Raw genomic sequence first — 52,783 nt, 5'->3', positions numbered from 1 at the left:
CCACTGGAATTCCGGCTCGCTCCAGCCAATGGACCCGGTGACCCTCGGCCTGACCACCCAGATCAACCTCGACTTCGAGGTCCAGCGCGCGGCGGCCGACCGCCCGGCGGCCTTGGCGGCCGAATCCGGCGCCTCGCTCCTGCCCACCGAGGTCTCGACGGCGCCCGAGCCCGAGGAGACGGCCGAGCCCGGCGGCCGCGAGGAGCGCATCGACGCCGATTCCGTCTTCGCCAAGCTCAAGGGCCGGCATCAGGACGAGGACGACGAGGAGTAGGATCGGCGATCTGGCCCCTCTCCAGGGATGGGGAGGGGCTGCAGGGATCAGTACAACTCTGCTCCTCCCGCCAGCATGGCATCCAGCAGCGGGTGGTGCGGTGACGCGAAGGGGTTGGCGATCGTCACCCCGTTCCAGGTGAAGCCGTCCTGGAGATCTTCGGACAAAAGCAGCCGGCAACCGGCCTGCGCGGCGGCGGACAGGATGGCCGCGTCCCAGATGCCGAGACGGTGATCCGTCGCCAAGTCGAAGGCGGCCAGCATCACCTCCGGTGTCGTGGCGACGATCCCGAACGCGTCCCGCCAGCCCAGAAGGGCATCCCGGGCTTCCGGGCGCGACCGTCCGGCCTTGCGGACCAGAAGGTTGAACAACTCGCCCAGCACTTGGACGGGGATGATCGCGGCGTCCTGCGGCAAGCGGCCCAGCAGTTCGACAGCGCGATCGCGCTTCATCGCATCGTTGACGCCCTCCGCGTAGGCGAGGAGGTTGGTATCGAGTGCGACCTTCAACGCTCGTCCTCGTGAAGCGCCTCGCGCGTCCAAGGCCCGGCTTGGACGACCGGTTGACGTTGAAGGCGCGACAGCAGCGTCGCCCGCGCGCCGGAGGCCACGCCATCGCGCTCGCTCGCAGGGACGATCCGGGCGACGGGCCGTCCATGGCTGGTCACGACGTAGCTGTTGCCGTCGCGGACGCCGCGCATCAGGAGCGAAAACTTGCGGTTGGCTTCCGCCGCCGGGATAGCCTCGTCCATGGCCACGCCTTGAAGTAGTTATATTCACTATATTGATGAGCGGAGCATGCTGCAAGGCACCCGTCAGCGCGCTGCGTCAAACGCCGCCAGGAAGGTCGTCAGGTTCTCCGGCAGGGCCGGACAGAGGTAGCCGCCCTCCTGGACGATCGCGGTGGGCAGCCCGGCGCGCGCGATCCGATGCGCCGCGGCGGCGAAGCCCGCTCCGGTCACCGCGAGGATTCCGATCGGGTCGTCCGCGGCGGCGTCGAGGCCCAGAGCCACCACCAGCCCCCGCGGCTTGAACGCCGCGATCGCCGCGAGCCCGGCCTCCACGGCGGCGAGCCACGGTGCGTCGCCGGAGCCCGGCGGCAGTGGCAGGTTGCGGTTGAGGCCGGCGCCGGCCCCCGCACCGGTCTCGTCGGCATAGCCGGCATAGAACGGGAAATAGTCCGCCGGGTCCGCGTGGACCGAGACGGTGAGGACGTCGCCGCGCGTATAAAAGATCCCCTGCGTGCCGTTGCCGTGGTGCACGTCGATGTCGAGGATCGCCACGGGGCCGCCCCCGGTCGCCCGCATGCGCTCCGCCGCGATCGCGCTGTTGTTGAGGAAGCAGAAGCCGCCGGCGGAATCCGCGTAGGCGTGGTGGCCGGGCGGCCGGCACAACGCATAGGCGTGGCCCGTCTCCAGGGCCGCGTCGGCGGCCGCGACGGCGCATTGCGCCGCGCCGTAGACCGCCGCCCAGGTCCCGGCCCGGATCGGCGTCGAGGTGTCGGCGGTGTAGAGGCCGACGCGCCCGAGCAGGCCGGTGGGCGTCCGGTGCATCTGCGGCCGGGCGAAGCTGCCCGTGAGGATCTCATCGGCGATGCCCGGGATCTCCGCCCGGCGCGCCCAGGCCTCCGCCAGGAACGCGACGTAGCCGGCCTCGTGCACGGCCCGGATCGGATCGAGCCCGCGATCGGTGGGCTCCGCGAGGGCGTGGCCGCCGTCCCGGGCCGCCGCGTGCAGGATGGCGTAGCGGGAGGCCTGCTCAGGATGCGGGATCGGCGTGCCGCGCCGCAGGTAGAGCTCGGGATCGTGCCGGGCGGAATCGGCGGTGTGGAAGACGCGCATCGACGCAGGTTAGGCGTGCCGGCGCCGCGCGTCACCCGCCCCCGGGGGTGAGGCGTAAAGGTCGGGTTTCCAAAGGGCTGGGCCGCGGCCCTCTGGAAACCCGATCCTCTGTGTGCGCCATCACGCTGCCAGGGACGCGGGCCGGGTGTAGGGGGATGGGGCTACGATTCGACGCGCCGTCGCGCCAGGAGAAACAGGGCCGGAATGCCGTCCGTCGACACGCCCGTTCCGGTGGGCGCCTTCGCGCTCCTGCTCGTCGCCTTCGCGGTGAAGCACCTCGCAGCCGATTTCCTCCTCCAGACCAACTGGATGGCGCAGGGCAAGGAGCGCTCTTCCGCCTGGGCCGGGGCCCTCTGCGCCCATACCGGCCTGCACGGACTCGGGACGCTGCTGATCGCCCTGGCGGTCAAGCCGGCCCTGTGGTGGCTCGCGCTCGTGGATTTCGTGATCCACACGGGCATCGACCGCGGCAAGGCTCTGGTGAGCCAGCGGACCCGTTTCCCGACCACCGATGCCCGGTTCTGGTGGCTGATCGGGGTCGATCAGTGCCTGCACCAAGTGACCCATATCGGGCTCGCCGCCGTGCTGGCGGCGGCCTGATTTTCAGGTCAGCTCGGCTTCGAGCAGCCGGTTGGTGTCGGCGACCTTGCCGGCGAGCTCCAGGATGAGGAAGCGCTGCAGGGACAGCGCGAGGTCCGGGCGCGCGCGCTCCATCCGGGCCAGCGCGGCCCGGTCGACACCGACCACCCGGCAGGGGCTCTCGGCGATGGCGGTGGCGGTGCGGCGTCCGCCCTGCACCAGCCCGATCTCGCCGATCACCGTGCCGGCCGTGGTAGTGCGCAGGCGCAGGTTGGGGCGGCCGGGCACCTCGATCTCGATGGAGACCACGCCCTGTTCGAGGAAGTACAAGCTGTCGGCCGCCTCGCCCTGGCGGAGCAGCGCCTCCCCGGCTGCCAGGGTGCGGACGGCGAGATACGGCGCGAAATCGGCCGGCGCGAGGGCGCAGCCGAGCCGGTCGGCCATGTGCTCGGCCAACGGCGCGACGGCCCCCTCCCCGCCGGATCCGGCCTCGGTGAGCAGCAGCGATTCGGCCTCGCGCAGGGCCTCGTCCAGGGTTTGGCGCGGCCGCAGCCGCGGCCCGGCGAGGCCGCCGCGCTCGATCTGCCTGAGGGCCGCGGGCCCCAGATGGACCAGCAGCACGTCGAAGCCGCGCTGCTCGGCGAGCTGCCCGATCTTGCGGAACGCGATCAGCGCCGAGCTGTCGAGACCGACGCAATCGCGAAAGTCCAGGATCAGGCTGCGCAGGGTGCCGGGCTCGGCGGCGGCCCGGCGATAGATCGTCTGGGCGTTGAGGAAGAACAGGTAGCCCTGCAGGGCGTAGATCCGGGTCCGCTCCCCGGCCTCGCGCAGCAGCTCGGCGGTGTCGGGGGCGCGGATGACGCTGCTGCGCCGCTCCGCGCCGGACAGCGCCCGGCGCACCGCCGGGATCTGGCCGTACTGGACCGCGAAGATCAGGATCGCCAGCACGACGCCGACCAGGAAGCCCACGGTGGCGCCGAACAGGGCGGTCGCCCCGCACACCGCCAGGGCGATGCCGGTCTCCCAGACCGGGAAGGTCCGGCAGGCGAGCGCGAGGTTGACCAGCAGGCCCAGCCCGATGGCGATCAGGGCGCCCCCGGCCAGCGGGCGCGGCAGCAGCGCCAGCGGGCTCGCGCCGAACACCAGCAGGGCGGCCATCACGGCGAGCGTCAGCCACCAGCCGAGCCAGTGGCTGCCGCCGATATTGTGCAGCAGCAGGGTCGAGGTCCGCCCGAAGCCCATGGCCGGGCTGCCGAACAGGCTGCCGACCAGGTTGGCCGCCCCGGAGGCGACGAACATCCGGTCGATGTCGAGTTCGCGCCGCATCTCCAGCTCGACGCTGATGACGTAGAGGATCTGGATGATCACCGCGACCACGATCTCGGTGGCGATCCGGGGCAGGATCGGCAGGAGCAGGGCGGGATCGAGGGCCTGGAGCGCCAGCGCGGCCGGGGCCTGCAGCAGCGATCCCGCGGGCAGCGCCTCGATCAGCCAGCCGGCGCCTTGCGCGGCTGCCGTGTCGATGCCCTGCCAGGCCAGGCCGAGATGCACGACGACGAGGCTCGCCAGGATGACCGTCGGGTAGGTGCCCCAATGCCTGATGCGCCGGGGCAGGTAGAAGGCGCAGAACCCGATGACGACGGACAGGGCGATGCGCCCGAGCAGTCCGGGATCGATCCGGCTCGGGTCGAGCATCGCCGGGTCGAGCAGGCCCAGGAGCGCCGCGGCGGGATCGTCGAGATGCGCGCCGATCTGCACGCCGCTCTTCAGGAACAGCAGCCCGACGCCGCCGAGGAACCCGGTCAGGACCGGGTAGGGCAGGAGCTGCGCCAGCAGCGAGGCGCGCAGCGTGCCGAGCAGCGCGAAGACGAGGCCGGTGGCGAAGGTCGAGACCCCGCAGGCGACGAGCACGATCCGGCCGACCGTGGCGGGATCTGTGACGCCCGCGTCCCGGAGTTCCCCGGCCACCGCGGCGGCGATCGCCGCCTGCACGATCGCGGCCGCCCCGATGAAGGACAGCGACACCAGCACGGTCCGCCGCAGCGCGACGAAGACGAGGCTGCCCAGCACGTAGGCCGCCAGCATCGCCGACATCCCGGCGACGCGGCTCTCCGCCAGCGGGCCGGAAAAGATCAGCTGCGAGAAGCTGATCAGATCGAGCAGCAGCACCATGGCGGCCACCGCCGCCGCCGCGATCGTGCGCGCCGTGCGGACCAGCGCCCGGCGCCCCTCGGTCGGCTGCCCGCTGCCGGCGGAGGCCATATCGGTGGTTGTCATCGGCACGGCATCCGTATTCCGAAGGTTCGATCCAGGCCGCTGCAGCAGATCCCCGGTGGCCGCGCACACATGCGCAGCGGACCAGTGGGAGTGAGGCGCGGCCGCAGCCTTCCAACCCGATGACAGCTCGGGACTTAAATTATCGTACCGGCCGCAACGGCCGGGCGATGGTTCCGTCCAAGTTTCAACCGGTCATGGTGGGCCCGGAATCATGTGGGATGCAGATCTTATCAGTCTGCCGGACCGATCGCTCTGTGCGGCCTGGTGATCCCGGGGCCGGATTCCCCTCCCCCGCGTCATGCTCTAAGCCGGCCCCCACCAGGAGCCGCCGATGCCCGCCTCGACCCGCCTGCCCCGTCCCGTCCACGCCGCGCTCCTGCTCGCCGGCCTCACGGGGGCCGCGCAGGCCGAGGATGCCCCGTCGATCGCTTGGCCCGAGCCCGGCGGCCGGGCGACGATCAGCCGGGCCTTCAACGGATCGCCGATCACGGTCGGGGTCTCGTCCCGGACCGGCGGGGCGATCGACAGCCTGACCTGGGGCGGCACGCAGTTCATCAACGCCCACGATCACGGCCGCGAGCTGCAATCGGCCTCGTCCTATGACGGCTACGGCGAGTGCCTGAACCCCACCGAGGCGGGCAGCGATTCCGACGGCACCGGCCCGCGCAGCACGACCCTGCTCACGGAGCTGAAGCGCGGCCCGGACACGCTCCAGACGCGCTCGCAGATGGCCTACTGGATCGAGCCGGGCCGGGTCACCGGCAGCTGCCCGAAGGGGCCGGGCCCCCATGCCGGCCCCCGTTCGGACGACGTCCTGGCCAAGACCGTCACCCTGGGCGCGGCGGGCGTGGCCAACGCCATCGCGTACCGCGCCACCTACATCACCGCGCAGGCCCACGAATCGGCGACCTTCGAGGCGGCCACCGCCTACATGCCGCCGGACTTCACCGCGTTCTGGAACCTCGACCCGGCGACGGGCCGGTCCGAGCCGCTCTCGGCCGGGCCGGGCGAGCAGGCCGTGCCGGTGATCCTGGCGACCCCCGACGGCGCCCGGGCGATGGGCGTCTACAGCCCCGCCCTCCCCCAGCCGACGGTGCCGAATGCCGGCTACGGCCGGTTCGACTTCTCGACCCTGCCGGGCTCGGGCAACGCGACGGTGAAGTGGAACTGCGTCTTCCGGGAGAACAACGTTCCCGCGGGGGCGCACAGCTACACCTGCTACGTGGTGGTCGGCACGCTCCAGGATGTCCGCGCGGGCCTCGTCGCCCTGCGGGCGGCCCTGACCGGTGGGCACCCTGCGCCACTCCCCGCCAACCCGGCTCCGGCACCTCGGGCGGCGGCCGCCCCGCCGGCCGCGCGGGTTCGGGGCGTGGCGCTCTATGTCGGGACGCAGCAGGGCTGCAATGCCGGCGAGGTGACGATCGACCCGGGCTACAAGGGCTGCGCCACGGCCCCGATCGGCGCGACCCTGGCGCAGCCATCCTCCCCCGCCGACGCGCCGGTCTATGCCGGCACTGCGGCCGGGCTCGATGCCGGTCTGGTCACCAACAACCCGCACCATCTCGATTCCGGAACGCGCCCGATCGGCTACCTCGCGGCCGCCGGTGCGGGCGGGACGCCGCTCTATGTCGGCCAGCAGGGCGGCTGCAATGCCGGGGTGGTCTCGACCAACCCGGCCCATCTCAATTGCCGCGGCGCCCCGCTGGGGATCGCCGTGCGGTGAGGCCGGCCGCGAGCGCCGCCCCGGAGCCGGGGCGGCGCTCGGCCTTGTCCCGAAGGCGACAGCGCGCCTGTCGGGACGCGGTGCTCAGCCCTTCTTCACCAGCGGCACCGGCTCGGCCGGCGGCTTGGTCGCGCAGGCGGCGACGCTGGCGGCCAGCAGGGTCAGGACCAGGGCGCGCGCGAGAGGATTTTTTGCGAAACAACGGGCAGTGGACACGAGGCAATCTCCGATTTTCGGCAGTGAAGAGGCTAATGCTCCGCTCCGTCTCGGAAAGTGCAGGAATGTCACGCGCGTGATGTTTTGAGGTTTTTTATAATGCTTATAAAGTGCGACTATAGAAATATGTTAGCGATATTCATCTCGAAATAATCTTAAACAGCAAAGTTCAAAGACGCTTTGCAGGTCATTCTCAGCGGTTCACTTGCAATGGTCCAGGTATCTGCCACCGATATGAGTGCCGCAAGCGCTCTTCAAAAAAGCTTCTTGCGGCCGAGGCAACCAGAGGCGTCCGACACACGAAGGCGCTGGCGGCCTGACTGCTGCGCTGGTCCTGCAGATACGTCGGCCAGCGTCACCCGCACCGTCATCACGAGCCAAGCGAAGTGACCCAGGGCCGCGCGACAACGCCAAATGTGCCGCCACGCTGGGTTGCTTCGCTACGCTCGCAATGACGGAAACGGAGCGATCACCCGGAAACCATATGCGGAAGACAGGTTCCGGCTGGAACGCACCGGGAATCGGACCTGCAGCCCCCTATGGCGGCGTCGGTCCTGGCTCGACGATCGCCGGGGGCAGCAAGCCATCCTCATTCGGGGTGGTGCGGCCTCAGCGCGCCTCGCTGAAGCGCTTGGTCGCCTTCTTCTCCTGCTTGTAGGCGGTGATCGCCGCGGAGCAGCCGGGCGACAGGATCTTGAGATTGGTCTTGAAGCAGGCCTCGACCTCCGGGCCGCCGGGCGCGTAGGCGCTGCAATACTCCATGTAGTCGCCGGTGCAGTGCTGCTTGAGCGCCTCGCGGGCCGGGGATTGCTCGGCCAGCGCCGCGGCCGGGCCGAGGCAGAGACCGAGGGTCAGGAGGACCGCCTTGGTCGAAGTCATGGATGTCCTTGTCGTTCGCCGATGACCGCACGCGCGGACCGCACGGTGATAGGGCGGGCGGATGAGCGCCAACGATGGCGCCACCATGACGCCGGGATGGCGACGCTGCAGCCCGGCCATGTGTGCACGGCAGGAATCCCAAGGGCGCACCCGTGCGCACCCGGTTCTTTACGGCCTCATCCCGGGATGACCGCGCGCCCGGCGGATGCCTGCCCCCGCCGGGCGCCGAGATCCAACCGGTCAGTGTGCGCCGACGCGGCGGGCGGGCACGATGTCGTTGGCGACGATCTCGCCGAACGGGCCGTCGTTGCGGGCGTTGCCGACCGGCCGGCCCGTGGTGGCGCGCAGGGGCAGCTTTGGGAAGACCAGCTCGGCGAAGCGGTAGGCTTCCTCGAGATGCGGGTAGCCCGAGAGGATGAAGCGGTCGATCCCGAGATCGATATACTCCTTCATCCGGTCGGCGACCTGATCGGCCGAGCCGACGAGCGCCGTGCCGGCGCCGCCGCGCACCAGCCCGACCCCGGCCCAGAGGTTGGGCGAGACCACCAGCTTGTCGCGGTTGCCGCCGTGGAGCGCCATCATCCGGCTCTGGCCGACCGAATCCTGCCGTTTCAGGGTCTCCTGCGCCTTGGCGATGGTGGCGTCGTCGAGCTTCGAGATCAGCTTCTCCGCGGCGTCCCAGGCCTCGGCCTCGGTCTCCCGGGCGATCACGTGCAGGCGGATGCCGTAGGAGAAGGTCTTGCCCTTGGCCTCCGCGGCCTGCCGCGCGGCGGCGATCTTTTCCGCGACCTGGGCCGGCGGCTCGCCCCAGGTGAGGTAGACATCGCAATGCTCGGCCGCGACCTCCATCCCGGCCGGCGAGGAGCCGCCGAAATAGAGCGGCGGATAGGGCTTCTGCACCGGCGGGAAGATCACCCGGCCGTTCTCGGCGCGCAGGTGCTGGCCCTGGTAGGTCACGGTCTCGCCCGAGAGCAGGCCGCGCCAGATCGTCAGGAACTCGTCGGTGACGACGTAGCGCTCGTCATGGGACAGGAACACGCCGTCGCCGGCCAGCTCCACCGGATCGCCGCCGGTGACGACGTTGATCAGGAGGCGCCCGTCCGAGATCCGGTCGAGGGTCGCGGTCATGCGCGCCGCCGCGGATGGCTCCATCAGGCCCGGCCGCACCGCCACCAGGAAGCGCAGCCGCTTGGTCAGCGGCGCCAGCGCCGAGGCGACGATCCAGGAATCCTCGCAGGAGCGCCCCGTGGGCAGCAGCACGCCGTAATAGCCGAGCTCGTCCGCGCCCTGGGCGATCTGCCGGAGGTAGTCGATCGAGACCTCCCGGGCCCCCTCCTGGGCGCCGAGATAGCGGCCGTCGCCGTGGGTCGGCAGGAACCAGAGGACGTCGGCGTGCCCGTCATGCGTCGCGGTCATCGGGGTCTCCATTGCGGCTATGGGCCGGATGCGGAAAAGCCGGATCCGACTTCTCGCATCCGGCGATCACCAAGAGCTACAGCAGACCGCCGCGTCCGGGAAACGGCGGCCCGGTGTCAGAGGTTCGGCTCGGCGCCGAGCAGATGATCGAGGATACGCCCTTCGAGGCGCGCCAGGTCCGGATCCCCGCGCCGGCGCGGGCGCGGCACGTCGACCCGCAGGTCGAGGGCGATGCGGCCGGCCTCGACCACCAGGATGCGGTCGGCGAGCGCCACCGCCTCGGAGACGTCGTGGGTGACGAGCAGCGCGGTGAAACCCTGCGCCAGCCAGATCCGCTCGATCAGGTCCTGCATGCCGATGCGGGTCAGCGCGTCGAGGGCGCCGAGCGGCTCGTCCAGGGCCAGCAGGCCCGGCCGGCCCACCAGCGCCCGGGCGAGCGCGACACGCTGGCGCTGGCCACCCGACAGGGTCGCGGGCCATTGCCCGGCCTTGTCGGACAGGCCCACCTCGGCGAGCGCCGCCAGCGCCCGCTCCCGCCGCTCGGCCCGGGAGCCGTGGCCGGAGAGGCCGACCGTGACGTTGTCGACCACCCGGGCCCAGGGCAGCAGCCGCGGCTCCTGGAACATGATCCGCTTGGGCGGATCGGACCGGCGCGGGCCGGACTCGGGCCCTTCGAGCAGGATCCGCCCGCCGGTCGGCGCCTCCAGCCCGAGGATCAGGCGCAGCAGGGTGCTCTTGCCGCAGCCCGAGCGCCCGACCACGGCGGTGAACCCACCGGCCGGCAGGAAGAGGTCGAGCCCCTCGATGACCGCGTGGCCGTCGAAGCTTTTGCGCAGGTCGCGGGCCGTCACGGCGATGCCGCGGCTGGCGGCCTGCGCCGGCTGGCGCGCCGGCGCAGGCGCAGGGGGGATGTCGGCGAGCCGGGTCTCGGGACCGGGTTCGGCCGGGGCCTCGCGGCGAAGGGCGTCGAGCAACATCAGGCGCTCCTGTAGGCGGGGTTCCAGGCGAGGCAGGCCCGTTCGAGCTGGCGCGTCAGCGCATCGGCGAGCTTGCCCAGGGCGGCGTAGATCAGGATCGCCAGTACGACGACGTCGACCAGCATGAACTCACGCGCCTGCATGGCCATGTAGCCGAGCCCCGAGGAGGCGGAGATCGTCTCGGCGACGATCAGCGTCAGCCACATGATGCCGAGCGCGTAGCGCAACCCGACGAAGATCGACGGCAGGGCTCCGGGCAGCACCACCCGGGTGAACAGTTCCGTGCGCGACATCCCGTAGACGCGGCCCATCTCCACCAAAGCCGGGTCCACCGAGCGGATGCCGTGCAGGGTGTTGGCGTAGATCGGGAAGAACACGCCGAGCGCCACCAGGAACAGCTTGGCCTCCTCGCCGATGCCGAACCACAGGATCACCAGCGGGATCAGCGACAGGTGGGGCACGTTGCGCACCATTTGCACCGAGGTGTCGGTCAGGCGCTCCGACAGGCGCGAGAGGCCGTTGGCGAGGCCCAGCGCGAAGCCGATGCCGCCGCCGACCGCAAAGCCCGACAGCGCCCGCAGGGTGCTGACCCAGAGGTTGGTCCAGAGCTCCCCGGTGCGCCCGGCCTCCCAGCCGGCCCGGACCACGTCGAGCGGCGCCGGCATGAACCGGTTGGAGACGAGGCCGGCCGAGACCGCGGCCTGCCAGCCCAGCAGGATCACGACCGGCAGCAGCCATGGCAGCGCCGTATCGCGCAGGCGGCCGAGGGGGGTTGGGCGCATCATCGGTTCTCCGCCCGGCGTTCGGGCTGTGTCCAGACCGCGTCGGCCACGCGGATCGGCTTCGGCAGCAGGCCGAGGCCGTGGAAGGCGTCGGCCACCCGCTGCTGGTCGGCGATCGCCATGGCGTCCAGGGGCGTGACCCCGTAGGACAGGCGATCGAGGGCGACGCGGAGCACGGGGGCCGGAATGCCCACGGTGGGCGCCAGGTCCGCCGCCACGGTCTCGGCATGGCCTTCCGCCCAGGTATCCACCTCCCCGATCGCCTTGAGCACGGCTGCCACGACCTCCGGGTTGGCATCGGTGAAGCCGCGGCGGGACAGGTAGAACTGGCGGTTGGGCGCGAGGCCCTGCGCGTCCGCCAGCACCCGGGCGCCGGTGGCGCGCTCGGCGGCGGCGAGATAGGGATCCCAGATCGCCCAGGCGTCGACGGAGCCGCGTACGAAGGCGGCGTTGGCGTCGGCCGGGGCCAGGAAGGCGAACTTCACCGCATCGTAGGGCAGGCCGGCCTGCTCCAGCGCGCGCACCACCAAAAAATGGACGTTCGAGCCCTTGTTGAGGGCCAGCGTCCGGCCGCGCAGGTCGGCGACGCTGCGCACCGGGCTGTCCTTCGGCACCAGGATCGCCTCGCCCCGGGGGGCCGGCGGCTCGGTGGCGACGTAGCGCAGCTCCGCGCTCGCGGCCTGCGCGAAGATCGGCGGCGCCTCCCCGGCCGAGCCGAAATCGACCGCCCCGGCATTCAGGGCCTCCATCAGCGGCGGTCCGGACGGGAATTCCGACCACGCCACCGTGTAGCCCAGGGGCTGAAGCGCCTTCTCGAGCGTGCCCCGGCCCTTCAGCAGCACGAGGGAGCCGTATTTCTGGTAACCGACCCGGACGCTGCCGCCCGCGGCCCGGGCCGGCCGCAGGACGCTCGCCGCCGCGAGGCCGAGACCCGCGGACAGGAGTTTCCGGCGATGCGGGGCGAGCCCGGACGCAAGAGGACGGGTGATTCGATCGGTCATGAGGTCAGCCGTTGCGGGCGGGCGCGGTCCAGACCGCGTCGGCGACGCGAACCGGTTTCGGGATCAGCTTCAGGGCGTAGAACCGGTCGGCGACGGCTTGCTGCTCGGCGGTGACGCGGGCGGTCATCGGGCCGATCACGAAATCGGCGCGGTCCACCGCCCGGCGGGTGGCCGGCAGCGGCACGCCGGTGCCCTGCGCCAGCAGCGCGGCGACATCGCCGCGGTTCTGCCGGCACCAAGCCGCGACCTCGCCCAGGGCGTCGATCGCCGCCACGAGCACCGGGCCGCGACTCTCGGCATAGGTCCGGTTCGCCAGGAAAAAGTCGTTCTGCGGCGTGATCTTGGCGGCGAAGGCGAGCACCCGCACCCCATCCCCCTCCTCGGCGACGGCGAGATAGGGGTCCCAGATCGTCCAGGCATCGACGCTGCCGCGGGCGAAAGCCGCCGCAGCGTCGGCCGGCGCCAGGGTCACCGGCTCGATATCGGCGTAGCTCAGGCCGCCCTTCTCCAGGGCCGCCACCGTGAGATTGTGCGCGCTCGACGCCTTGGCGAATGCGACGCGCTTGCCCTTCAAGTCGGCGAGGCTGCGCACGGGCGAGCCCTTGGGCAGCAGGATCCCGGCCCCGGAGCCGCCGGCCTCCTGGGCCGCCGCGTAGACGAGGCTGGAGCGCGCCGCCTGGGCGAAGATCGGCGGCGAATCGCCGGTCTGGCCGAAATCGATCCCGTCGAGGGACAAAGCCTCCAGAAGCGGCGGACCGAACGAGAACTCGACCCAGCGCACCGTGTGGCCCAAGCGCTCCAAGCGCCGCTCGATGATCCCCTGCTGCTTGGCCACCACCAGGATGCCGTTCTTCTGGTAGCCGATGCGCAACACGCCGGCCTCGGCCGCCCAGGCACCCCGCAGGGCCGGGACGGCCGCAAGGGGCGCGGCCAGGGTCGCGGCCAGCAGGGTGCGGCGGTCGAGCATCGCGCGCCTCACTCGGCGGCGGCGAGTTCGGCCGGGCCGGTCGCCGCGGCTGCCCGGTGCAGCAGCAGGGCGGAGAGCTGGGCGCCGGCCTCGGCGGCGCGGGCGCGCACCCCGGCCTCGACCAGCACGCCGTCGCTGAAATCCGTGTCGGAGGCGTAGACCGCGGTCGGGATCTGAAGCGCGCCGAAGAAGCCGAACAGCGGCCGGAAGGCGTGCTCGACCACCAGGGCGTGACGGGCGCCGCCGCCCGTGGCCACGATGGCCACGGGCTTGCCGGCCAGCGCGTTCGGATCGACCAGATCGAACAGGTGCTTGAACAGGCCGGTATAGGCGCCCTTGTAGACCGGCGAGCCGACCACCAGCCCGTCCGCCTCCTCGATCGCGTCGAGCACCCGGCGGGCAGGCAGCGGCAGCTGGTCCCGGGTCCAGGCCGCTCCCAGGCCGGAGCCGGCATCGACGAAGTCGAAGATGCGTCCGTCGAACGCAGCTTGCGCGCAGGCCTCGTGCAGCACCGCATCGACCAGCGTGCGGGTCTTGGACGGGCGCTGAACGTTCGCGCTCAGCCCGACGAGTCTCGGTCGTGTCATTGCAGAAGCCTTGCGACAATGCCGGGCCGCCCTGCTCGGTGAAGAGTGGCAGACGCGCGACCGGTTATCCGGATAGGCTGCTAGAATTGCTGATTGCGTTGCACAACGTCAATGAAACGGCTTTCCGAATTCTGCACGAATAGAAAAATGTTCTCCTCGTAATGGCTGATCGAGAGTGGGATTTCATCTCGCGGTCCTGGCGACCGGCTTGCGGGTTACGGTTCGGCGGGCCGGGAAATCCGGCTCCGACGAATGTTCGATCTCTTGTGTGACCATGGGAGAGAATATAATTGCTCCTGAAATTGTATTTGAAGAACGATGTTGCTGTTGGGGTGGTGGCCCTGTCGGCGCTGATCGTGACGATCCTGAGAGCCGACCCTGCCGAGAGCGCGGGGACGCTCCGGCCCTCGAATCCCGGCCCCGGATCCTGGCTTATCCGCACGAAAAAGGGCCAGCCGTGGTGGCTGACCCTGAATCGTCCGATAGCTGGATGGCCTGGCTTTCGCGCACCCGTCGCCGGATTGGCGGTGAGCGCGCCCGGGCTTACTCGGCCGCCGTCATCTCGGCGGTGAAGTGGCCGCACCAATCGTTGGTCGTCACGACCGGCCAGAGCCCCTTCGACTCCGGAGCCGGCTGGCTGACCGGCGGATTGAATCGGCACAGGCCGGCATCGCCCTGGGCACTCGCGCCGTTGCCCTTGTGCTCGTCGAAGAACTTGCAGCTCTCGCAGTTTGCGCTGGCCATGTCTCGATGCTCCCGTGTCGATTCGGCGGTGTGCCGTTCTCTCTTGCGAATTAGAACAGTTATAATCTCACGGTCAACCGCCGATTGGGCGCGTGGTTCCCGCCGGGATTCGTGTATCGGCTGTCGGCGATCGAACCGCCTGGTTGCCGAGATGACCCGGCGGCCCGGGAACCGCGCTGGACTCCTGCCGCCGCCCTCGCCGGCCCTGCCCGGATCGCGTCCTGAAACGCGACCGGCGCGCACGGATGCTCCGCGCGCGCCGGTCTTTACGAGTTCGCCTGTGGGCCCGCCTGGGGCGGGTTCGCGGGCGGCGTGGTGATACGCCTGGTGTCAGAGGCTCCCGGGGCCTTTGGCCAAGCCGCCCAGGGTGAACAGGTCGACCGAGAGCTTCGCGCCGACGACGAAGGCGTTCGGGATCGGCTTCGGCCGGAGCGGGTGGTTCACCTGGTCCGGGTTGATCACGTATTGCAGGTTCGGCATCAGCCGCACCGCCGGGGTGAGCTGGATGCCGTAGCTCAGCTCCACGATGGTCTGCAGGGTGTCGACGTTGCGGCTGCTGAGCCCGTACGACGCGCGCGCCGCCCGGATATTGGCTGCCCCGAGGGAGGAGAGTTTTTCCATCACGAACGCAGCGCCGATAGTGTCGTAGGGCCGGCCCGGGAAGGTACCGGTCAGCACGGCGCCGCCCTCCAGGAAGAAGTCCTGGGTCTGCCGCCCGCCGGTGGCGCCCAGCGCGACCCCGAACAGCGTCAGGCCCTGGATGCCGGTCGGGTCCGGACGCCAGACCATCTGGTCGAACCGGGCATAGATCGCCGACCGGCCGAACCGGGTCAGTTCGTCGAGCCCGCTGAACAGGCGAGCCCCGCCGCGCACGTCGTAGATCGGGTCCTTATAGTCGGACTGGTCGATGATGGCGCCGATACCGTAGTTGCGCGGCAGCGGATCGTTGCCGAAGTTGGTCGAGTAGCCGACTTCCACCGGGATCACCACGCCGGTGGCGCCGTTGGTCGACCAGTCGATGCCGTTCCGGTCATCCCGCTGGTTGCGGGGATTCACCTCGTAGACGCCGGCATGCACGAACACCTTGTCGTTGACCCAGGCCTTGGCGTGGCCGCCCCAGCTCGCGATCGGCCAGTAGGTGAAGTTCGTCATCTTGAACGCGGATTTCGGCGCGCCGCAGGTGCCGTTGTTCTGGAAGTTGCAGTAGAGCGGCGAGGCGAGGAACGGCGGGTTGGCCAGAAGCCGACCGACCTCGACGTCCAGGCGGTTGTCGAACAGCTTTTGCTCGTAGGACAGCACCGTGAGATGTGCGGTCTGACCGCCGCCGTAGACTTCCTGGACGCTGGTGTTGTTGCCGATATAGTCCTGCGACAGGCTGCGGCCGTGGCGCTGGGTCACGATGGTATGCACCGCGCCGCCATCGATCCCGGCGAGACGGCCGAGATCGGCATCGAGGCCGAACACGATCTGGCCGGTGTAATCCGACCCCTGGCGGATGCCGCCGGACGGGTTGGCGGCGAATTCGCCGGTGTAGTTCAGGATCATGCTGATCCCGTTGCCGAGGTCGAGGGTTCCCGGCGGCAGGCCCGGCGGCGTCGCGCTGTTGCCCTGCACGTCGGCCGCAGCCGCCGCGCTGTCGGCGCCGGCAAAGCTCCGCGCCGAGCGCACGGTCCGCCGCCGAGCGCGGTTCGCGCGGTACTGGGCCTTCGCCGCCGGACTCGCGTTCGGACCCGGATTCACCAGGGACGGTCCGCCGTCCGGAGCATTAGGGTCTTGCGCCTCGGCCGGGCTGATGCCGGCCGAGAGTGTCGCGGCGCAGAATGCGAGCGCCGCCCATCGCGTGTACTTTCCCATAACAGTGACTCCCCCTTTAGTAACGCGCGGCCCTGATTGGCTCTGTCGCGTTGGTGTTCCGCCGGGATCCCTCCGGTCAGTCCGTGAAGGCCTCCACGGTGCGGCGCTCGCCGCGCAGGAACGCGTCGGCGACGTGGATCAGCGGGTTCAGGTCGACGTCGCTCGTGCCGGATCGGACGAGGGCGGCGAAACGGTCGTAGAGGCCGCGATACTCGGCCTCCGGCGGCAGCAGCTGCGGGGTGCCGTTGATGGTGAGGACGCTGCCGCCCTTCGACAGCACCAACAGGCCGTCCTCGGTGTCGACGCGGATGTCCCAGGTCTGCGGGCCGGTCTGGCGCCAGTCGAACACGGCCTCGATCGAGGTGCCGGCGGCATCGGTGAAGTGCAGGTCGGCGGCGATCGGCGCCTGCCGGTTCTCCGGGACCGACAGGGTCGCGCCGGTGAGGAAGAACGGCGGCAGGATGTGGGTCGCGATCGACAGGGCGTTGATCCCCGGATCGAACACGCCCATGCCGCCGGCCTGCCAGATCCAGGCCTGGTTCGGATGCCAGTGCCGGACATCCTCCATCCAGGCGATCGCCACCGACCGGATCCGGCGGCCGGACAGCCATTGCCGCGCGGGTTCGACCCCGGAGGCGTAGCGGGAGTGCCAGCTGGCGAACAGGCTGACGCCCCGCGCCCGCGCGGCCTCCACCAGGATCCCGACTTCTGCCAGCGTCGCCCCCGGGGGCTTCTCCAGGAAGACGTGCCGGCCGGCCTCGATCGCCGCCAGGGCGGCCGAGAAGCGCACCTGCGGCGGCTGGCACAGGGCGACCGCCTCGAGATCGGCCTCTCCGGCCAGCATCTCCGCCAGCGTGCGGTAGTTCGGCACGCCCTCGAAGCGGCCTTCGCGGCTCGCCACCGCCGCCAGGGTGTAGTCCGGCGAGGCGCCGATGACCGGCAGGTGCTGGTCGCGGGCGATCTTGCCGATGCCGACCAGCCCGATGCGGATCGTCCCGTTCGAAACCGTCATCTCAGAGGACCTTCACGGACAGATCGCGGGCCGGCGCGACCGCCAGGGGATTGCGCAGCGGCAGGGTGAACGGGGCGGCCTCGATCTCGAACACGTCGCCGGGCTGCGCCGTGACGCCGTCGCTGAACGACAGGGTGGCGGTGCCGAAGAAGTGGACGTGCAGGTCGCCGGGGCGGCGGAACGGCGCGTATTTGAAGTGGTGCCGCTCCAGGTTCTCGATCGTGTGGGACATGTTCGCCTCACCCGAGAGGAACGGCTTCTCCCAGAGCACGGCGCCGTCGCGCCGGATGCGGCTGGAGCCGCGCACGTCGGCGGGCAGATCTCCCAGCCACAGTTCCGGGCCGAGCGCGGCCGGGCGGAGCTTCGAATGGGCGAGCCACAGGTAGTTGCCGCGCTCGGTGACGTGGTCGGAGAACTCGTTCGCCAGCGCGAAGCCGAGGCGCACCGGATGGCCGTCCGGGTCGATCAGGTAGATCCCGGCGATCTCCGGCTCCTCGCCGCCGTCGAGGGCGAAGGCCGGCGACAGGAGCGGCTCGCCGGTGCCGACGATCGCGGCGCCGTCACCCTTGTAGAACCATTCGGGCTGGACCCCGGTCTCGCCCGGGGCGGGCTTGCCGCCCTCGACGCCCATCCGGAACATCCGCATCGAATCGGTCGGGGCCGGATCCGCCGCCGCGGCGCGGTGCATCTTGTCCCGGCCCTCCGCCGAGCCGAGATGGGTCAGGCCGGTGCCGCTCAGCAGCAGGTGCGCGGGATCCGCGTGGTCGATCGGCGGCAGCAGCCGCACGGCGTCGAGATCCACCGCGTCGTCGAGCCCGAGCCGGGACGCCGTCTCGGCCAGGCTGTCCCCCGCCGCCAGGGCCCGCCGGGCCAGGTCGAGAACGCTGTCCACGCCGACAACGCTCCGCGCCCGGCCGTCTTCCAGCACCGCCACACCCCGGCGCCCGTCGGGGGCGCGGAATTGTAGGAGTGATTGACCCATCGTGATCCTCCCAGGGCCGGCCTTCGTCGGGCCGGCTCGAAATCAGGTGGCGCAGCGCGCCGTCGCGTCAGCGGTCGAAGGCCGGGCTGATGGTGCCGTCGACCCTGCGGGTGAGATGCCAGGGATTGTCCGGTCGCAGGGGCTGCGGCAGCAGCGCGTCGGGCAGGTCCTGGTAGCAAACCGGACGCAGGAAGCGCTCGATCGCCAGGGTGCCGACCGAGGTGCTGCGCCCGTCGGAGGTCGCCGGGAACGGGCCGCCATGGACCATCGCGGGCGCGACCTCCACGCCGGTGGGCCAGCCATTGGCCAGGATGCGGCCGGCCTTGCGGCCCAGCGCCGGGACCAGACCGGCGGCGATGTGCTCGTCGGCGCGGTCGAGATGCAGCGTCGCGGTCAGCTGGCCCGGGAGCGCCGCGATGATGCGGTTGACCTCATCGAGGTCCGCGGCCGCCACCAGGATCGCCGCGGGGCCGAACATCTCGTCAGAGAGGCCGGGATCCGCCAGGAACCGCGCGCCGTCGGTGCGCAGCAGGGCCGCGGGGGCGCCCCCCGCTCCGGCTTTCTCCCCGCGGGCCGCGACGGTCACCCCGGGACGCGCCGCCATCTCGGCGACGCCGCGCTCGAAGCGGGTGCGGATGTCGGCGGTCAGCATCGCGTGTGGCGCGCTCTCGCGGATCGCCGTCGCGGCGGCCTCCGCGAAGGCCTCGAGGTCGGACCCCGCGATCCCGATCAGCAGGCCTGGATTTGTGCAGAACTGCCCGGCCCCCAGGGTCAGGGACTGGACGAAGCCGGCGGCCAGGGCCGCGCCCCGCGCCCGCAGGGCACCGGGCAGCAGCAGGACCGGATTGACTGCGCTCATCTCGGCATAGACCGGGATCGGCTCGGGGCGTCCCGCCGCCACCCGCAGCAGGGCGAGGCCGCCGCCGCGCGAGCCGGTGAAGCCCACGGCCTTGATCCGCGAATCGGCGACGAGCGCCGTCCCCAGGGCGTTCGACGGCCCCGGCAGGTACGAGAACACGCCCGGATGCAGGTCGCTCGCCGCCACCGCGGACCGCACCGCCCGGGCCACCAGCTCGCCGGTCCCGGGATGGGCCGGGTGGCCCTTGACCACCACCGGGCAGCCGGCGGCCAGTGCGGAGGCGGTGTCGCCCCCGGCCACCGAGAAGGCGAGCGGGAAGTTGCTGGCGCCGAACACCGCCACCGGGCCCAGCGCGACGTGACGGCGGCGCAGGTCGGGGCGCGGCAGAGGCGTGCGCTTGGGCTGGGCCGGATCGATCGTGGCTTGGACCCACTCGCCCGCCCGGACGACGCTCGCGAACAGGCGCAGCTGGCCGATGGTGCGGGCACGCTCGCCCTCAAGCCGGGCGCGCGGCAGCCCGGTCTCGGCGATGGCCCGCTCGATCAGGGCCTCGCCGAGATCGCCCACGGCCTCGGCCACGGATTCCAGGAACCCGGCACGCAGCTCGGGGGTCGATTCGGAGAAGCTCGGGAACGCCGCATCCGCCAAGGCGCAGGCGGCCTCGACCTCGGCCGTGCCGGCAGCGGAGAAGGCCGGCTCCAGCGCCGCCCCGCTTGCGGCCTCCACGGCCCGGAAGGTATCTGCCGCAGCGGCATCCTCGGCACCGATCAGGATCGTGCCGCGAATCTCCGCGTTCACACTCAGCTCTTTACTCATACAAATAACTTAGAGCAGTTGTGCAGTGGCTGCAAGCCTCGTGGCATTATGATGCTAGCGGGTGTCGCTGCTTGCGCTCCTACAACTTCCAGGTACGATCGCGGCGATCCTGCCCCGGACCTGGCGGCTCGGACTGGAGGTGTCAGGTGAGGGGGGATCCGGGGTTCGAGGACATCAAGCTGCCGCTGGCCTCGGGCTCGCGCCGGATCCACGGCTCGGTGGCGCGGGATCTGGGCATCGCGATCCTGGCGGGTCGCTACGCGCCGGGGGACGTGCTGCCCGGCGAGATCGAATTCTCGGAGCAGTTGAAGGTCTCGCGCACCGCCTATCGCGAGGCGGTTCGCATCCTGAGCGCCAAGGGGCTGGTCGAGAGCCGGCCCCGGACCGGGACACGGGTGACCCAGCGCAGCCGCTGGAACCTGCTCGATCCCGACATCCTCGCCTGGGCCTTCGAGGCCGAGCCCAGCGAAACCTTCATCCGGGACCTGTTCGAACTGCGGATGATCGTCGAGCCGGCAGCCGCGGCCCTGGCGGCCGAGCGGCGCTCGGGCCTCGACATCTCGCGGATGGGCCATGCCCTGGAGGAGATGGGCCGCTACGGCCTCGCCACAGAGATCGGGCGGGCCGCCGACCAGGCGTTCCACAACACGATCCTGGAAGCGGCGCGCAACGGGCCGCTGATGGCGCTATCGAGTTCCATAGCCGCAGCAGTGACTTGGACGACGATCTTCAAGCAGCGTCGCAGCGCCCTGCCCCGGGATCCGATGCCGGACCACCGGGTCCTGTATGAGGCGATCGTGGCCGGCGACGTCGAGGCGGCGCGCGCGGCGATGACCGAGCTCGTCCGCCTCGCGCTCGCCGACACCGAATTGTCGCTGAAGGCGTAAAGGACCCCGCCGCCGTCGTGGCGGCGGGGCTTCCGTTCAGTGGTTGTCGCGCGGCAGCCCGCTGGTCTGAGCAATCCGCTGGAAGCGCTCGGCCCCCTCCAGAATCGCCCCGGTGTGCATCTGCCCGACACTCGCGCGCTGGATCGCCTGCCACGGGGTCTGGGACGCCGGATAGGCGTAGCCCCCGGCCTCCTCCAGGGCCTTGCGCCGGCGCGCGATCTCGTCCGCGTCGAGCAGCATGTCGGCGGTGCCGCGCTTCAGGTCGATCCGCACCCGGTCGCCGGTGCGCAGCAGCGCGAGGCCGCCGCCCACCGCCGCCTCGGGCGAGGCGTTGAGGATCGAGGGCGAGGCCGAGGTCCCGGACTGGCGCCCGTCGCCGAGGCACGGCAGCGCGTGCACCCCTGAGCGGATCAGGTAGGCGGGCGGACGCATGTTCACCACCTCGGCCGCGCCCGGATAGCCGACCGGGCCGGCGCCGCGCATGATCAGGATGCTGTTGTCGTCGATCCCCAGCGCCGGGTCGTCGATGCGGTGGTGGTAATCCTCCGGCCCGTCGAACACCACGGCCCGGCCTTCGAAGGCCTCCGGATCCTCGGGGTTCGAGAGGTAGCGCTGCCGGAACTCCTCGCCGATCACGCTGGTCTTCATGATCGCCGCGTCGAACAGGTTGCCGCGCAGCACCAGGAAGCCCGCGGCCTCCTTCAGCGGCCGGTCGATCGGGCGGATCACGTCCTCGTCCTCGATCTCCGCGCCGCGGCAATTGTCGCCGATGGTGCGCCCGTTCACCGTCAGGGCGTTCTCGTGGAGCAGCCCGCGCCGCATCAGCTGCGCGGCCACCGCCGGGAGGCCGCCGGCGCGGTAATAATCCTCACCGAGATACTCGCCCGCCGGTTGCAGGTTGACCAGGAGCGGCACGTCGAGGCCGTGGGTCTGCCAGTCGGCGATGTCGAGCTCGACCCCCGCGTGGCGGGCGAGCGCGGCCAAGTGGATCGGGGCGTTGGTCGAGCCGCCGATCGCCGAGTTGAGCACGATCGCGTTGAGGAACGCCTCCCGGGTCAGGATGTCGGTCGGCTTGAGATCCTCCGCCACCATCTCGACGATGCGCTTGCCCGTGCGGTAGGCGACCTCCTGGCGGTCCCGGTAGGGCGCCGGGATCGCCGCGGAGCCCGGCAGCATCATGCCGAGCGCCTCGCCGAGCGCGTTCATCGTCGTCGCCGTGCCCATCGTGTTGCAGTAGCCGGTGGAGGGGGCCGACGAGGTCACCAGCTTGATGAAGCCGTCATTGTCGATCTCCCCCGCGGCCAGCATCTGGCGCGCCCGCCACACGATCGTGCCGGAGCCGGTGCGCTGGCCCTTGTACCAGCCGTTGAGCATCGGCCCGACCGACAGGGCGATGGCCGGGATGTTCACGGTGGCGGCCGCCATCAGGCAGGCCGGGGTGGTCTTGTCGCAGCCGGTGGTCAGCACCACGCCGTCGAGGGGGTAGCCGTACAGCAGCTCGACCAGGCCGAGATAGGCGAGGTTGCGGTCGAGCCCGGCGGTGGGCCGCTTGCCGGTCTCCTGAATCGGGTGGACCGGGAATTCGAGGGCGATGCCGCCGGCCTCGCGGATGCCCTCGCGCACGCGCTCCGCCAGGACGAGGTGATGCCGGTTGCACGGCGACAGGTCGGAGCCGGTCTGGGCGATGCCGATGATCGGCTTGCCCGAGCGCAACTCCTCCAGGCTCAACCCGAAGTTCAGGTAGCGCTCCAGGTAGAGCGCCGTCATGTCGATGTTGTCGGGGTTGTCGAACCAGGCGCGGGAGCGCAGGGGGCGGGTGGTCGGGCGGTCGGTCATGGCTGGGTCCGGGGTGCGGAGCTGGCGGAGAAGCGGTAGGTGATCACGGTCCGATATGTGGCGCCGGGGTCGAGCCGGGCCGAGCCGAAGGCCGGCTGGTTCGGCGTGTCGGGGAACAATTCGGGCTCGATCGCGAGGGCGTCCGACTGCCGGTAAACGAGGCCGGATTTACCCACCACGGTCGCGTCGATGAAGTTACCGGTGTAGAATTGCACACCTGGCTGGTTGCTGGCGACCTCCAGAACCCGGCCCGAGTGAGGATCCTCGACCTTCGCCACGAGATGCGGCTCGACTGTCGGGGCGTCGGTCACGACCCAGTTGTGGTCATAGCCGCGCCCGCGCACGATCTGGATGTCCCGCCCGTCGCGGATGCGCGAGCCGATCACCGTCGGCGTGCGGAAATCGAACGGCGTCCCCGCCACCGGAACATGCGCGCCCGTGGGGATCTGCGTGGCGTCGACCGGGGTGTAGCGCTCGGCCGGGATGGTCAGAATCTGGTCGAGGACCGAGCGGCCCGAGCCCTCGCCGGCGAGGTTGAAGAAGCTGTGGTTGGTCAGGTTGACGATCGTCGGCTTGTCGGTGGTGGCCTGGTAGCTGATGGTGAGCGTGTCGGTGGCGTCCAGCGTATAGGTCGCCGTGACCGTGAGGGTGCCGGGAAAGCCCTCCTCGCCGTCCGGGCTGACGTAGCGCAGGGTAACCGACGGGGTGGCACCGCCCTTGACCTCGGTGATGGTCCAGAGCCGCTTGTCGAAGCCGGCATTGCCGCCGTGCAGGGTGTTCGGGCCGTCATTGGTGGCGAGCGTGTAGGTCCGGCCGTCCAGGGTGAAGCGCCCGCCGCGGATCCGGTTGGCGTAGCGCCCGACGCTGGCCCCGAAATAATTGGGCTTGGCGAGGTAGCCGGCGAGGTCGCCGTAGCCGAGGACGATGTCGGCGGGCTTGCCGGCGCGGTCGGGCACCTCGAGGCTCCGCAGCAGGGCGCCCCAGGCGATCACCCGGGCGGTGATGCCCTTGCCGTTGGTGAGCGTCACCTCCTCGACCGCGCGTCCGTCCGGCAGGGTGCCGAACAGAGTCCGGACCGGCTCGGCCGCCCGGGCGACCATCGGGATCGCCGCACAGGCACCCAGCGCCACCGCTCCTACTCCACGCATCCGATCCCCCCGCACGATGCCCGACTCCTCCTGCCGACCGCTTGCCGGCCGGGCGCGGGTCCTCGACGGAGGCCGCGGTTGACGTCCGTAGAATCGCTATATACTCATACAATTGCGTTCTACAACAAGGGGCCCGTAAGGCGGCCCCGGCAAGAGGAAACGTTTGATGGCAGGACCGATCGCGAGCATCGGATCGCCCGCGGCGGAGACGGCGACGCGGGACCAGGGCAGCTACCGCCCGGCCCTCTCGCTGCTCGCGAGCCTCTTCTTCATGTGGGGCTTCATCACGGTCATCAACAACACGCTGCTGCCCCATCTGCGGAGCGTGTTCGACCTCAGCTACACGCAGACCACGCTGATCGAGTCGGTGTGGTTCATCGCGTATTTCGTGGCCTCGATCCCGGCGGCGAAGCTGATCGCGCGCATCGGCTACCAGCGGGCCCTGGTGGTCGGCCTCGGCATCATGGCGCTGGGCACGCTCGGCATGGTCCTGGCCTCGCATCAGGTCTCGTACGCGATCACCCTCACCGCCCTGTTCGTGATCGCGAGCGGCATCACCCTGCTCCAGGTCGCCGCCAACCCCTACGTGGCGGTGGTCGGGCCGCCGGAGACCGCCCCGGCGCGCCTCAACCTGGTCCAGGCCTTCAACTCGTTCGGCACGACCCTGGCGCCTTTGTTCGGCGGCTACCTGATCCTCGTCTATTCGATTAAATACTGTTTATCGTCAGCATCTTAGCTTTTCGATCTTGCTGCTTACCCACATCCTGGCCCATACCAAATTTCGGGCTTTCCGAGTACGGCTAGAGACGTCGCAGCGCTGATCCGCCCGCACGAGATGCGTGAGCGGCGTTCGCGACAAGTCGCATGCATTTTGCATTCACTCCGAGGTCGGCTTGGTCTCCGGCCGTCCACGCTCGCCCTGAGCCATTTCCCCCCAGCGACGGGCGGGCGTGGATGCTAATTCGGATCCGGCGATAACCTGTGCGCCACTCAGGTTTTCCGGACCCCAAGGTGGGGGACGCGTCCCCCACCCCTACCAGCACAGCACCGGCATCGGCGGGATCGCCGGCACGCCGCTGAGCGTGCGCGGGATCGGACCTCGACCCACCGCGATCAGCGTCCGCAGAGCGCGGGTGGCGAGGTAATCCGCTTGGCGCAGGCCTTTCCTGGCCCGGCGCATGTCGTCACCGGCACGGCGGACCCGCCGCATCCGCCACCACGCCATCGCGGCGACGAGAGGGCTGATCAGGCGCATAGCTTGATCACCTCCTGCAGGATCGTAGCAGCGAGCCGCTCGTCACCGTAGGTGCTCTTTAACAGGCCCGAGTCGGCCCACTCGTCGAGCAGCAGGCGGGCTTTCGCCGCTAAGTCTGCTGGGCTCCGAGAAGCCTCCGTGGCAGCCCGAACGACGATAGCTTCGTGTTGACGGGTCTCAACGTCCAAGCGGTCGTCGTCCCAGTGCTCAGCAACCGCAGATTTGTTGATCCAGCCTCGGTGCTGGATGGCCCAATCGCAGGCTTGGACGAGGTCGGACGGCGCAGCAGGCGGCAGCGAGCCGGAAGGAAGGGCCATGACGGCCCCGCCTGTAAGCGGGGCGGCGAGGATGGCGCCGAGCGCGGCGCGGCGGGTAGAGGCAGCCATCAAGCCCTCCCTCCAACCTTGCCGAACGCTTCCCGGCGGTGCGCGTCGAGGCGCTTAGCCATCGCGGACAGCACGTTGCTGATGACCCAGACGTCCTCGGGATCGATAGGGTCTTCGGTCGTGCCCATGCGATTGAGCACGCTGGCCCAGAGACCCAAATCCCGAATGTCCCCTTCCATGCTATCGACTGAGTTGAATGCGGGATGGTGGCTCATGCCGCCCTCCCGACATTGAAGCGGTGAGTGCCGCGGCCAGTCCACTCAGTGGCCGAGGCTTCCGGGTCCTCGAACTCACGATCGGCCTCACCATCCCAGCCGTCGAGAAGATCGATCAACCCCTCGACCAGGTTCTCGACCTCGGTGCGGGACAGGGTGCGGATGCCGTGGGTGAACTGACGTGGATCCAGAACTTGCTCGGCGAAGAAGCTGGCCAGCCCGTCCTCGATGGCGACGATGGCGTGGTCGGACGGTTCGGCGGCCCGCATGGTGCGGATAGCCTGTGTGACGGGGCCCGGCTGCTGGCCGAACCCCTGGCCTAATAAGGGCCGCGGGTTGCCGGACTGGGGTAATAAGGGCGTGCGTGTGCTATGGGCTTGAGAGGCCATTGACGGAGATCCCAGACGTTGATGGCTAGGCCTGCTGCGGTGCTAGAACACCTTGGCAGGCCGCTTGAGGTTCAGCAGCGATTTCGCTACTGTGTTGCGAACATACGCACTGCTTTTGCGGTGTCAATGCGAATTCGCAGCAAGGACGCGATTTTGACGCCTGCTCAGTGCAAGATGGCCCGTGCCGGGCTCGGGATCGGGATCCGCGAACTGGCCGATCAGGCTCAGGTCTCGACCAACACGGTGTCGCGCTTCGAGGCTGGCGAAGAGCTCAAGGGACGTACCGTCGCCGCCCTGCAGGCCGCCCTCGAAGGCGCCGGTGTCATCTTCATCGAGGAGAACGGCGAGGGACCGGGGGTGCGGCTGAGGAAGGCGCTGGGTTGAATTTTCGCGGCGACGCGCTTGAGGCGAAGCGGCTGCAACCGCTTCGCAGGTTTTGCCAACATCTTATGGTTTCGACAAATCTTAAGGTGTTGAGCTGAAGCTATCCCTGCTTAATAAGCTTCTTCACTTCCGCAACAGATCTGTAATGATCACGAGTATGCATGAGGCAGCGCGCGAACAATTCAAGAGCATCGTCTTGTTGCTCAGCGGTGCCTAAGCGAATGTGATGGTATAGCTCAAGCGCGACGCGCTCGGCGCTGTCGGATCTGATACTAACTGGGCCATCTACCCGTGTTTTAGTGTCGGCCATTTGTGGCTCCTTCGCCAATGGATGTGAAGGCAAATGGGTCGTAGTCACTTAAAGTCTAGCGCGCTGGCGGCGTCATAAAATTTATTAGGCAGTTATGCAGGAGTGCACCCAGATGACACTCATGGGAGAAAGTGTCCTCTGACCTATGACTCGACTTGGTTAGTCGCGAATATAGAGGCCTTTAAGAATAAGAACGCTTGACACCTCTGTATGATGCCCATTTACCAAATAAAACATCAGATCATGTGCCATATCCTCGGTCATGCGAGGATTGAACGGCTCTGTTTTGTCCTGGCGAGCGGCCTCAAACCAGTTTATGATCTGCAGCACAAACTGTAGAGAAAAAAAAGCTTCTGGCCCACCAAGAAAATCCTTGGCGGTTTCATCTCGCTCTTGAGCGGTGCCGTTGAACTCTAGGGCCGAGCCTTTGTATTCTCGAATTTCCTTTACCCACTGTGCGCGACACAGCTGGTGGAGAAGGAGCCCCATAATCTTGATGTGCGAAAGACCGCTGGTGTCCGAGCCCATGCGCTCAGCGAGCCACATGTCGTGGCTTGCCGCCCATCCTTCGTGGGCAGCACGAAGAATGTCTTGAGAGAACTCGAATTCGAAACCCAGCGATTTGCTGACCGTCCAGCAAAAATCTAAAAAGTCGGGCCTGAAATTATCGAAGCTCCCCAACCAACGGTCGAGGCAGTCGGCGGTCATTTGCATAGGAAGGGCGACCTGCTAACGGCAAGGTCGCCCTGCCTACGCTAGGTTGAATGAGACTGAGAAGGGCTTGATTGACGGCCTTGGGAAAAAAGGCGTGCGTCAGGCCGCGCGCGAGCGATCGCCGATGACCGCGCGGGTGAGCTTCATTGACAGAGGCGCCTTGTAGTCAGCGGAGATCTCAGGGCGACCGTTCTTGAAAAGAAGCTTGAATCGCTCCGTATCCCGCGCAACCACGGCACCGGCCCCATGGGCAGATCCTGTGTTGTCGGCCATACCGTGTTCCTCATAATCGCCAGTCAGAGCGAGCCGGCGACGCGCTCGCTATGACACACTAGAAAAAGGCTCGTCAATTTTTGGTTCCGATTTTCGAGCGCTTTAGTTCGCGCTCGGCATTTTGCCGCGCGCTTCGTCGGCACCAAATTTCCGGAATTTTCGTTTGATTGAGATGGGCTTGTCGCATTCGGAATGAAAGAGCGCGATTTGAAATCAAGCGATCACAAAATGACGCTCTTGAATTCCCCACACGCCTTCCAGACCGATCAAGCGGCAACTGATTCGCTACCTACCTGTAGGTTGATAAGGTCTCGACACCGCCATCCCAGCGGCTATCCTCCCGCCATGCGCTACGCCCTCGCCGCCGTGATCCTCGCTGCATCGGTCTCTGCCGCCAAGGCAGAAACCCTACGGGTGATGGGCGTTGCCCCGAATGATGCGCTGAACGTGCGCGAATTCCCCACCGGTGATGCTAAAATCGTCGGCATCATCCCACCAAACGGGCGCGGCATCCGCTACAGCGGCGACGGCCTCGGCGAGTGGATCTTTGTCCGCTACCGCTCCGTCGAGGGCTGGGTCGCCGGCCGGTTCGTGCAACCCGATCCCTATACTTTCCCGCGCGGGCGCCAAGTCGGCCCGGAGGACTAGGCCAGCCCCCGGTTCGCCGCCGCCGCATAGGATCGGCCCCGGATCGTGTCCACGAACTCGCCGGCCGCTGCCCGCCCATCCGTCGCAGCGGTGTGGAGGTTCACATTCTGAATGTTCCACTGGGACGAGTTGTCGGTCGTCGCGCGGTTGTCGTTTGACGTATTGCCGGTCACTGCCGCTTGTGCCGCCTGCGCCTGCACGATGGCAGCCATAGCTCCCGCACGCTGGGCCTCTAGCGCACTCGTCGAGCCAGGGGTCGGCGCCGATCCCGTCCTGCCCTCTGCCGCTGCGGTAGCTGCCGGAGGCTGTGATCGGCGAATGGCGTCGACGATGGTCCTCCCTTCGGTCTCCTGCTTGTGAGAGTTAAGCTCTCCGTGCCCGTAGACCTGAATGCCCGGGTATTGCTTCTGCATCTGAGCCATGAAGCGCTTGGCCGCCTCGACTTGGATCGGATTGATATCTTTGTCGTCCTTGGCGATCACCTCCATGCCGAGGCTGTTTGAATTGGTCAGCCCGGAGCCGTTCTGTGCGGGTTTGATGTGCGACCCGCGGGCGCCCGGGGCGAGGGTCTGATAGATCTTTCCATCCCGATCCATGACGTACTGAACGCCTAGGCCGCGCTGGTTGAGGGTGTTGACGACACCTTCGGGGGTGCCCCGGCCGCCCGTGTGGTGGAACACGAAGCCTTTCACGTCCGAAAGCTGACCGCCACGATAGGCCGCCTGCCCGCTGATATCGGTCACGCCCTCCGGGGTGCCGGCGGCAGGCTTGTTGCCACCCTGCGCCGTCGCATCAGGCGTCGGCTTATACCCAGAGTCGCCCCACTTCGGGTCGGCATCTTGGTTGCCGCGATAGCCGTGCCACAGCCCGCCGGGGCTCCAGTTCGGATTGAGCTTGCGCTGGCGAGCAATGTACTGGGCCACCCACCGGGTTTGCGCCGGGATGGTTTTCGGGTCCGTCAGATCCATGCCGGTCTCGCGCTCGAACTCGGTCCCGAGCCCGCCCTTCCGATTGAGCTGCCACGGGCCGTAGCTTTGCTCGCGGGCCGTGATGGCGCGATCGTAGCCCGCTCCGTGCCCGCTCTCACCCGCCCGGATGCCATGCATGATGCGCGGGTCGATACCGGCCCTTTTGGCCTCCTCCTCCGTGAGGCGCGTCAGGTTGCCGGCGCCGCTGCCTTCCGGCATCGGGCTGCCGCCGTTATGCGCTTCGGCCGACCCGCCGCCGAAGACCCGTTTGACCCGGTTCCACTGCCGGCGCAGCCACGGGCGGGCTGCTCCTTCCTTACCATAGAGGTCGGCCGGCGGCCGTTCGGTGGCGCCGCCGGTCGCAGGGTCGACACCGGCCGCGCCCTCCTTGGCCAGCACCTTCGGCATCTGGTCGGCGGTTACGGCGCCGAGTGCGGCCGCACCCATCGCCAACCGGATCGCCCAACCAAGCGGCCCGCTGCCGAGTAGGCCGGCGACACCCAGAATGGCCTGCACCATACGGATGGCTTTGGAGCCGACCCAGAACAGGAAAAGGGCCTCGCAAATCTTCAACAACCCGCCGAACGAGTCCGCGACCCGTAGAGCTCCTGCCCCGAAGTTGCGCAGGCCTTCGCCGACCGCCTCCCAATTGATGGAATTGATCCAGTCCGAGAACCGCTTGATGTACTCGGCGATCTTGCTGTCGATGATGCCGCGGTTCTTTTCGATCCACTCCTGAAACTGGGTGAGCAAGCGGGTGATCGTCGGCGATACACCCGTGAGGATCTGACGGCCAAAGCTCTCCGAGGTTTGCCGGAGGGTCTCAATCGACGTGGTGAGCGCCTGCGCGGCCTTGGTGTCCTTGTCCGAGACGATGCCGACCTTGCGGGACCTCTCCAGTGCCTCGTTGAGCTTGTCGCGACCCTGGATGAGTAGGGCTGCCGTGTCGCGGTCGATCCCGGCTTGCTTCAACAGGTAGGTAGCGAACGGGGCGCCCATCTTGTCGGCCGTGCCCTTGGCCGCGTCCGCGATGTCGCCGAAGGTGGTCGCCAGATCCTGGTTCAACCGGATCGCCTTGCCGGAGATGCCCTGAAGGCGCCCGAGCATCGGCAACAGGCTGCTGTTCCCCGTGACCTTGATCTCGTTGATCGAGTCGGACAGCTTTTCGAATGAGCCGGCGGTCGCAGCCACCGATCCGCCGCCGCGGGCCACCGCATTGGCAAGCGAGCTGATCGCCTCAGGGGTCGAGCCGATGGATTTTGCCAACCGACCAAGAGCAGCGTCCGCCGACGTGATGTCCTGAACGAAGTCCTTGACCGCCCGCCCGGCGGTGAACAGGGCGAACAGCTTCAACGCGTTGCGGGCAAGCCGATCCACGGCCTCGGCCGCACCGTCCAGGCTCCTCTCGATGGCGGTGCCATCCTTCTGCGCGCCCTCCCGAGCCTTGCGCATGGAGGTGGAGACCTCGGCCAGTCCCTTCCGCAGGGCCTTCGGGTCCAGGCCTACCTCAATGGCGAGCGCGTCGGTCAGCAGCATGGGCCTAGTCCTTCACTTCGTAGGACACGCTCGCCAGGAGGTGGCCGGTCTCAACGAGGGGTTTATCGAAGCCCTTCCGGGCGATGGTCGAGGGCGCATTGGCCGGCGTCGAGAAGGTCGTGATCGACTCGCGCAACTGGCCGGCAATCGCCTCGCCGACCTGGGCCATCGTCTTGCGGCCGTCGTACTTGTTGGCGACCAGCAGGTTCGCGATAGCCTTCGGCCAGGTCGGGCTCTTGTCCGCCACCATCGACCTAAAGAACGGGCGCGGCGGGATCTTCCGGGCCGGGGCGCCGAATTCCTGAATGGCCGCCACCATCGGCACCGACGTGCCGTCCGGGTAGGTGGACCCTTCGAGGAAGCCGATGCGGACCGCCGTGCCGTCGCCGATCCGTGCGGCGATCTCCTTGAGCGCAGCTTCGATCTTGTCGCCGCCGGTGACCTTCGCCATCGCTAGTCCCCCACCACCGTGAGGACCGTCCGCTCGCGCCGCGCATCGCGCCGGAGGCCGTTCGACAGGTTGCGGACGCGCTCGCAGTCCCCACCCGCCTGGGCGAAGGCGATTACCGTCAGCACAGCAGCCCACAACTGCGGGTCAGGGTGCTTCTCGGGGTCGACGACCCACAGACGCTCGGCCTCGCGCTGCATGGCGATGGCGGCCTGGACGGCGGGATCGGACAGGAGGTGGTCGTACTCACCAGCCATAGGTCAGACCTGTATTCTGGAGCAAGAGAAGGTCGAAAACCATTTGCCGTTCGGTATATCGGCATCCAGTTCAGCACCGAGATGGAAAATATACCACTGGCCGCACGCGGGGGTAAGTTCGCTTTTGACCTTGATCGTTCCGCCGTACTTCAGATTTGGATTAAACAGCGTCGTCACTTCGATGCCTGACGACGTGAACGTGGGATAATTCACCATCCCCGTATCCGGCCCGATCTCTACAGCCGCGCCCGGCCGGGCCTGCGGCGGCTGCCAGATCGATAGCTTGTCGCGGTCGATGTCCCAGCTAACCCCGGCCATCTGGCCAAGCTGCTTCATCTGGATGCGCGGGCTACTCCAGAGGTATGGGTTCATCACCTTGGCTTTGACGCCGCCATCCTCGAACTGAAGCCCGGCCTTGCCGGCGATCTGCTTGAACAGTTGCGCCACGTCCTGCGAGCCGGGCGCGCTGGTTGGCTCCGCCTTCATGATCTGCTCGTAGTATCCGACCATCGCCTCGACGCGGAAGCAGCCCTGCGGCTGCGCACGGAGGTCGGCAAAGGCTACATTGATCGTGCCTTTGAACACGTAGCTTTTCTGGCCGCCCTCTTCGTAGGCGTAGATGCTGACGAAATTCTTGCCGATCGAATTTACGTCGTTCCCCAGTGTCGTCAATTGGTTCATCAGCGACAGCGGCATGCCCCAAATCGCGATTTGGCACTTCGCCATGTCGGGGGCGCCCATATTGTCGATCTGAACCGACGCGCGGTGGCTCTTCACCTCGGCCTTGTTGCCGCCGCCCTGGAAGTTGCCCTCGGCAAGCTGGAAGCTGAAGTCGAGATGCTTTCGGGTGAACGCCATGCTGGTGCCTTGGGCTCAGTGCTCCCGGCACGGGGTGCGCCGGGAGCCATGTCGGGGCGGGGCACCGGACCATGAACAAGCTCGGTCCGCCTGCCGTCGGTTACTTCGTGAGCGCCACTCGACAGCTTGGCGCCGTGTGGCCAGACCAGCCACACTCGCCGCGCTCACCCGCCCAAGCCGACCCGGGGAAGAGGGATGATCACGCGGCATCTCATCAGCGCGCAGACGCGCCAGGGCCGGGTTCGCCGGGCAGCAGATCCGCGACGGCCTGAAGCTCGGGGAAGGCGGTGTCCGGATCAGTGCGCAGTCGCGCCACGGCCTGCAGCCAGTTCGGAGCCGTGCCGCGGCTGAAGTCCCGCGTCGTCCAGTTCCCGTTGGCCAGCGCATTCAGACCGTTCATGGTCGCCTGACGCTGCTTGTCGGCCTCGTCATGGGACCGCCGGTCCGCGCCAGCCTGGTAGATGAGCTGCGCGGTGCGAACGCAGGTCTCGGCGTTCTTGATGGCCGTCATCGCCACCGCGATGGCCGCGGGCAACTCGGTGGCCGCCACGTCGGCCACAGCCGTCCGCACGACATCGTTGGCCTGCTCGGTCCAGTACTCCCAGTCCTCCAACGGCACCCGCACTGAGGCGACGGACTGCCGGACGGCCTCAAGCTCGTCCTCAGCCTCGCCCACCCTCTGCCGAGCGAGGCGCTGTCGATCGCTGGACGGCACGGCGGCGCCGGCCGCAGCCGCGGCGGTGATCTCCGCGGCACGATCCTCCTTGGCCTGGTTCAGGTCAGCTTGAGCTACGTGCAGCGCGCCCGCCGCCTCGGCCTCCATGGATTCCGCCGCCCGGATAGCGGCGCGGCAGTTCTCCAGCCCGCGCTGGCGCTCGGCGAGCAGGTCGAGCGCGTCCGCGAGGGTCTGGCGCTCGACCGAGCGGATGGGCGGCTCGGACACGAGCACGAGCGCCGTACCCTGCCGGTGATCCCGAGAAGCCATCAGGAGGCGTGCCCAATGCGACCGGTGCCGAACCGTTCATCGAGGGACTTTGACTGGGCGGCATCCATCGCCAACCGTGGCTTGGACTGCGTGTAGCCATGATGGACGGCGGGCGTCGGGTCGGACTTGATCCGGGTGGCGTCCGGGAACCGGGAGGCGAAGCCGGCGGCGTCGTGGGCGATACGAGGCGCGGCGCCGGGAAGACCTGCAGGCCGGCTGTCGAAGCCTAGGGCGATGTTGCGGTGAGCGCGACGAATCGTGCGGCGCGTCGACTTGGAGTAGCCGTCCTGAGCCATCTGCTCGCTCGGGTTCGTCTCCTCGGCATCGTCGACCACGTCGTCGATGAGATCCTGAAACTGGTCGAAGTCCCCCGGCGAGAGCTTGTCCGCCAGGAAGGACATGAGCTTGTTGAGCTTCTCTTCGTCGAGGGGGGCGCGATCCTTGGCGATCCGGACGGTGCCGGGCTTACCAACGGTGTAGGCTTGGCTGCACTTCGACATCGAGGCGCAAAATTTCATGCGTTCGGGCATAGGGAATCCTCCTGGATTGGTTCAGGCCGCGGCCTTGGTGCCGATGGCCGCGAAGGCGGCGATGATGGCGAGGCCGATGTCCCGGGCCTCCCGAGGTGCTCCGGCGTGGTCCTCGACGGCGGCGACCTCGTGGGTCTCCGAGCCGTTCGACATCTCGACCACGACGACGCCGGCGCCGTTCACTCGGTCACGGGGCAGCGCGGGGCGGCGGGTTGCGGTGAGGGTGTAGCCGGCGACCGAGCCGATCGGCGGCATGTGCAGTGGGGTCATAGTCAAAAACCTCTCATGAAGCGGATGCCCATCGGATCACTATGGCGACGGCTGTAGTCAGTCGGGCGCTTGGCCCACTCCATCAGTTCTTTGCTGATGATCAGCGGCTTAGATTTGTTGCTTTCAGCCCAGACCACGCCAGCAACGGCGTTGATGTAATCGTCATGCCCGTTGTTCGGGTGATCGATGTTGTCTTTGCCGCCGAAATTTGTCCGACGCTCAAGGTTCAACAACTCGTTCCGCATCTTGTCGTGGTCGAGCAGTCGAACCTTGCCGCTGTTCAAGAGCGGCAGGAATTCGATGTACAACCCCGCCTTGGCCTTTGGGCACTGCTCGTAGGTGATCCCGTACTTGCGGATCAGTTCTTTAGGCCACTCGTTGGCGTAGTTGTCGCCGACTACTGTGCTGACCCGGTACGGCTTCAGCGTCGCTGCGAATTGCTGACAGACAGCGTCCGGCGAGAACGGCGGCTTCACCCCGACTACCAGGTCGACCACGATGTTCCCGGTGGCGTCCTGATGCGCGACCGCCAGGGTCATCGCGTCCTTGCCAGTGCCGCCGGACGGATCGATGAAGGCGGTGTAGCGGGCGTTGGGGTCCGGCTCGCGCTCGCGCACGCCGAAGTCGGTGCACTGATCCACCAGCTCGCGGCTGACGAAATCCGAGATGCCCTCCCGGAATTCAGCACCGTACTCGGCTCGTGCCGACTCGGGATCCTTCTGATAGGCGCGGGCAACCGCACGCTGAAGGTCCGGCGTGTCGTGCATCTTTAGGGTCGGCGCCTGGACGACCAACACGCGCGGATCGCCGCCAGGCCGATAATGGTCCTTGTACGTCTCGTACAATTCGCCGCGCTTGGCGTAGGGCGAACTGAGGACGAAAGGAGGTGCGTCGCCATAGCGAGCCAGTGCAGGCCTTACTGCTCTCAAGATTTCCTTGTCGGGATTAGCCATCCCTTCAATCGACCAATAGGCAAGCTCGTCGCACAGGCACGCAACGAAGGTCGCTCCACGCACAGTCCGGAAGCTCGCCGCCATCACCATGATGTCGACCCGGTTGGTGAGCCGGATCGTGTCGGATGTCGGATCGCCGTCGACTAGATCAGCGAAGAATGGAAACTCGCCGAAGATGCCGCTCAGGTAGTTGAATGCTTCAGCCGCGGTGGACTTCGACACAGCGATGACGGGAAGGCGACCGCGCTGACCGGCCTTAAAGCGGCCCTCGTGCTCGACGCAACCCGCAAAATAGGCTGCCGCCGTGCTCAGGGCCGCAGTCTTGCCACCGCCACGGCCAACCACGCTCCAGAACTCGTCAACCGGCTCCGCGGGCTCGCATTCGCGCGTGGTCAGTTCCCGGTAGATCTCCCGCTCCTCAGCCGTTAGCGCCTCGCCCCGGCTAGCGATCAGCAGCGTGCGCCAGTTGCGCCAGGACTCGCCCGGCAAGGAGCGCCCGAGGACGTTGTCATCCTCAAGAGCCTCCCGCATGCTGCACAAGATCTTCATCAGCGGGCGCCCTTGCCCGCGAGGTAGCTGCGCAGCCCAGGACGCTCCGGAGCCCGTGGCGGCCCCATCCTGCGGGCCTGGCGGTCCATGCGGTCGCCGATCTGACCTAGGGCCTCTAGGTCGACGTTCTGGCCGCCGGCCATGGCCGCGTGCAACTTGGCTAGCTCGACGGCCAGCCCGGCATAAGCACGGGCCGCCTCGCGCTGCGTGACCGACATGGCGGCCTTGCCGCCGCGCTCGGCCTCAACCTCGTCCAGCACGGACTTGTAGTGCCTTGCCGCCTCGGTGCTGCCCGGCACGGTGACGAGGAACGGCCGGCTGCCGTTGGCCAGCGCTGAGCGCTGCTTGGGGGAACGAGGACTAGCGGGCTGTGTTTGGATTGACATTCGACCGACCGGCTGTGGTCTGTCGTATATAATCGATTTGTCCGTATTTGTCTAATTTTACCAAGTATTGTCCTCAGTAGTCCCTAGACGTTCCCGGCCGTTCCAGCTCACGATCCCTGCGACCATCGCCGTCGCCGATCAGACCATTGCCTGCGAGGGGTGTGTGGGCCGCATGTGCCGCCTCGGAGGCATGCGGATCGACTGCATTCCGCCCCATGCCAGAACTCGTATGGTGGCCGAAAATGGAGGAATCAGTGGCCTACAAGATCGAGTTCTTGAAGGATCAAAGGGTTGTGGCCACAAAGCTTTGGCCATGCAGCATTGAGGCTGCTACTGCCCACGCCTTGGCGCAGTACCCGCGACAGCACACTCGAAATGGCGCGACATCCGTGAGTGTAACCTGCGAACGCACCGGCATGGTCGTTTTCGCATTCCGGGACGACCACTGCGGCCCGAAGGAGCGGCGTAGGATCGAATTGGGCCTCGCGCCGATAGGTGTCAGCCCCATCACGGTAGACCGGCTTTACTGATCCGCTGAGGGGCAGGAAGGGACATGCGGAACGGGGGCTGCCCACCCGGCGTTCACCGCGCCCGTCACCGGACAGGCTGGAGACCGCCATGAGCGCCGTGAAGCCCCTCGCCCTCATCGCCCTGCTCGCCGTCGGCGTGGCCGGCTGCGACGACAAGAAGGCCGAGAACAACACGCCCACCAAAGCGGACTCGTCCAAGATGGAGCCGCAGACCGATCAGTCGGCCCCGCCGAGCCAGAAGCCGAAGCAGTAAGGTCGGCACCGGATCGAATTAGAAACGCCCGTGATCGTGGGGCGGGATGTGGGTAGCGCTCCGGCCTGAAATCCAACGCGTTGACGTTGCATTGCTTTTCGGTCTCGGCGGCGGATAGCATTTCCGCCGCTAGGGGTTTTCGGAGAGTCGCGCTGCCAGCGTCAGATTTAATCGGCGGCGTGGTGCGTGCGTGAGCGCCTCTTTCAAACCCTATCCCGAACCGATCCCCACAGCGAGCGCGTCCATCTAATCGTCTTTCAATCCACCTAGCGGCTCGCCTTCATCCTACTGGCTAAAGCGTGGCTTTCCGGCGTCTATCCGCCTGCTATCTGGCCTCGTCTTTTATCCCCCTGCCCCACCTTTGAAAGGTGTGGCGTTGCAAGGTGTGGCGGTGAGGCGCTTCAGGTGCTTTGCCCCACTGCCACACCTGCCCCACCCCCTTTAGGGGGGGGCAAGGTGAGGCGGGGCGGGGCACCCCCATTTTAGGCTGCCTCACCTACCTCGATGAACGACCGTTTGTTGCGCTTTTCGTCGGTGCCCTCAACGACCACGAACATGCCGGTGTCGATCCACGTCCGAAGCATCGCCTTCACCCGATTCCGGCCAACGGCGTCCAGTTCAATGTCGAGCGCCGCTGCGATCGGGACTCCGGCCCAGTCCTTGGCTTGCGCGTTCTCACGCCACCGGCCGTCGATTAGGGCGCGCTGCGCCTTGCGGAGGTGATCGACCGTCAGACCTTCCAGCATGTCCGGCCACTGCCAGGGTTCGACGACGGCGACGTAGTCACCTGCATCGATAGAGTCCGCCGGCCCGTTGCCGAGTTCGACCGGCACGAGGTGGAACCACTCGCTCCGATCTGGTGGCGGGGCGAGGTTCGCCTTGCCATTGTCGGCACGGAAGTAGCCACGGTTCGTCGGCAGCCCGGCGCGGTCCGCCTGCTCCTTGGTCATGGGGTTGAGCACCCGGGCGCTTCGGGCGGCGGCGAGTAAGGCCCCGGCACCGCGGCCGTCCTCGACCGTGTACTCGCCGGTAGAGCCGCTCTGGCCCTTACGGACGTGGTGGATCAGCTCTACGGCCGCCCTGCCCTCCTCCGCGACGCGGTTCCAGGCCTTGGCCACGATGTCGATGGCGGCGTTGTCGTTTTCGGTGACGCGGTGCGAACTAACGAACGGGTCGATCACCAGCACGTCGATCCGGTTGTCGAGGATGGCGCGGGTCAAGCCATCCACCACCGGCTCGGCGACCTTGGTGCCCTCGCGGGTGGTGCTCGCGATGACGATGCTGGTGGTCCGGCCGGAGTTGAGGAACAGGCGCCCCTCGATCTCGGCCGGCTTGATCCTGTAGTGCAGGCAGATCGCCACGACGCGGCGCTCAATCTCTTCGAGCGGGTCCTCAAGGTTCAAGTACCAGCACCGGAGCGGCTTCGGCACCGACACACCGAGCAAGGGCCTGCCGGTGACCATGGCGATCACCTCAACCAGCGCGAGGCTGGATTTGCCGACGCCGCCGGGCGCCGCCGTGGTGCTCAGGAACCGTCTGATCAGGTGCCGACCATAGACCCACTCCCGCGGCGGGATCGTCGTCGGATCCCGCCACCGGAACGGCTGCGCACGGATTACTGGCTTGGCTTCCGGCATAGAGTCCGGATCCGGACCGGGCCAACCGCAGAACGGGTCGGCCCGGTCGAGCGAGGGGTCGTTGTAGGCGCGTTCTGACATCAGGCGCCTCCGCGCGAGCCGGAGGGACTGAGCAGCGCTGCGGCGTCTGCCGCGCTGCTGAGAGCCACGGCGGCCTGACGCAGCGCGTACCTCAGGGCGCGTGCGTCGCCGATCGCCGCCATCTCCGAGGCCATTCGGGAGTAGGCCTCGGCGATCGACGCGGCCTCGGCGACGGCGTCGAAGGTGTGAACGGCCATCGCCGCCCGTTCGGGGCTGTGGAAGGGCGCGTTCATTCGGCCCCTCCCCGGCTGATCGTGTCGGCGGCGAAGCGGGCCAGCAAGGCAGCGTCGCTGCGCCCATGGTCCTTCTTCCGGCTGAAGCTCTCGGCCGAGGCCGGGAACAGCCGCAGGGCGAGCGCCCGCCCGGCCTCCTTCGGATCGGCGGCACCGAGGATTCCGTGATGCCGCTTCCAGACCGAGGGCGTCACCAAGTGCACCGGGAGGTGGCACAGCGTGGCGACGGTTTTGGCGGTGGCGTAGGCCGCGCCGATACCGAACGCCTGCTTGCACCCGTCGCGCGGCTGCGGTCCCTGCCGCTCGACCGCGGCGAGCGCCGGGGCGAGCTGCCGGATACGCCGCTCCAGGGCGTGCGCGTCGACCTCACCGTTCACCACCGGCATGTCGTCCACGGACACCCGTTCCGGGTAGGCCGGGAAGTAGAAGGCGACGGCGCCGGTCAGCCCGGGGTCGATCGCCACGATGCAGATCTCGGGAGCGGTGCTCATGCCTGGCCTCCCTGATTGTGGAAGGCTTGCATCGCCCAGGTGAAACGGTCCGCTGCTGCCGGGATGTGAGCCGTGAGGGCACTCATCGCGGCGACACCGGCACGGGCATACTCGCGGTCGACAAGGTCGGGCGTGGTGGTGACGCCCTTCCCGATCTCTTGGGCCATGCCGATCAGGCCCTGAGCGACGAAGTGCGGCGCGATCAGCACCGGGTCGTCATCGACCTCAACCGTATGACAGGACTTCTTCCAGCTCTTCAGAAGTGCTGCTTTCAGGGTACGGCGCAGGTCGCGTGGCAGCGCGAGCGCTGCCAGCAACTCCTCATGGGCATGCCATGGCATGTCGGGGCCATCCGCTGGCCCACGGAAGAGGCGCACCACGACGCCATTGATTGTAGCGGTATGGATGGGAGTGGCGGCCGTGATCATGCGCGGGCCCTCCAAGTGTCTACCTGAGGGAACGCGAGTTCGGCGAGCACCGCCGCGGTGGCGGGCGAGAGGCCGAAGCGGCTGGTGAGCCTATGGACGCGGAAGGGGGCGGGTGCTATTTCGGAATGGTCAATCTGGCGAGATAGACATTCCGAGGGACGTGAGCGCTGGCCGGCGCTCCGTCCCTCAACTTGTTTATGGGCCATGCGGCTACGCGGCCTCCTGCACCAGAGAGGTCAGGAAGGTGCGGATGCTCTCATCCGGGACGTAGCTGGACGCGCCAATCCTGACGACCTTCAGCTTCCCTGCGGCGACCAGCCTGTAGAAGGTTGAGTTGCTGATGCTGAGGATCTGCTGCGCATCCTTGGTACGATGCAAAAGCTTTCCCGTTGGCGCACGCGGTTCTCCCGCGGCACCTTGAACCGTGTAGTTCATGGCGGCTATCCTTGGTCTGTCCCCAGGAGTTGCTGGGGATGACTTCAATTTGGGCTGTTAGCGGTCTTCAGTCGACCCATGGTGCCGCGCAATCGTAATAACTCTGCGCGCAGACTTATTAGGTTTGCGCACTTGCTTTCGATTGAGGCTTCCAAGAGCCCGTCCGGCGATAGTTGGTGGCCCAGGCGGTGACGGATCGCAGGCTTGGATTGCTAAGGCCCGGCTTAAGCGGTTCGTGCGCAAGTAATTCAAGGACGGCATCCAAGAGGCGTTGGCCATTGAGGCCGCTGTCTACAAGGCCACCAAAATGCTCGTCTAACAGTTGATCCCTTTTGGTTTGCTTTCCTGCTGCTGCTCTCCGTCCTGGCTCGGTATGCTTGCTTGAAACTTTTTTCTGCACGTACCGCCACGCACTCTCGGTGACACCGCCTTTGTCCGCTCCCTGCACTAAGCCGGCTGTGAAATCGTCCAAATTTCTAATTAGCCTGCGGTATAAATTTGGGTTGATTTGCCCGATTTCCCGCATTGCGCTTTCGATATCGTTCCAACGAGGAACGACTTCTTGCTTAGCGTAGTTCAGCGCGCCTCGATCATTCGCACTTAGGTGATCAAAACTCAGTGCCCTCCGCACATGGGAGTCGATCTCGGCTACTCGACGCTTTAGATTGCGCTCAGCCTCTTCCGCGCGTCTTTTATCTTGTGCTTCGTGTCGTGCTTTAATTTGCTCCCATGTCCAAAGTTCTTTCATGCCCGGGCCTCAGAACAATGCTGTGCCCAGGCATTCATCAACTCACGTCGCTTCTCGAACAAGTCGCTGCGTCGGTAAGCCCGCTCCGTTGCATCGCCGACCGTGTGTGATAGCGCCATCTCGGCCAGATCCCGCGGGAACGCGGTGCATTCGCCGGCCCAGTCCCGGAACGACGATCTGAACCCGTGAACCGTCGCGTCGACGCTGGCGACCTTCACCAGCATGTTGCGCAGAACCTTGTCGCTGAGGCGCCGCTTGCTGCGACTGCCCACGAAGACGAGCGTGTCGCTGGCACCCTGCATCCGCTCTAGGAGCGCAAGGGCCGGCGCCGACAACGGTACCCGGTGCTCAACCCCGGCCTTCATCCGCTCGGCCGGCACGCTCCAAATCCCGGCTTCCATGTCGATTTCGGACCAGAGCGCGCCGGTCGCCTCGCCGGAGCGGACGGCCGTCAGGATCGCGAACTCCAGGGCCAGGGCTTCGACAGCATCCTGATTGCGGAGGTTGGCCATGAATACAGGGACTTGGGCGAAGGGCATCGCAGCGTGGTGCTTGACCTTCTTCACCTTGGATCGCTTCGGCAACAGGTTGGCGATGTGGCCGCGCCAGCGTGCTGGGTTCTCACCGCGCCGGTAGCTCCGGGTTGCAGCCCAGTCGAGCACGGACTCTATCCGTCCCCTCACCCGCTTGGCCGTCTCCGGCTTTGTCGCCCAGATCGCCTCCAACGCCTTCATCACCTGGGCGGTGTCGATCGACTGGACCGGCAGGTGCCCGAACACCGGGTAGGCGTAGGCCTCCAGCGAACTCGACCACTGTGCGATGTGCTTGTCGTTGCGCCAGCCAGCCTTGTGAGCTTCGAAGTAGGCTTCGGCGCAGCATCGGAAGGTGATTGCCCTCGCGGCCTCTAGCGCCGCCTCCTGACGCTTTTCCCTGCGGGTCTCAATCGGGTCGATGCCATCGGCCGTCAGCTTGCGGCAGTCGCGGGCTCGCTCTCGCGCCTCGGCAAGGCTGAAGGTGTGAGCCGAGCCCAACCCCATTTCCCGCGCTCTCCCGGCCAGCGCGAACCGGAAGATCCAGCTCTTGGCGCCCTTGCCGGTGACCTGCAGCCAGAGGCCGTGCCCGTCGCCGTACATGCCCGGCGTCTTCAACCTTGCCACGCCGAGGGCCGTGAGCTTACCCTGCATATGGTTTTCACCCGCGCTTCTACCCACATCATAAACGCGGATTTGGGGGGACGCCAGAGGTCCGCTGGGGACGCCGGCTTTGAAAAAGCCATGCATGATCAGGCCTTTGTGGAGTGCCCAGGAATGCCAGGGAGTGCCATTTCGGCGGCTACCTGATCCTCGGCCGCTCCGCCTCGGGCAACGTCGCCGCCGGCACCACCCTGAGCCCGGCCGAGCGGCTGGCCGACGCGCAGTCGGTGCAACTGCCCTACCTGATCGTGGCGGCGATCCTTGTCGTCCTTGCTGTCGTCATCGCCCGCTTCCCCCTCCCCGCCATCGGCGGCGGGGGCGACGCCGCGAAGCAGGCCGCCAAGGCCGGGCGCGGAAAGCTGTCGCTCTGGCGCCACCGCAATCTCGTGTTCGGCGTGCCCGCGATCTTCATCTACCTGATCGCCGAGATCGGGGTCTCGAACCTGTTCATCAACTTCGTCTCGCAGCCGGAGATCGGCAACCTCACGCACACCGAGGCCTCGCATTACCTGTTCCTGCTGTGGGGCGGGATGATGGTCGGCCGCTTCGTCGGCAGCTACCTGATGCAGGGGCGCTCCGCCGAGACCATCCTGGCCGGCGCCGCCATCGCGGCCTTCGCGGTGATGCTGGTGGCGACCTTCGCGACGGGGCCGCTCGCGATGTGGGCGCTGATCTCCGTGGGGCTGTTCCACGCCGTCATGTTCCCGACGATCTTCACCCTCGGCATCCGCGGCCTCGGGCCCCTGACCGAGGAGGGGGCGGGCCTGCTGATCATGGCGATCGCCGGCGGCTCCCTGGTGGTGGTGCAGGGCTGGGCCGCCGACCGGTTCGGCCTGCAGCATTCCTTCCTGATCACGGCCGCCTGCGAACTCTACGTCCTGTTCTTCGCGCTGTGGGGCAGCCGGCCGGGCCGGGGCGCGTCCGACGGCGCCTGATCGGCCACCGCCCGCGAGGCTGCGTGAGGCGGCGGGCCGGGACCCGTCGCCGGACTGGAAGGAGGCGATCCATGGAAGCACAGTTCCGTATCGTCGCCCGTGCCGAGCGCGACCGGCTCGGCGAAGGGCCCGTCTGGGTGCCGGAGCGGGGGCGGCTGTTCTGGGTCGATATCGAGGCGCCGGCCCTGCGCTGGCTCGACCTCGCCAGCGGCGCGACCGGCACGCGCCCGTTCCCGGAGCCGATCGGCTGGATCATCCCCCGCGCCCGGCGGCGCGATTTCATCATCGGCCTGAAGAGCGGCTTCGCGGCGTTCGATCTGGAGGCCGACCGGGTCACGCCGATCGGCGATCCGGAGCCGGATCATCCGGACAACCGCCTGAACGACGCCAAGGTCGACCATGCCGGGCGGATCTGGGCCGGGAGCATGCACCAAGCCGAGACCGCGATCTCCGGCGCTCTGCACCGGCTCGATCCCGACCTGACCTGGCGGCGGATGGACGGCGCTTACGGCGTCGCCAACGGCCCGACCTTCAGCCGCGACGGCCGGATCCTCTATCACAGCGACAGCGCCGCCCGGACCGTCTTCGCCTTCGACCTCGCCGCCGACGGCACCCTGTCCGGCAAGCGCGAATTCCTGCGCTTTCCCGAGGCCTGGGGCTGGCCCGACGGGATGACCACGGATTCCGACGGCTGCCTGTGGATCGGCCATTGGGGCGCGGGCCGGATCAGCCGGGTGGACCCGGAGGGACGCCTCCTGCGGGCCATCCCGCTGCCGGCCACCAACATCACGAGCTGCGCCTTCGCGGGGCCCGGGCTCGACCGGCTGTTCGTCACGTCGGCGTCGCGGGGCGTCGAGCACGAGACCAACGCCGGGGCGCTGTTCGAGCTCGATGTCGGCGTAGCGGGCCTGCCGCCCCGGGCGTTCGGGGGCTGAGGCACGGCCGGGTTCCGGGTTGCGGCTTCTCGGATCGGGCTCGATCGCCCGCCCGCACGGGATCCGCATCGCGCCATCGTGTGGCGGGTGTCCCTCGGATGGGGGATGTTCTCACGCCGTGCGGGATCTAGGGTGGGGCCTTCTCCGAGACGAGATCACCTTCGACCCGCCCGGCCCGTGCCGCGGCGGGTTCTTTGATCGCGGCGTCACGGTCGGATCGGCAGGCGGCCGACCACCGACCCGGCCGCGTCCCGCACCACGAGCGTCCAGGTCGCCCCGGAGGCGGCCGTGGTCACGGAAGCCGCCATCTCGGCGATCACGCTGCGCGCCTCTATCAAGGCCTCCTCCAGGCTCTCGACCTCGACGCCCACGTCGTCACGGATTCGCTCCCGGCCGTTCTCGACATCGAAGTAAAAGCGCTCGGGCACCGACATCCCCCTGCTGGAACCCTCTGGCGGGCGCACGAACCTCCCTACGTAGTCCGACACGCAGCCGCAACGAACGCCGGGTGCAATAAACCTTAATGTAGCTAAAACGTGAATTTCACGGCCGCATTATTGGAGTGCCGAGATTTAAACTTCGCAATCTACTATAAACCTCGACCATAGCCCGCCCAACCACGTCTCTGTGGCCCGAAGAGGTGGCGCTCTTGACCTTGGGGGCTTGCCATGTCGACCGCCGAAGAACCGCCCGCTGTGAAGAACGCGGACAACAGTTCGAGCAGTAAAGAGATCGTGCGGGCGCACATCAAAAGCGTTCTTTCAAAGATCGGTACACTACCGATACCAAAAGATCAGGCGCGCTGATGCGGCCGCCGCTATACGCCCTTGGGTGGTGGGACAGGTGGCCGGCTCCTGCCCAAGGCCAACCTTTTGCGTAGGGACGCCCACCAAACGGCGTGTTCCTGAAACTTCATGGGCCCGCGCGCCGTAGATCGACGCATGGGCGACGACACTCATCTTCGCGAGCACATCCGCGCGATGCTGCTCAGGCTGGTTCGGACCTTGGCGAGCCGGACGGGTCCGCGATAGCGCCCGCGAGCCCGGCCCGGCCCGGCCCGGCCCGGCCCAGCCCCGCGACTCGGCAGCCCTCCCCCTCGCCGGGACCCGATCGGGCGGCGTCGATGCGCGGGGGCGCGTTAACCTTTCGTCAACCATGGGCCAGCACAGTTCCGGACGGAGGGCTCAGCCATGACGCGACGCCGGGATTTCGATGCGCTGAGCGAGGCGCAGATCGCCGCGAGGCGCACCCAGAAGCGCTGGGTCGAGCCCAAGGCGCAGTTCCGGCCGGCTGCGCCGCAGGCGGTCACCGAGCTGCTCGACACGATCCAGCACGTGGCGGAGGCGGCCACCGGCGAGCGCAGCTTTCTGCACCTGCGTCCCGTCGCGGGCGGCGCGCGCGGCCGCGACCATTAAGGCAAGCCGCAGGCTTTCGCGGCCCAGCCCGTCTGCGGGCTGGCGAGGGTCGGCCGGTTCTGCAACAAGGCCGGGATGAGCCGGCGTATAGCCTTCGATCCCGCCCCGACTTTTGCGCCTGCCGTATCCGGCCGATGCCGCGTGATCCGCAGGCGGTGAGCGGAACCATGGGCGCGGACGAGGCGGAACTCCGGTCGGCGAGACCGGGACCGGCATGAGCCCGCAGGTCGCTCTCCGGGCCTTCGACCCGTTCCTCGCCACACCGTCGGACGGACGGGCCCGGATCGATGCGCAGCCGGGTTGCGGCACGACGGTCAAGCTCTATCTGCCACATCACCACGGAGTCGTGCCGCCCGAGACGGCAACCGGCCTGAGCGAGCTGAACCGGGCCGAGCGCGGCGACACCGCGCTCGTGGTGGGGGACGAGCCGGTGGTGCGTGACCTGATCGGCGGGATTCTGGACGACCTCGGATACACCGCATCCCGGGTCGCCGATGCCGGCGCGGGCCTCGACTGACCGTCCATGTCGCTCACGACCCGCATCCTGCTGTTGGTGCTCCTGGCGCTGACCCCGGCGCTGGCGATCCAGGGCTACAACGAGGTCGCCCTGCGGGCGAGCCGCGACGCGGCGGTGCGCGCCGACGCCCTCGCCACGGTGCGGGGCGCCGCGGAGGATTTCTCCCAACTCTCGGAGCGGATGCGGCAGGCCCTCGATCTCATCTCCGGGGACCCGTCCGTGCGAGCGCACGACCCCGCCGCCTGTGAAGCGTACCTGAAGCGATCCGCCGCCCGGCTCCCGCACGTGATCCTGCTTGCGCTCACGGATCCCGACGGCAGCGTGATCTGCGACAGCGCCGGTTCGGCGCCGGGGGCCTATTCGAGCGGCGCGCGGGCCTATCACCGCCGCGCCCTCGAGGCGGACGGCTTCGCGGTCGGCGGCTACGCGCTCGGCATCGTCTCGAAACGGCCGTCGATCCACTTCGCCCGGGTGGTGTCCGCGGGCGACAAGGCGGTCGCGGCGTCGACGGGCATTCGCGCGACCGGCGTCCCGGCTACAGGCGTCCTCTTGGCCGCCGTCGATCTCGACTGGCTGTCCGACCACCTGGAACAGACGCTGCACCAGGCGGAGACGGCCATCACGGTGACGGATAACGACGGCCTCATCATCGCGCAGCGCCCGAACGGGGCGGACTGGATCGGCAAACGGATTCCGCCGGAACGCGCCGCGATGCTGACGGCCGGGGATGGGGACGTGCGCATCGCCGAGGGCCTCGACGGCCGCACCCGGATCATCGCCACCGCCATGCCGGACGGACCGCTCGCGGGGGTGCGCCTGGTGGTCGGCCGCGACAGCGCGGCGGCGTTTGCGGATATCGACGCCGCCACGCGCCGCGGGCTGGTTCTGATCGCCCTCGGTGCGGTGCTGGCCCTGGCGGCGGCGCTCCTGGCCGGCCGGATGTTCATCCGCCGCCCGATCGATCGCCTGCTCCGAACGGCGGCCGCCTGGCAGGTCGGCGACCTCGCCGCCCGCACGGGCCTGCGCGGCGCGACGGAGTTCGGCCGCCTCGGGGGCAAGCTCGACGCCATGGCGGCCGCGCTCCAGCGCAACACCGACGCGCTGCACGCCGAGATCCGCCACGGCCGCGCCCTGCAGGAGCAGCAGGTGACGATGCTGCACGAGCTGAACCACCGGGTGAAGAACACGCTGGCCACCGTGCAGGCGCTGGCCCGCCAGTCCCGCGGGTCCGAGGGCGTCCTGGAGGCGCGGATCCTGGCTTTGTCCAAGACCCACGACCTCCTGACCCGCGAGGATTGGAGCGGCGCTTCCCTGCGCGAGGTGCTGGAGAGCGAGCTGAACCCCTACCGCACGGGCGGCGACCAGATCGGCCTCGACGGGCCCGACATCTCCCTGTCTCCCCGGCACGTGCTGGCTTTGGGGATGACGATCCACGAGCTGACCACGAATGCCGCCAAGTACGGCGCGCTTTCGGTCTCCGGGGGACGCGTCCGGGTCTGGTGGTCCCTCGCCACGATGGAGGGCGGGACGCTGCGCCTGCGGCTCACCTGGCAGGAGAGCGGCGGCCCGCCGGTGCAGCCGCCGGCCCGGGCCGGCTTCGGGACGCGCCTGATCTCGGGTGGGGTGCGGCGCGAACTCGACGGCCTCGTCGACCTCGCCTTCGAGGCCGAGGGCCTGTGCTGCCACCTCGACGTGCCGCTCGATCCGGGCCTCAGCGCAATCCTGGCGCCGACGCGATAACGCGTGCCGCGCTCCCGAAGCGCAGGACCGATCCTCGCGTCAGACCCGGGGCCGCACGACGTCGCGAGCGTCCTGTTTCACCTGCCGCCAGGTCCGCCACGGCTCCAGGTTCGAGAGCGCCATCCGGCGCAGGCCGAGCCAGCCGAGCACGAGCGCCACGATCAGGAACGGCGCCGCGACGATCAGGGCCGCCGGTGCCTCGGAGCCGAACGGCACGGCCAGCAGCTTCACCATCGCGTCGAGCCCGAGGAAGAAGGTGACGATCAGCAGCACGGGAATCGTGCCCACGATCGCGATCAGCGAGACGATGGCCCGGAGGTTGCCGTCGATCTCGGTCCGCGCCAGCGTCAGCAGCGCTTCCATATGCGCCGCGCTCTCGCGCAGGGCCGCGACCAGCAGGGCCAGGGTATTGTCGGCGCGTTGGCGCATGGTCCGGGTTCGTCCTCTTGGTCCGTCGGGGCCGGGGCCAACGGAGCCGGCCGCGGAAGCGTTCCGGCCGGAAACCTCACGGTCGGCCCTCACAGCATCAACAGCACGGCGCCGAGGACGAGCAGCGTGACGAGGCCCGCCAGGGCGACGGCCCGGGTGACCTCCCGGCTGCCGTCCGGATCCCGCTCGGGCGAGGCTGCGGGACGGATCGGCCCGGCTTCGGCCGCGACGGCCGGGGCTCCCGTCCCGCCCGTGGGCAGGACCGGCGGCGGCGTTCCGGAGCGCTGCACCGGGAGCGTCACCGATCCCGGGACCGGCCGATCCACGGGCGGCCCGAACGCCTCCGGCTCGACGCTGACCCCCGCGGCGTCGAGTTCCAGCATCACCAGCACGAGGGCGTCGACATCCATGCGCTCGACCGGCAGCGCGGCCTGCAGGTCGTCTGCGGTCAGTTCGCCGCGCGCCCGGCCGAGGGCGATCAGCCGGTCCAGCGTCCCGCGATCGATCGTCTGCGCCATCGGCCCCCCGCCCCTGCCCGCTCCGTGCCGCCTGCCATCCCTTTGAAAACCCTGCGTGACCGCCAAGGGTTACCGCCGCCTCACGGGCTGAGCGCCGGCGCTGGCGCATCGGCTGCTCGACAGGGTACCGGTTCACCGCGCGTTACATCCACTATCTCGACGCGGTGCTGCTCGCGGTGGCGGACCGGGTTGGCGATGCAGATCGCGGGGGCGACGAGCAGTTTGGGCCGAAGGCCGGGCGAGCCGTGATGATATGGCCGCCCGGCCGGTGCGAAAACCTCGTCAGGCGGGGCCTCAGTCGTTCACGGGTGGCTTGCTGGGTTTGAAGCTTTTGGCTTTCGGATCAGCCTTGCGCGGGTCCGGCTTGTCAGCGAGCAGGCGCTTCACGCGCTCGTTGAAGTCCTCGGCCGTGACAGCCTGTGCTTTGCCGGTCGTCAGTTCGCGCGCCATCGTGGCCTCCAGTTCGTGGCCCAGTGCACGGGATTGCGCGGAGGGATGAGACCCTATGCGCCTTCTCGGAGCAGGGCGCCAATGCGGCCAAGCTGAGATGGCATCGCCGCTTGATCGACGATCCCGGTGCGCCGCAGGAGCGCGCCGACATGGCCAGCAACCCAACCGTGTCCCACCTACGCGAGGTCTCCGAGGTGACGGGCGACGCGATCACCGCCGCCGCCGACGCGGGGCTCGCGGATCCCGCTTCAGAATCCTACCCGCTGGCGAAGGGCCGGGTCCTCGATTGGGTCGCGGCCGTCGCGAAGTGTGACCTCATCGTTGGGCCATAGCGGGCATGCCGCGTCGAACGCGACCCGAGCCATGACGACGGGATCGATCATCGCGAGCCAGGCCTCGATGCTGGGCAGGTTAGCGGGCTGTGCCAGCGCCGGGTGTGCAACCGTCCCAGGTCGGGATCGGCGGCTCGAGCGGCGCGACCGGCGTGCTCTCGACGAGGAGTGCCAGCATCGCCATGCGTGAGCTGAGCAGGACTGAGGGCGGCTCGCCCGTGATAAGACGCCAGCGCTCGACGAAGACGGCAGCCGGCAGGTCGGCCACCCCATCTGCTCTGAACGTCAGGCGGTCCTCCGGCGTCTGCGCAGATGTGCTCATGTGCGCTGAACGGGTGCAGCCCCCGATTCGGCCCATGAGTCCGTCCCGGTTGGTGAACAGAGTGTTGCCACGACTGCCTGTGAGAAAGCCCGCGCCGGCGAACCGTACGGGCTTTCCCAGATCCGAGCCCCGAGGGGGGCGGGCCGCGTCCGTGAGAGATGGTCTCGCCGCCACGGATTTGGAAAAGGCCGCCGTGGCGCTGTGTGGCGACAGCCCTGCGCTGGTCTCCGACCGGGCCGCATGCCGGACGCGCGATCGTGAGGCCGGGATCAGTTCAGTCTGCCCGGGCTGACGAAATAATGTGGCTGGGAACGACATCGGCTTGTCGGGTGCGCCGTTCGGCCGGGTCCTGGAACACCCCGGACCACAGACCCAAACGCCGCCCCCAGGCCCGCTCGGCGGCCTTCGCATAGTCCGGCACGCGGGCACGATCGGGCACCGCGTAGCCATGCCCAACCATCCAGGCGCCCAGATCGTCATCGCCGACCTGACAGACCGCCTCGACTGCACCTCCGGTCGTGCCGTCACGTGCCTCGCAGGCGATGGCAGCCCCTCCGATATGCTCTTCGAGCACTCGGGCCGCCTCTTGGCCGCAGGCGTAAGTCCGGTCCTGCGCGTCCGAGCAGGTCTGGTCGGCGTCCGGCGCCGCGATGCCGTAGAGGCTGATGCGGCGCGTTCCGACCATCACGGTCCCGCCGTCGAGCACCCGGGCCGGGCCGCGCAGGGCCTCGTCGGCCTGGGCGGGGGCGTGCCAGGCGAGACCGCCGATCAGGAGCGCCGCCACCAGCGGCAGCCGCGAGCGGCGGGTGGAGTCTTCAGGACACAAAAGGGTGCCGGCGAGGCCGGCGGCACAGGCGAGGAGGGCACCGAGGATCAGGGACATGGGATCGCGTCTCCGTAAGAGGTCTGCCCCCCTTCTGCCGGAGCCCCGCCCCGCGACCCTGACGGCGGCTGTCAGCCTGCCGTCAGGCGGCCCGCGCCATGCCGGTGCGGTCGCGGGATGATTTCGGGCGCCCGCACCCCACCTCTCCCCGTCATGACCGAGCCCGCCCCCGCATGATCCAGCCCCCGTCCCGCCGCGCCGCCGCGTTCCTGCTGGCCTGGGGGGTGCTCGCCGGTCTGGCGCCGACCGCCCACGCCTCCGAGGATGCCGACCGCGCCCGCCGCGCCCTGGAAAGGGGCGAGATCCGTCCCCTCGACGAAATCCTGCGCGCCGCCCGCGAAGCGGTACCGGGGGACGTGGTGGCGGTCGATCTCAAGCGCGACGACGGGCACTGGCGGTACAAGCTGCGCATCCTCGGCGCCGACGGGAAGCGCCGCTCCGTGAAGATCGATGCCGGGTCGCTCAAGATCCTGGACGAGGACGATGATGATTGAGTCCGGGAGCCGGCCGTGCGCGTCCTAGTGGTCGAGGACGAGCCGCGCATCGCCGCGGACGTGAAGCACGGGCTGGAGCATGCCGGCTACGTCGCCGACGTGGTCGCGGACGGCGAGGCGGCGTGGTTCCGCGCCGAGACCGAGCCCTATGACGCCATGGTGCTCGATCTCGGCCTGCCGCGCCTCGACGGGCTCGGCGTGCTGCGCCGGCTGCGGGCGGCCGAGGTGACCCTGCCGGTGCTGATCCTCACCGCCCGGGACGGCTGGCGCGAGCGGGTCGAGGGCATCGATGCCGGAGCCGACGATTACCTGGTCAAGCCGTTCCGCATGGAGGAGCTGGTGGCGCGCCTGCGGGCGATCCTGCGGCGCACCGCCGGCCACGCCTCGCCGGTGCTCCGAGCCGGGGACGTGGAACTCGACACCCGCACCCGGGCGGTCAGCGTCGCGGGCCGGCCGGCCGAATTGACCGCGCTGGAATACCGGCTCCTGGCCTTCCTGCTGCACCGGCAGGGGCAGGTCGTGCCGGCGGGGGAGCTTCTGGACCACCTCCACGGGGTCGGTACCGAACGCGAGGCCAACGCCCTCGAAGCGCTCCTGACGCGCCTGCGCCGCAAGCTCGGGCCCGGGGTGATCGAGACCCGCCGGGGCCAGGGCTACCGCGTCCCGGAGGCGCCGTGAGGCGCGACTCCCTGCGGCTGCGGCTGGGGCTCGCGGCGGCGGCTCTGATCGGGCTCGCCCTGCTGCTCGCCGGCGCCGGCCTCACCGTGATCCTCGACCGGGTGCTCGACACCCGCACCGCCGACGAGCTCGACCGGACCGCCAAGCTCATCGCCGGCCGGGTCGGGATCGCGCCGGACGGGCGCCCGACCGTCTCCCGGGAGCCGCCGGACCCGCGCTTCGCATCGCCCTATGGCGGCCTGTACTGGCAGGTCGAGGCGGGGAGCCAGGTCCTGCGCTCGCGCTCCCTCTGGGACAAGCGCCTCGACCTCGGGCCCACCACCGGCGACGCTCCCGCGACCGCTGAGGCCACCGGTCCGGATGGCGGCCGGCTGATCGCCATCGTCCGCCCCCTGGAGATCGGCCCGCGCGGCGCCGAGATCCGCTTGCGGGTGATCGTGGCCGAGGACCGGCGCGACCTGGCGGCGAGCCGCGCCACCTTCCTGCGCCTGCTGGTCCCGGCACTGGCGGCCTTGTTCGTGGTGCTCACCCTCGCCCTATGGCTGTTCGTCCACCGGGCGCTGGCGCCGTTCCGGGTGCTGCAGCGGGATCTCGGCGCGGTCCATGCCGGAACCCGGACCCGGCTGCCGGAGCATTTCCCCGACGAGGTCCGGCCTCTGGTGGCCGACCTCAACCGGCTGCTCGACGCGCAGGAGCGGGCCCTGGTCCGGGCCCGGGCCGCTGCCGCCGACATGGCCCACGGCCTCAAGACGCCGCTCGCCGTGCTCGACGCCCTGGCGCGCCGGACCGGCCCGGCCGATCCCGGCCTGTCGGCGGAGATCGCCGAGCAGGCCCGCGCGATGGGTGGGCAGGTCGAGCGCGCGCTGGCCCGCGCCCGGATCGCGGCGGCCGGCGACCTGCGGCGGCGGACCTGCCGGCTCGCCCCGGTGGCCGAGCGTCTGGTCGCGACCATGCGGCGGCTGCCGGAGGGCGATTCCCTGGCCTGGGAGGTCGCCGTGCCGGAGGCGCTCGCCTATCCGGGCGAGGAGGGCGAGCTGATGGAGGTGCTGGGCAACCTCCTCGACAACGCCCGCAAGTGGGCGCACCGGCGGGTCCGGGTGACCGGGGCGGCGGATACCGGCGGCCTGCGGCTCACG

General features: G+C 68.6%; 64 protein-coding genes (2 of these 64 running past the window's edge). 17 read left to right on the top strand and 47 right to left on the bottom strand.

The annotated features are described in order from the left end of the window. On the top strand, positions 1 to 274 hold the 3' end of the coding sequence (locus MKL09_RS09975) for a DUF1013 domain-containing protein (RefSeq protein WP_244019874.1). 428 nt of this gene lie to the left of the window's left edge; only the last 274 of its 702 coding nucleotides appear in the window; the start codon falls outside the window, past its left edge; the stop codon is at positions 272 to 274. Positions 275 to 321: 47 nt separating this feature from the next. On the opposite strand, the gene MKL09_RS09970 is transcribed toward MKL09_RS09975, so the two are convergent. From MKL09_RS09970 to MKL09_RS09960, 3 genes are all read right to left on the bottom strand, one after another. Beyond that, positions 322 to 783 (bottom strand): PIN domain-containing protein, encoded by a 462-nt coding sequence (locus tag MKL09_RS09970; RefSeq protein ID WP_244019873.1) that lies wholly within the window; start codon positions 781 to 783, stop codon positions 322 to 324. After that, positions 780 to 1,025 (bottom strand): type II toxin-antitoxin system Phd/YefM family antitoxin, encoded by a 246-nt coding sequence (locus tag MKL09_RS09965; RefSeq protein ID WP_244019871.1) that lies wholly within the window; start codon positions 1,023 to 1,025, stop codon positions 780 to 782. The genes MKL09_RS09970 and MKL09_RS09965 overlap by 4 nt, the downstream gene beginning before the upstream one ends. A 63-nt stretch (positions 1,026 to 1,088) precedes the next feature. Further along, positions 1,089 to 2,114 (bottom strand): histone deacetylase family protein, encoded by a 1,026-nt coding sequence (locus MKL09_RS09960; RefSeq protein WP_244019869.1) that lies wholly within the window; start codon positions 2,112 to 2,114, stop codon positions 1,089 to 1,091. A 204-nt stretch (positions 2,115 to 2,318) separates the two neighbouring features. On the opposite strand from MKL09_RS09960, the gene MKL09_RS09955 reads away from it, so the two are divergent. After that, positions 2,319 to 2,714, top strand: a complete 396-nt coding sequence (locus MKL09_RS09955; RefSeq protein ID WP_244019867.1) for a DUF3307 domain-containing protein — start codon at positions 2,319 to 2,321, stop codon at positions 2,712 to 2,714. A 3-nt stretch (positions 2,715 to 2,717) separates the two neighbouring features. Here MKL09_RS09955 and MKL09_RS09950 read toward each other — a convergent pair whose 3' ends face one another. After that, positions 2,718 to 4,970 (bottom strand): cyclic nucleotide-binding domain-containing protein, encoded by a 2,253-nt coding sequence (locus MKL09_RS09950; RefSeq protein WP_244019866.1) that lies wholly within the window; start codon positions 4,968 to 4,970, stop codon positions 2,718 to 2,720. A gap of 331 nt (positions 4,971 to 5,301) precedes the next feature. On the opposite strand from MKL09_RS09950, the gene MKL09_RS09945 reads away from it, so the two are divergent. Continuing rightward, a complete protein-coding gene (locus MKL09_RS09945; protein WP_244019864.1) occupies positions 5,302 to 6,693 on the top strand; it encodes a hypothetical protein in 1,392 nt (463 codons plus the stop codon). Between the two features lie 84 nt (positions 6,694 to 6,777). On the opposite strand, the gene MKL09_RS31965 is transcribed toward MKL09_RS09945, so the two are convergent. The 13 genes from MKL09_RS31965 to MKL09_RS09885 all read right to left on the bottom strand — a co-directional run bounded on the left by MKL09_RS31965 (position 6,778) and on the right by MKL09_RS09885 (position 19,785). After that, complete coding sequence (locus tag MKL09_RS31965; RefSeq protein WP_279605775.1) at positions 6,778 to 6,909, bottom strand: hypothetical protein; 132 nt, start codon at positions 6,907 to 6,909, stop codon at positions 6,778 to 6,780. A 609-nt stretch (positions 6,910 to 7,518) separates the two neighbouring features. Then, a complete protein-coding gene (locus MKL09_RS09940) occupies positions 7,519 to 7,788 on the bottom strand; it encodes a hypothetical protein (RefSeq protein WP_244019863.1) in 270 nt (89 codons plus the stop codon). A gap of 240 nt (positions 7,789 to 8,028) precedes the next feature. Next, positions 8,029 to 9,204 (bottom strand): FMNH2-dependent alkanesulfonate monooxygenase, encoded by a 1,176-nt coding sequence (ssuD, locus tag MKL09_RS09935; RefSeq protein ID WP_244019861.1) that lies wholly within the window; start codon positions 9,202 to 9,204, stop codon positions 8,029 to 8,031. Positions 9,205 to 9,320: 116 nt separating this feature from the next. Next, a complete protein-coding gene (locus MKL09_RS09930) occupies positions 9,321 to 10,181 on the bottom strand; it encodes an ATP-binding cassette domain-containing protein (RefSeq protein ID WP_244019859.1) in 861 nt (286 codons plus the stop codon). Next, on the bottom strand, positions 10,181 to 10,963 hold the full coding sequence (gene ssuC, locus MKL09_RS09925; protein WP_244019915.1) for an aliphatic sulfonate ABC transporter permease SsuC: 783 nt from the start codon (positions 10,961 to 10,963) through the stop codon (positions 10,181 to 10,183). Before ssuC ends, MKL09_RS09930 begins: the two co-directional genes overlap by 1 nt. Beyond that, complete coding sequence (locus tag MKL09_RS09920) at positions 10,963 to 11,964, bottom strand: sulfonate ABC transporter substrate-binding protein (RefSeq protein WP_244019857.1); 1,002 nt, start codon at positions 11,962 to 11,964, stop codon at positions 10,963 to 10,965. The genes ssuC and MKL09_RS09920 overlap by 1 nt, the downstream gene beginning before the upstream one ends. A gap of 4 nt (positions 11,965 to 11,968) precedes the next feature. Beyond that, positions 11,969 to 12,931, bottom strand: a complete 963-nt coding sequence (locus tag MKL09_RS09915; protein ID WP_244019856.1) for an aliphatic sulfonate ABC transporter substrate-binding protein — start codon at positions 12,929 to 12,931, stop codon at positions 11,969 to 11,971. 8 nt (positions 12,932 to 12,939) lie between these two features. After that, positions 12,940 to 13,518, bottom strand: coding sequence for an FMN reductase (gene msuE / locus MKL09_RS09910; RefSeq protein ID WP_244019855.1), 579 nt, complete (start codon positions 13,516 to 13,518; stop codon positions 12,940 to 12,942). A gap of 543 nt (positions 13,519 to 14,061) precedes the next feature. Beyond that, positions 14,062 to 14,262 (bottom strand): hypothetical protein, encoded by a 201-nt coding sequence (locus MKL09_RS09905; protein ID WP_050735995.1) that lies wholly within the window; start codon positions 14,260 to 14,262, stop codon positions 14,062 to 14,064. Between the two features lie 330 nt (positions 14,263 to 14,592). After that, positions 14,593 to 16,116, bottom strand: a complete 1,524-nt coding sequence (locus MKL09_RS09900) for a carbohydrate porin (protein ID WP_244019854.1) — start codon at positions 16,114 to 16,116, stop codon at positions 14,593 to 14,595. 76 nt (positions 16,117 to 16,192) lie between these two features. Then, positions 16,193 to 17,128: a Gfo/Idh/MocA family protein gene (locus MKL09_RS09895; protein ID WP_244019853.1), complete on the bottom strand. Its 936-nt coding sequence runs from the start codon at positions 17,126 to 17,128 to the stop codon at positions 16,193 to 16,195. Position 17,129: 1 nt separating this feature from the next. Further along, a complete protein-coding gene (gene araD1 / locus MKL09_RS09890) occupies positions 17,130 to 18,110 on the bottom strand; it encodes an AraD1 family protein (protein ID WP_244019852.1) in 981 nt (326 codons plus the stop codon). Between the two features lie 67 nt (positions 18,111 to 18,177). Beyond that, entirely contained in the window at positions 18,178 to 19,785 is a 1,608-nt protein-coding gene (locus tag MKL09_RS09885) for an aldehyde dehydrogenase (NADP(+)) (RefSeq protein WP_244019851.1), read from the bottom strand. Between the two features lie 146 nt (positions 19,786 to 19,931). Here MKL09_RS09885 and MKL09_RS09880 point away from each other — a divergent pair, with 146 nt between their 5' ends. Continuing rightward, a complete protein-coding gene (locus MKL09_RS09880) occupies positions 19,932 to 20,672 on the top strand; it encodes a FadR/GntR family transcriptional regulator (RefSeq protein ID WP_244019850.1) in 741 nt (246 codons plus the stop codon). Between the two features lie 36 nt (positions 20,673 to 20,708). Here MKL09_RS09880 and MKL09_RS09875 read toward each other — a convergent pair whose 3' ends face one another. Both MKL09_RS09875 and MKL09_RS09870 read right to left on the bottom strand, forming a co-directional pair. Further along, on the bottom strand, positions 20,709 to 22,508 hold the full coding sequence (locus MKL09_RS09875; RefSeq protein ID WP_244019848.1) for an IlvD/Edd family dehydratase: 1,800 nt from the start codon (positions 22,506 to 22,508) through the stop codon (positions 20,709 to 20,711). After that, the gene (locus tag MKL09_RS09870; protein ID WP_244019846.1) at positions 22,505 to 23,656 is read right to left on the bottom strand and encodes an aldose epimerase family protein; all 1,152 of its coding nucleotides are present in this window, start codon (positions 23,654 to 23,656) and stop codon (positions 22,505 to 22,507) included. Before MKL09_RS09870 ends, MKL09_RS09875 begins: the two co-directional genes overlap by 4 nt. Before the next feature lie 166 nt (positions 23,657 to 23,822). Here MKL09_RS09870 and MKL09_RS09865 point away from each other — a divergent pair, with 166 nt between their 5' ends. Then, positions 23,823 to 24,392, top strand: coding sequence for an MFS transporter (locus tag MKL09_RS09865; RefSeq protein WP_244019845.1), 570 nt, complete (start codon positions 23,823 to 23,825; stop codon positions 24,390 to 24,392). A gap of 297 nt (positions 24,393 to 24,689) precedes the next feature. Here the strand turns inward: MKL09_RS09865 and MKL09_RS09860 are convergent, their stop codons facing one another. The 4 genes from MKL09_RS09860 to MKL09_RS09845 are packed head-to-tail and all read right to left on the bottom strand — an operon-like array spanning position 24,690 to position 25,781. After that, positions 24,690 to 24,911, bottom strand: a complete 222-nt coding sequence (locus MKL09_RS09860) for a hypothetical protein (protein ID WP_244019844.1) — start codon at positions 24,909 to 24,911, stop codon at positions 24,690 to 24,692. After that, positions 24,902 to 25,297, bottom strand: coding sequence for a hypothetical protein (locus tag MKL09_RS09855; protein ID WP_244019843.1), 396 nt, complete (start codon positions 25,295 to 25,297; stop codon positions 24,902 to 24,904). The genes MKL09_RS09860 and MKL09_RS09855 overlap by 10 nt, the downstream gene beginning before the upstream one ends. Continuing rightward, on the bottom strand, positions 25,297 to 25,512 hold the full coding sequence (locus MKL09_RS09850; protein WP_244019842.1) for a hypothetical protein: 216 nt from the start codon (positions 25,510 to 25,512) through the stop codon (positions 25,297 to 25,299). The genes MKL09_RS09855 and MKL09_RS09850 overlap by 1 nt, the downstream gene beginning before the upstream one ends. Continuing rightward, positions 25,509 to 25,781 carry a hypothetical protein gene (locus tag MKL09_RS09845; protein WP_244019841.1) on the bottom strand — a complete coding sequence of 91 codons (273 nt, stop codon included), beginning with the start codon at positions 25,779 to 25,781 and terminating at the stop codon, positions 25,509 to 25,511. The genes MKL09_RS09850 and MKL09_RS09845 overlap by 4 nt, the downstream gene beginning before the upstream one ends. Positions 25,782 to 26,054: 273 nt before the next feature. Here MKL09_RS09845 and MKL09_RS09840 point away from each other — a divergent pair, with 273 nt between their 5' ends. Then, a complete protein-coding gene (locus tag MKL09_RS09840; RefSeq protein ID WP_244019840.1) occupies positions 26,055 to 26,285 on the top strand; it encodes a helix-turn-helix domain-containing protein in 231 nt (76 codons plus the stop codon). Positions 26,286 to 26,754: 469 nt separating this feature from the next. On the opposite strand, the gene MKL09_RS09835 is transcribed toward MKL09_RS09840, so the two are convergent. After that, entirely contained in the window at positions 26,755 to 27,309 is a 555-nt protein-coding gene (locus tag MKL09_RS09835; protein WP_244019839.1) for a hypothetical protein, read from the bottom strand. Between the two features lie 99 nt (positions 27,310 to 27,408). Further along, positions 27,409 to 27,582, bottom strand: a complete 174-nt coding sequence (locus MKL09_RS09830) for a hypothetical protein (RefSeq protein ID WP_244019837.1) — start codon at positions 27,580 to 27,582, stop codon at positions 27,409 to 27,411. Positions 27,583 to 27,927: 345 nt separating this feature from the next. Here MKL09_RS09830 and MKL09_RS09825 point away from each other — a divergent pair, with 345 nt between their 5' ends. Further along, positions 27,928 to 28,230: an SH3 domain-containing protein gene (locus MKL09_RS09825; RefSeq protein WP_244019836.1), complete on the top strand. Its 303-nt coding sequence runs from the start codon at positions 27,928 to 27,930 to the stop codon at positions 28,228 to 28,230. Here MKL09_RS09825 and MKL09_RS09820 read toward each other — a convergent pair. From MKL09_RS09820 to MKL09_RS09780, 9 genes are all read right to left on the bottom strand, one after another. After that, positions 28,227 to 30,734 carry a peptidoglycan recognition family protein gene (locus tag MKL09_RS09820; protein WP_244019835.1) on the bottom strand — a complete coding sequence of 836 codons (2,508 nt, stop codon included), beginning with the start codon at positions 30,732 to 30,734 and terminating at the stop codon, positions 28,227 to 28,229. The two genes, MKL09_RS09825 and MKL09_RS09820, sit on opposite strands and share 4 nt — an antisense overlap. Positions 30,735 to 30,738: 4 nt before the next feature. Further along, entirely contained in the window at positions 30,739 to 31,185 is a 447-nt protein-coding gene (locus MKL09_RS09815; protein WP_244019834.1) for a hypothetical protein, read from the bottom strand. Positions 31,186 to 31,187: 2 nt separating this feature from the next. Next, entirely contained in the window at positions 31,188 to 31,439 is a 252-nt protein-coding gene (locus tag MKL09_RS09810; RefSeq protein WP_244019833.1) for a hypothetical protein, read from the bottom strand. Between the two features lie 3 nt (positions 31,440 to 31,442). Next, positions 31,443 to 32,297, bottom strand: coding sequence for a baseplate hub protein (locus MKL09_RS09805; RefSeq protein ID WP_244019831.1), 855 nt, complete (start codon positions 32,295 to 32,297; stop codon positions 31,443 to 31,445). Between the two features lie 214 nt (positions 32,298 to 32,511). Next, the gene (locus MKL09_RS09800; protein WP_244019829.1) at positions 32,512 to 33,282 is read right to left on the bottom strand and encodes a hypothetical protein; all 771 of its coding nucleotides are present in this window, start codon (positions 33,280 to 33,282) and stop codon (positions 32,512 to 32,514) included. Continuing rightward, positions 33,282 to 33,812: a hypothetical protein gene (locus MKL09_RS09795; protein WP_244019828.1), complete on the bottom strand. Its 531-nt coding sequence runs from the start codon at positions 33,810 to 33,812 to the stop codon at positions 33,282 to 33,284. Before MKL09_RS09795 ends, MKL09_RS09800 begins: the two co-directional genes overlap by 1 nt. A gap of 21 nt (positions 33,813 to 33,833) precedes the next feature. Continuing rightward, on the bottom strand, positions 33,834 to 34,088 hold the full coding sequence (locus tag MKL09_RS09790) for a hypothetical protein (protein WP_244019826.1): 255 nt from the start codon (positions 34,086 to 34,088) through the stop codon (positions 33,834 to 33,836). Further along, on the bottom strand, positions 34,085 to 35,584 hold the full coding sequence (locus MKL09_RS09785; RefSeq protein ID WP_244019824.1) for a hypothetical protein: 1,500 nt from the start codon (positions 35,582 to 35,584) through the stop codon (positions 34,085 to 34,087). Before MKL09_RS09785 ends, MKL09_RS09790 begins: the two co-directional genes overlap by 4 nt. After that, a complete protein-coding gene (locus tag MKL09_RS09780) occupies positions 35,584 to 35,970 on the bottom strand; it encodes a hypothetical protein (RefSeq protein ID WP_244019822.1) in 387 nt (128 codons plus the stop codon). The genes MKL09_RS09785 and MKL09_RS09780 overlap by 1 nt, the downstream gene beginning before the upstream one ends. Before the next feature lie 618 nt (positions 35,971 to 36,588). On the opposite strand from MKL09_RS09780, the gene MKL09_RS09775 reads away from it, so the two are divergent. Continuing rightward, positions 36,589 to 36,753, top strand: a complete 165-nt coding sequence (locus MKL09_RS09775) for a hypothetical protein (protein WP_244019821.1) — start codon at positions 36,589 to 36,591, stop codon at positions 36,751 to 36,753. Between the two features lie 482 nt (positions 36,754 to 37,235). Here MKL09_RS09775 and MKL09_RS09770 read toward each other — a convergent pair whose 3' ends face one another. From MKL09_RS09770 to MKL09_RS09740, 7 genes are all read right to left on the bottom strand, one after another. Continuing rightward, positions 37,236 to 38,390: an ATP-binding protein gene (locus MKL09_RS09770; protein WP_244019819.1), complete on the bottom strand. Its 1,155-nt coding sequence runs from the start codon at positions 38,388 to 38,390 to the stop codon at positions 37,236 to 37,238. An 80-nt stretch (positions 38,391 to 38,470) separates the two neighbouring features. Further along, on the bottom strand, positions 38,471 to 38,704 hold the full coding sequence (locus MKL09_RS09765; RefSeq protein ID WP_244019817.1) for a hypothetical protein: 234 nt from the start codon (positions 38,702 to 38,704) through the stop codon (positions 38,471 to 38,473). Continuing rightward, positions 38,701 to 39,195, bottom strand: coding sequence for a hypothetical protein (locus MKL09_RS09760; protein ID WP_244019816.1), 495 nt, complete (start codon positions 39,193 to 39,195; stop codon positions 38,701 to 38,703). Before MKL09_RS09760 ends, MKL09_RS09765 begins: the two co-directional genes overlap by 4 nt. Beyond that, a complete protein-coding gene (locus MKL09_RS09755; RefSeq protein ID WP_244019814.1) occupies positions 39,192 to 39,623 on the bottom strand; it encodes a hypothetical protein in 432 nt (143 codons plus the stop codon). Before MKL09_RS09755 ends, MKL09_RS09760 begins: the two co-directional genes overlap by 4 nt. Before the next feature lie 210 nt (positions 39,624 to 39,833). Next, complete coding sequence (locus tag MKL09_RS09750; RefSeq protein ID WP_244019812.1) at positions 39,834 to 40,058, bottom strand: helix-turn-helix transcriptional regulator; 225 nt, start codon at positions 40,056 to 40,058, stop codon at positions 39,834 to 39,836. A 118-nt stretch (positions 40,059 to 40,176) separates the two neighbouring features. Beyond that, positions 40,177 to 40,806, bottom strand: a complete 630-nt coding sequence (locus tag MKL09_RS09745; RefSeq protein WP_244019810.1) for a hypothetical protein — start codon at positions 40,804 to 40,806, stop codon at positions 40,177 to 40,179. Further along, positions 40,803 to 41,990, bottom strand: a complete 1,188-nt coding sequence (locus MKL09_RS09740; RefSeq protein WP_244019913.1) for a tyrosine-type recombinase/integrase — start codon at positions 41,988 to 41,990, stop codon at positions 40,803 to 40,805. The genes MKL09_RS09745 and MKL09_RS09740 overlap by 4 nt, the downstream gene beginning before the upstream one ends. A 113-nt stretch (positions 41,991 to 42,103) precedes the next feature. Between MKL09_RS09740 and MKL09_RS09735 the strand changes: the two genes are divergently transcribed. Next, positions 42,104 to 42,934, top strand: coding sequence for a hypothetical protein (locus tag MKL09_RS09735; protein WP_244019808.1), 831 nt, complete (start codon positions 42,104 to 42,106; stop codon positions 42,932 to 42,934). Positions 42,935 to 43,005: 71 nt separating this feature from the next. After that, positions 43,006 to 43,869, top strand: a complete 864-nt coding sequence (locus MKL09_RS09730; protein ID WP_244019806.1) for an SMP-30/gluconolactonase/LRE family protein — start codon at positions 43,006 to 43,008, stop codon at positions 43,867 to 43,869. A 206-nt stretch (positions 43,870 to 44,075) separates the two neighbouring features. On the opposite strand, the gene MKL09_RS09725 is transcribed toward MKL09_RS09730, so the two are convergent. After that, positions 44,076 to 44,303 (bottom strand): DUF6894 family protein, encoded by a 228-nt coding sequence (locus tag MKL09_RS09725; protein ID WP_279605773.1) that lies wholly within the window; start codon positions 44,301 to 44,303, stop codon positions 44,076 to 44,078. A 756-nt stretch (positions 44,304 to 45,059) separates the two neighbouring features. Here MKL09_RS09725 and MKL09_RS09720 point away from each other — a divergent pair. From MKL09_RS09720 to MKL09_RS09710, 3 genes are all read left to right on the top strand, one after another. Then, entirely contained in the window at positions 45,060 to 45,284 is a 225-nt protein-coding gene (locus MKL09_RS09720; protein ID WP_244019804.1) for a hypothetical protein, read from the top strand. Positions 45,285 to 45,498: 214 nt separating this feature from the next. Then, the gene (locus MKL09_RS09715) at positions 45,499 to 45,801 is read left to right on the top strand and encodes a hypothetical protein (RefSeq protein WP_244019803.1); all 303 of its coding nucleotides are present in this window, start codon (positions 45,499 to 45,501) and stop codon (positions 45,799 to 45,801) included. A gap of 6 nt (positions 45,802 to 45,807) precedes the next feature. Continuing rightward, positions 45,808 to 47,541, top strand: coding sequence for an HWE histidine kinase domain-containing protein (locus MKL09_RS09710; RefSeq protein WP_244019802.1), 1,734 nt, complete (start codon positions 45,808 to 45,810; stop codon positions 47,539 to 47,541). A gap of 39 nt (positions 47,542 to 47,580) precedes the next feature. Here the strand turns inward: MKL09_RS09710 and MKL09_RS09705 are convergent, their stop codons facing one another. The 3 genes from MKL09_RS09705 to MKL09_RS09695 all read right to left on the bottom strand — a co-directional run bounded on the left by MKL09_RS09705 (position 47,581) and on the right by MKL09_RS09695 (position 48,938). Beyond that, entirely contained in the window at positions 47,581 to 47,970 is a 390-nt protein-coding gene (locus MKL09_RS09705) for a phage holin family protein (protein WP_244019801.1), read from the bottom strand. A gap of 89 nt (positions 47,971 to 48,059) precedes the next feature. Beyond that, complete coding sequence (locus tag MKL09_RS09700; protein WP_244019800.1) at positions 48,060 to 48,488, bottom strand: RNA polymerase sigma factor region1.1 domain-containing protein; 429 nt, start codon at positions 48,486 to 48,488, stop codon at positions 48,060 to 48,062. 294 nt (positions 48,489 to 48,782) lie between these two features. Then, entirely contained in the window at positions 48,783 to 48,938 is a 156-nt protein-coding gene (locus tag MKL09_RS09695; RefSeq protein ID WP_244019799.1) for a hypothetical protein, read from the bottom strand. Positions 48,939 to 49,087: 149 nt separating this feature from the next. Between MKL09_RS09695 and MKL09_RS09690 the strand changes: the two genes are divergently transcribed. Then, positions 49,088 to 49,270 (top strand): hypothetical protein, encoded by a 183-nt coding sequence (locus MKL09_RS09690; RefSeq protein ID WP_244019798.1) that lies wholly within the window; start codon positions 49,088 to 49,090, stop codon positions 49,268 to 49,270. Between the two features lie 79 nt (positions 49,271 to 49,349). On the opposite strand, the gene MKL09_RS09685 is transcribed toward MKL09_RS09690, so the two are convergent. Further along, complete coding sequence (locus MKL09_RS09685; RefSeq protein ID WP_244019796.1) at positions 49,350 to 49,592, bottom strand: hypothetical protein; 243 nt, start codon at positions 49,590 to 49,592, stop codon at positions 49,350 to 49,352. Positions 49,593 to 49,866: 274 nt separating this feature from the next. Next, positions 49,867 to 50,475, bottom strand: coding sequence for a thermonuclease family protein (locus tag MKL09_RS09680; RefSeq protein WP_244019795.1), 609 nt, complete (start codon positions 50,473 to 50,475; stop codon positions 49,867 to 49,869). Between the two features lie 173 nt (positions 50,476 to 50,648). Here MKL09_RS09680 and MKL09_RS09675 point away from each other — a divergent pair, with 173 nt between their 5' ends. The 3 genes in view from MKL09_RS09675 to MKL09_RS09665 are tightly spaced (at most 15 nt apart) and all read left to right on the top strand, a layout consistent with a single transcriptional unit that may run on beyond the window. Continuing rightward, the gene (locus tag MKL09_RS09675; protein WP_244019794.1) at positions 50,649 to 50,969 is read left to right on the top strand and encodes a PepSY domain-containing protein; all 321 of its coding nucleotides are present in this window, start codon (positions 50,649 to 50,651) and stop codon (positions 50,967 to 50,969) included. Between the two features lie 15 nt (positions 50,970 to 50,984). After that, complete coding sequence (locus tag MKL09_RS09670) at positions 50,985 to 51,647, top strand: response regulator transcription factor (protein WP_244019793.1); 663 nt, start codon at positions 50,985 to 50,987, stop codon at positions 51,645 to 51,647. Beyond that, a protein-coding gene (locus tag MKL09_RS09665; protein ID WP_244019792.1) for an ATP-binding protein crosses the window boundary here: on the top strand, positions 51,644 to 52,783 show its 5' portion. It continues 198 nt past the right edge of the window; 1,140 of the gene's 1,338 nt are visible here — the first part of the coding sequence; the start codon lies at positions 51,644 to 51,646; its stop codon lies off the right edge, out of view. Before MKL09_RS09670 ends, MKL09_RS09665 begins: the two co-directional genes overlap by 4 nt.

It is taken from the genome of Methylobacterium sp. J-048 (assembly GCF_022829515.1).
Taxonomy (GTDB): domain Bacteria; phylum Pseudomonadota; class Alphaproteobacteria; order Rhizobiales; family Beijerinckiaceae; genus Methylobacterium.
Note: the sequence above shows the minus strand (reverse complement) of the source record. Positions and strands in the feature narration are given on the sequence as shown.

Coding starts and splice junctions, on each gene's coding strand:
- MKL09_RS09675 (WP_244019794.1), top strand. CDS start 50,649: ATGATCCAGCCCCCGTCCCGCCGCGCCGCCGCGTTCCTGCTGGCCTGG.
- araD1 (WP_244019852.1), bottom strand. CDS start 18,110: ATGGGTCAATCACTCCTACAATTCCGCGCCCCCGACGGGCGCCGGGGT.
- MKL09_RS09725 (WP_279605773.1), bottom strand. CDS start 44,303: ATGTCGGTGCCCGAGCGCTTTTACTTCGATGTCGAGAACGGCCGGGAG.
- MKL09_RS09825 (WP_244019836.1), top strand. CDS start 27,928: ATGCGCTACGCCCTCGCCGCCGTGATCCTCGCTGCATCGGTCTCTGCC.
- MKL09_RS09895 (WP_244019853.1), bottom strand. CDS start 17,128: ATGACGGTTTCGAACGGGACGATCCGCATCGGGCTGGTCGGCATCGGC.
- MKL09_RS09780 (WP_244019822.1), bottom strand. CDS start 35,970: ATGTCAATCCAAACACAGCCCGCTAGTCCTCGTTCCCCCAAGCAGCGC.
- MKL09_RS09815 (WP_244019834.1), bottom strand. CDS start 31,185: ATGGCGAAGGTCACCGGCGGCGACAAGATCGAAGCTGCGCTCAAGGAG.
- MKL09_RS09710 (WP_244019802.1), top strand. CDS start 45,808: ATGTCGCTCACGACCCGCATCCTGCTGTTGGTGCTCCTGGCGCTGACC.
- MKL09_RS09870 (WP_244019846.1), bottom strand. CDS start 23,656: ATGCGTGGAGTAGGAGCGGTGGCGCTGGGTGCCTGTGCGGCGATCCCG.
- MKL09_RS09865 (WP_244019845.1), top strand. CDS start 23,823: ATGGCAGGACCGATCGCGAGCATCGGATCGCCCGCGGCGGAGACGGCG.
- MKL09_RS09955 (WP_244019867.1), top strand. CDS start 2,319: ATGCCGTCCGTCGACACGCCCGTTCCGGTGGGCGCCTTCGCGCTCCTG.
- MKL09_RS09800 (WP_244019829.1), bottom strand. CDS start 33,282: ATGGCTTCTCGGGATCACCGGCAGGGTACGGCGCTCGTGCTCGTGTCC.
- MKL09_RS09745 (WP_244019810.1), bottom strand. CDS start 40,806: ATGAAAGAACTTTGGACATGGGAGCAAATTAAAGCACGACACGAAGCA.
- MKL09_RS09740 (WP_244019913.1), bottom strand. CDS start 41,990: ATGCAGGGTAAGCTCACGGCCCTCGGCGTGGCAAGGTTGAAGACGCCG.
- MKL09_RS09785 (WP_244019824.1), bottom strand. CDS start 35,584: ATGAAGATCTTGTGCAGCATGCGGGAGGCTCTTGAGGATGACAACGTC.
- MKL09_RS09915 (WP_244019856.1), bottom strand. CDS start 12,931: ATGCTCGACCGCCGCACCCTGCTGGCCGCGACCCTGGCCGCGCCCCTT.
- MKL09_RS09930 (WP_244019859.1), bottom strand. CDS start 10,181: ATGTTGCTCGACGCCCTTCGCCGCGAGGCCCCGGCCGAACCCGGTCCC.
- MKL09_RS09885 (WP_244019851.1), bottom strand. CDS start 19,785: ATGAGTAAAGAGCTGAGTGTGAACGCGGAGATTCGCGGCACGATCCTG.
- MKL09_RS09805 (WP_244019831.1), bottom strand. CDS start 32,297: ATGGCGTTCACCCGAAAGCATCTCGACTTCAGCTTCCAGCTTGCCGAG.
- MKL09_RS09730 (WP_244019806.1), top strand. CDS start 43,006: ATGGAAGCACAGTTCCGTATCGTCGCCCGTGCCGAGCGCGACCGGCTC.
- MKL09_RS09810 (WP_244019833.1), bottom strand. CDS start 31,439: ATGGCTGGTGAGTACGACCACCTCCTGTCCGATCCCGCCGTCCAGGCC.
- MKL09_RS09775 (WP_244019821.1), top strand. CDS start 36,589: ATGAGCGCCGTGAAGCCCCTCGCCCTCATCGCCCTGCTCGCCGTCGGC.
- MKL09_RS09765 (WP_244019817.1), bottom strand. CDS start 38,704: ATGAACGCGCCCTTCCACAGCCCCGAACGGGCGGCGATGGCCGTTCAC.
- MKL09_RS09875 (WP_244019848.1), bottom strand. CDS start 22,508: ATGACCGACCGCCCGACCACCCGCCCCCTGCGCTCCCGCGCCTGGTTC.
- MKL09_RS09845 (WP_244019841.1), bottom strand. CDS start 25,781: ATGCGGGCCGCCGAACCGTCCGACCACGCCATCGTCGCCATCGAGGAC.
- ssuD (WP_244019861.1), bottom strand. CDS start 9,204: ATGACCGCGACGCATGACGGGCACGCCGACGTCCTCTGGTTCCTGCCG.
- ssuC (WP_244019915.1), bottom strand. CDS start 10,963: ATGCGCCCAACCCCCCTCGGCCGCCTGCGCGATACGGCGCTGCCATGG.
- MKL09_RS09820 (WP_244019835.1), bottom strand. CDS start 30,734: ATGCTGCTGACCGACGCGCTCGCCATTGAGGTAGGCCTGGACCCGAAG.
- MKL09_RS09755 (WP_244019814.1), bottom strand. CDS start 39,623: ATGATCACGGCCGCCACTCCCATCCATACCGCTACAATCAATGGCGTC.
- MKL09_RS09715 (WP_244019803.1), top strand. CDS start 45,499: ATGAGCCCGCAGGTCGCTCTCCGGGCCTTCGACCCGTTCCTCGCCACA.
- MKL09_RS09835 (WP_244019839.1), bottom strand. CDS start 27,309: ATGCAAATGACCGCCGACTGCCTCGACCGTTGGTTGGGGAGCTTCGAT.
- MKL09_RS09940 (WP_244019863.1), bottom strand. CDS start 7,788: ATGACTTCGACCAAGGCGGTCCTCCTGACCCTCGGTCTCTGCCTCGGC.
- MKL09_RS09750 (WP_244019812.1), bottom strand. CDS start 40,058: ATGAACTACACGGTTCAAGGTGCCGCGGGAGAACCGCGTGCGCCAACG.
- MKL09_RS09920 (WP_244019857.1), bottom strand. CDS start 11,964: ATGACCGATCGAATCACCCGTCCTCTTGCGTCCGGGCTCGCCCCGCAT.
- MKL09_RS09960 (WP_244019869.1), bottom strand. CDS start 2,114: ATGCGCGTCTTCCACACCGCCGATTCCGCCCGGCACGATCCCGAGCTC.
- MKL09_RS09695 (WP_244019799.1), bottom strand. CDS start 48,938: ATGGCGCGCGAACTGACGACCGGCAAAGCACAGGCTGTCACGGCCGAG.
- MKL09_RS09770 (WP_244019819.1), bottom strand. CDS start 38,390: ATGCCGGAAGCCAAGCCAGTAATCCGTGCGCAGCCGTTCCGGTGGCGG.
- MKL09_RS09830 (WP_244019837.1), bottom strand. CDS start 27,582: ATGGCCGACAACACAGGATCTGCCCATGGGGCCGGTGCCGTGGTTGCG.
- MKL09_RS09905 (WP_050735995.1), bottom strand. CDS start 14,262: ATGGCCAGCGCAAACTGCGAGAGCTGCAAGTTCTTCGACGAGCACAAG.
- MKL09_RS09680 (WP_244019795.1), bottom strand. CDS start 50,475: ATGTCCCTGATCCTCGGTGCCCTCCTCGCCTGTGCCGCCGGCCTCGCC.
- MKL09_RS09850 (WP_244019842.1), bottom strand. CDS start 25,512: ATGAGCCACCATCCCGCATTCAACTCAGTCGATAGCATGGAAGGGGAC.
- MKL09_RS09945 (WP_244019864.1), top strand. CDS start 5,302: ATGCCCGCCTCGACCCGCCTGCCCCGTCCCGTCCACGCCGCGCTCCTG.
- MKL09_RS09965 (WP_244019871.1), bottom strand. CDS start 1,025: ATGGACGAGGCTATCCCGGCGGCGGAAGCCAACCGCAAGTTTTCGCTC.
- MKL09_RS09950 (WP_244019866.1), bottom strand. CDS start 4,970: ATGACAACCACCGATATGGCCTCCGCCGGCAGCGGGCAGCCGACCGAG.
- MKL09_RS09760 (WP_244019816.1), bottom strand. CDS start 39,195: ATGAGCACCGCTCCCGAGATCTGCATCGTGGCGATCGACCCCGGGCTG.
- MKL09_RS09690 (WP_244019798.1), top strand. CDS start 49,088: ATGGCCAGCAACCCAACCGTGTCCCACCTACGCGAGGTCTCCGAGGTG.
- msuE (WP_244019855.1), bottom strand. CDS start 13,518: ATGACACGACCGAGACTCGTCGGGCTGAGCGCGAACGTTCAGCGCCCG.
- MKL09_RS09720 (WP_244019804.1), top strand. CDS start 45,060: ATGACGCGACGCCGGGATTTCGATGCGCTGAGCGAGGCGCAGATCGCC.
- MKL09_RS09855 (WP_244019843.1), bottom strand. CDS start 25,297: ATGGCTGCCTCTACCCGCCGCGCCGCGCTCGGCGCCATCCTCGCCGCC.
- MKL09_RS09700 (WP_244019800.1), bottom strand. CDS start 48,488: ATGGCGCAGACGATCGATCGCGGGACGCTGGACCGGCTGATCGCCCTC.
- MKL09_RS09900 (WP_244019854.1), bottom strand. CDS start 16,116: ATGGGAAAGTACACGCGATGGGCGGCGCTCGCATTCTGCGCCGCGACA.
- MKL09_RS09685 (WP_244019796.1), bottom strand. CDS start 49,592: ATGAGCACATCTGCGCAGACGCCGGAGGACCGCCTGACGTTCAGAGCA.
- MKL09_RS09860 (WP_244019844.1), bottom strand. CDS start 24,911: ATGCGCCTGATCAGCCCTCTCGTCGCCGCGATGGCGTGGTGGCGGATG.
- MKL09_RS09705 (WP_244019801.1), bottom strand. CDS start 47,970: ATGCGCCAACGCGCCGACAATACCCTGGCCCTGCTGGTCGCGGCCCTG.
- MKL09_RS09795 (WP_244019828.1), bottom strand. CDS start 33,812: ATGCCCGAACGCATGAAATTTTGCGCCTCGATGTCGAAGTGCAGCCAA.